Consider the following 55,421-nt stretch of genomic DNA (forward strand, 5'->3'; position numbering starts at 1 on the left):
CAGAGCTGTGCCGCAAGGAAGGCATCGCCCAGAGCCTGTATTACACTTGGTCGAAGGAGTTTATGGAAGCAGGTAAGCGCCGGTTGGCCGGTGATACCGCCCGTGCCGCGACCACTGGCGAGGTGCAGGATCTGCGCCGCGAAGCCCGCGCCCTGAAGGAATGCGTGGCCGACCTGACGCTGGAAAACCGTTTGCTCAAAAAAAGCATGATCGCGGATGGGGGCGACGAAGAATGAGGTATCCCGCATCCGAGAAGCTCGAGATCATCAGGATCGTCGAGCAGTCCCACCTGCCTGCCAAGCGAACGCTGGACCAACTCGGCATCGCCCGGCGGACGTTCTACCGCTGGTATGACCGCTACCTCGCAGGCGGCCCGGAGGCGTTGGCGGATCGGCCATCGGCTCCAGGCCGGGTGTGGAACCGGATCGCGCCCGAGGTGCAGGACCAGATCGTCGAAATGGCGCTGGAGCAGTCCGAGCTGTCACCGCGCGAACTGGCGGTGCGATTTACCGATGAGCGCCAATACTTTGTGTCCGAAGCTACGGTTTACCGCCTGCTCAAGGCCCACGATCTGATCACCAGCCCGGCATACGTCGTGGTGAAAGCGGCTGATGCGTTCCATACCAAGACGACCCGGCCGAACGAGATGTGGCAGACCGATTTTACCTACTTCAAGATCATCGGGTGGGGCTGGATGTATCTCTCCACCGTGCTCGACGACTTCTCGCGCTACATCATCGCCTGGAAGTTGTGCACCAACATGCGGGCCGAGGATGTGACCGACACGCTGGATGTAGCGTTGGTCGCATCCGGATGCGACAGCGCCACGGTGTTGCACAAGCCCCGGCTGCTCAGCGACAATGGTCCCAGCTACATCGCGGGCGAACTGGCTGAATACATCGAGGCCAACAAGATGAGCCACGTGCGCGGCGCCCCGATGCACCCCCAGACCCAGGGCAAGATCGAGCGCTGGCACCAGACCCTTAAAAACCGCATCCTGCTCGAGAACTACTTCCTGCCCGGCGACCTTGAGGCCCAGATCGAGACCTTCGTCGAGCACTACAACCACCGCCGATACCACGAGAGCCTAAACAACGTGACGCCCGCAGACGCCTACTTCGGCAGGGCACCAGCCATCATCAAACAACGCGAAAGGATCAAGCGACAGACCATTGAACATCGGCGCTTGCAACACCGTAAGCTCGCCGCCTAAAACCCAACAACAGACGAGGCCCGCACTCCGCTAATTTACGCCGCGACCTGTGCCAAATGTTCTGACGACGGACACTCTAGCAAGGCATCAACGACAATTTCCTGCTCTCGCGCCTTGCGGGTGGCATAGTGGAAGTCGCTGAGGTGGAGGATGGTGATAAGATCGGGGTCCGTCATGGCGCGAATATATGGAACAGTCGGTGAACATGCAATAAGGGTGGAAGTTGAAATCCACTAATTTTGCAATCACCTAGCAACCGTCTAGAAGCGCCTAAAGCCTTAGGCAGGATCATGAAAATGGAACGCCAACGCTGTTACCCTTGGCTTGACCCTGCAATATGGTGAGCGGCTTCGTGGCGATCAGACAAGCACCGACCTAGGGTAAGGAATTTGGCTGTGAATCAATTCTATCCTAGAATAGGCACAATATAAGAGGGAATACATCACAATGGGTAACAATGGGTCTCTTGACCGTGCAGAACTGCATCGCACGATTTGGCGTATCGCCAATGAGCTTCGGGGCAGCGTCGATGGCTGGGATTTCAAATCCTATGTGCTCGGAACCCTGTTTTACCGCTTTATTTCGGAAAATCTCGTTCGATATCTGAATGAGCAGGAGCAGCTGGCCGGAAATCCGGATTTTGACTATGCCAAGCTTAGTGATGAGGATGCTGAGTTCGGGCGTGAGGAGACTGTCAGGGAAAAGGGCTTCTACATCCTGCCGTCGCAGCTGTTCGGCAATGTCCGTAAAGCCGCCCGGAAGGATCCCGACCTGAACGAAACGCTCGCCAAGGTGTTCGCCGCGATCGAAGGCTCGGCAACCGGCACCGAGAGCGAGAACGACATCAAGGGTCTATTCGATGACCTCGACGTCAACAGCAACAAGCTTGGGGCAACCGTTGCCAAGCGCAACGAGAACCTGGTCAAGCTGCTCGAGGCGATCGGCGATCTACCTCTGGTCAGCGACAACTTCAACGACAGCGGTATCGACCTGTTCGGCGATGCCTACGAATACCTGATGCAGATGTATGCCTCGAGCGCGGGCAAGTCGGGCGGAGAGTATTACACCCCGCAAGAGGTGTCCGAGTTGCTGGCCCGCATCACGGTTGCCGGCAAGACCGAGGTCAACAAGGTCTATGACCCTGCCTGCGGCTCGGGCTCGCTGCTGTTGAGCTTTGCGAAGGTGCTCGGGCACGACAAGGTGCGGCAGGGGTTCTTCGGCCAGGAAGTCAACCTGACGACTTACAACTTGTGCCGTATCAACATGTTCTTGCACGACGTGAACTACGAGAAGTTCGATATCGCGCTCGGCGATACGCTGACCGATCCCGCTCACTGGGACGATGAGCCTTTCGAGGCGATCGTCTCCAACCCGCCCTACTCGATCAAGTGGGATGGTGACGCCAACCCGCTGCTCATCAATGACCCTCGTTTTGCGCCGGCCGGCGTGCTGGCGCCCAAGAGCAAGGCTGATCTCGCCTTCACCCTTCATATCCTGCACTGGCTGGCGGTGAACGGGACGGCTGCCATCGTCGAGTTCCCCGGCGTGCTCTATCGTGGCGGCGCCGAGCAGAAGATCCGGCAATATCTGATCGACAACAACTACGTCGATGCCGTGATCCAGCTTCCGCCAGACCTGTTCTTCGGCACCACGATCGGCACCTGCATCATCGTGTTGAAGAAGTCCAAAGCGGACAATTCCACGCTGTTTATCGATGCAACGGCGGAGTGCTCGCGGATTGGTAACAAGAACAAGCTGCTGCCGAAGAACATCAAGACCATCCTTGATGCCTACGTGGCCCGAAAGGACGTCGATCACTTCGCCAAGCTGGTCGACAACGATGCTATCGGCGAGAACGGCTACAACATCTCAGTCTCGTCCTGGGTGGAGCAGGAAGACACCAGGCAGGCCGTCGATATCACGGCGCTCAATGCCGAAATCGCTGAGATCGTCGCCCGCCAGTCGGACTTGCGGACTCAGATCGATGCCATCGTGGCAGAACTCGAAGGGGAGTCGGCATGAGCCGGATCGATCATTTGATCACAAAGCACTGCCCTGAAGGCGTTGCATTTGAAGATCTCTGCAAGCTTGCTTGCTATTCTGACACTCGCATCGATGCCGCAGATTTAGATGAAACCAATTTCGTAGGTGTCGATAATCTGCGCCCCAACATGGCGGGAAAAAATGATGCCAGTTACTCAGCCAATACGGCGCGACTGACGGCGTTTGCAGCCGGGGACATCCTTCTAGGAAATATTAGGCCATATCTGAAGAAGATATGGCTCGCAGATCGTGAAGGTGGATGCAGCGGTGACGTCCTTGCAATTCGTATTCGGAAGGAGCGGCGATCAGAACTGCTTCCGGAGTTCCTCTATCGCCTAATCGCTTCAGATGACTTTTTCGCTTACAATATGCAGCACGCCAAAGGCGCAAAGATGCCGCGAGGGAGCAAAGATGCTATTCTTAGGTATCGCATCCCGGTGCCTCCCCTTGAAGTTCAACAAGAAATTGTTGCAATCCTCGACCGCTTCACCAAGCTGGAGGCGGAGCTGGAGGCGGAGCTGGAGGCGCGGCGTCGGCAGTATCAGCACTATCGTGACACCCTCCTGAGCTTCCCAGAAGACGCGAATATTCGAGCGACGAGAATACTGAATTTGGGTGAAGTTGGCAATTTCATTCGCGGCTCAGGCATCCAGAAGTCAGATTTCGTCGATGCTGGCGCTGGCTGTATTCATTACGGCCAGATCCACACGCACTACGGCACGTGGGCTAAGAGCACGAAATCATTCATCCGGCCCGATCTCGCCGCACGCTTGCGTAAGGCCCATAAAGGGGATTTGGTGATCGCAACAACCAGCGAGGATGACGGGGCCGTTGCAAAGGCAGTGGCCTGGCTGGGTGACGAGCCTGTGGCTGTCAGCACCGATGCCTACATTTTCCGACACACCCTCAATCCGAAGTATGTCTCGTATTTCTTTCAGACCGAGCATTTCCAGTCGCAAAAAAGGCCTCACGTGACCGGCACGAAGGTGCGCCGTATTTCAGGTGATAGCATGGCGAAGATCAAGATCCCGGTCCCACCCATGGAGGAGCAGGAGCGCATCGTTGCAATCCTCGATCGGTTCGACGAACTCACCAGCAGCTTGTCCACCGGCCTGCCTGCCGAGATAGCTGCACGTCGTCGACAGTATGCCTACTACCGCGACCAATTGCTGACCTTCAAGGAAGCCGCATGACCGAGGGACAGCATCCTTTCCGTTATCACCCCATCGCCCAGTCGAGCGAGAGCACGGTCGTCAGTGAGTTTGTGCCCGATCCCCCTAGCGTGCGCGATGCCGAGTATCAGTCGGAGGATGCCCTCGAAAAGGCGTTGATCGCCCAGCTGCAGAGCCAGGCTTACGAGTTTCTTAGCTTCACGACGGAGGCCGAACTGGTTGCGAACCTGCGCACCCAGCTCGAACGTCTCAACAAGCTTAAGTTCTCCGATGCCGAGTGGCAGCGCTTCTTTTCCACCTGCATTGCCAGCGCCAATGACGGCATCATCGAGAAAACCGCGCGCATTCAGGAAGACCACGTCCAGCTGCTCAAGCGTGATGATGGTAGCATCAAGAACATCTACCTGATCGACAAGACGAACATCCACAACAACAGCCTGCAGGTCATCAACCAGTATGAGATCCAGGGCGCCCGGGCCAACCGCTATGACGTGACCATCCTCGTCAACGGCTTGCCCATGGTTCACATCGAGCTCAAACGTCGCGGCGTCGACATCCGCGAGGCCTTCAACCAGATCAACCGCTACCAGCGGGACAGCTTCTGGGCGGGTTCGGGCCTGTTTGAATACGTGCAGCTGTTCGTCATCAGCAACGGGACGCTGACCAAATACTACAGCAACACCGTTCGCGATGGGCACCTCGCCGAGCAGCGCAGCAAGCGGTCGAAGCAGACCACCTCCAACAGCTTCGCCTTCACCAGTTGGTGGGCGGATGCCAAGAATCGGCCGATCACAGACCTGGTCGGTTTCACGAAGACGTTCTTCGCCAAACACACGCTGCTGAACATCCTGACCCGCTACTGCGTATTCGACGTCAGCCGAAAGTTGCTGGTGATGCGGCCCTACCAGATCGTCGCGGCCGAGCAGATCATACAGCGGATCAGCACCTCGACGAACTACAACCAGCTGGGCACCGTCAGTGCCGGCGGATACATCTGGCACACGACCGGCAGCGGCAAGACGCTCACCAGCTTCAAGACCGCGCTGCTCGCCCGCGATTTTGCCGGTGTCGACAAGGTGCTGTTTGTCGTCGACCGCAAGGATCTCGATTACCAGACGATGCGCGAATACGAGCGCTTCGAGAAGGGCGCCGCAAACTCGAACACGTCCACATCGGTCCTACAGAAGCAGCTGTCAGACCCCACAGCCCGGATCATCATCACCACGATCCAGAAGCTGTCCCGCTTCGTTGCCGCCAACAAAAAGCACCCGATCTACGATGCCCATGTGGTCGTCATCTTCGACGAATGCCACCGCAGCCAGTTCGGCGATATGCACGCCGAGATCACCAAGTCGTTCAAGCGCTATCACCTGTTCGGGTTCACAGGGACGCCGATCTTCGCCGAGAATTCCGGCAGCTCAGGCAACCCGAACCGGCGCACGACGCAGCAGGCGTTCGGCGACCGGCTCCACACCTACACGATTGTGGACGCCATCGCGGACAAGAACGTGCTGCCGTTCCGCATCGACTACATCAACACCATCAAAACCGGCTCAACCATCAAGGACAAGAAGGTCCCGGCGATCGACACTGAGCGGGCCCTGCTTGCACCAGAGCGGATTTCTGGCGTTGTCGAATACATCCGCGAGCACTTCGACCAGAAGACCCGTCGATCCGCCTCCTACCGTCATGATGGCAAGAGGCTTGCTGGCTTCAACTCGATCTTTGCCACAGCCTCGATCGACGCTGCAAAGCGCTACTACGCCGAGTTCAAGCGCCAGCAGCAGTCGCTCCCGACCGCACAGCAGCTCAAGGTTGGCCTGATCTACAGCTTCGCCGCCAACGAGGACGATGAGGACGGCCTGCTGGGCGAGGAGGAGTTCGAGACGACAGGCCTTGATCAAAGCTCGCGCGATTTCCTCGAGGGTGCGATCAAGGACTACAACACCCTGTTCAGCACCAGCTTCGACACGTCGGCGGACAAGTTCCAGAACTACTACAAGGACCTGTCGCTCCGTCTCAAAGCCCGTGAGCTGGATCTGGTCATCGTGGTCAACATGTTCCTTACCGGCTTCGACGCCACGACGCTGAACACGTTGTGGGTGGACAAGAACCTGCGGGCACACGGCCTGATCCAGGCCTATTCCCGCACCAACCGGATCCTCAACTCGGTCAAAACCTACGGCAATATCGTGTCCTTCCGTGACCTCGAGGAAGAGACCAACGATGCGCTAGCCCTGTTCGGCAACAAGGACGCGAAGGGCATCGTATTGCTGAAGCCCTACGCCGAGTATTATGACGAGTATGAGGCGCTTGTCGCCAAGCTGAGGGCAGATTTCCCACTCGATCAGCCGATCATCGGAGAAACCGCCCAAAAGGCCTTCATCAAGCTGTTTGGCGCTATCTTGAGGCTTAAGAACATCCTGACGGCCTTCGACGACTTCGCCGGCAATGAAATTCTGACCCAGCGCGAGTTCCAGGATTACCTTAGCCTGTATCTGAACTTCTACGCCGAGTTCCGCCGGGCGTCAGAGGCTGATCGTGAGGCGATCAACGACGACATCGTATTCGAAATCGAGTTGGTCAAACAGGTCGAGATCAACGTCGATTACATCCTGATGCTCGTGGAGCGCTATGTGACGGCGAAGGGCTCCGGGGAGGACAAGGATATCCTTGCCACCATCGATCGGGCCATCAATTCGAGTCCGTCGCTGCGGAACAAGAAGGACCTTATTGAGCAGTTCGTCGCGTCCGTCTCTTCCAAATCAAAGGTCGATGCACAGTGGCGCTCGTTCTTGGCCGATCGGAAGGAAAGCGAGCTTGAAGGCATCATCACCGCTGAAGGGCTGAATGCCGATGAGACCCGCGGCTTCATCGACAATGCCTTCCGGGATGGTGCGATTCCCACTTCGGGCGTCGGTATCACCAAGATCATGCCTCCGGTGTCGCGGTTCGCGAGGGGAGGGGAGCATGCATCTCGGAAGCGGTCGGTGATGGAAAAGCTGACTGAGTTCTTCGAGCGGTATTATGGGCTAATCTGATATGACCAGAACGCCCGAACAAAAAATGAAAGAGAGCGCGGAAATTAAGGCCGCGCAGATGGCAAATGAGAGCCAAAGGGATGCCTTTACAGCCCTTGGGCATACTGTTCTTTTCTCTGCCTCCATAGCGTTTCTAGCCGATATCAGGAAGCCATCTGAAATTGAACAAATCTGGCTGCTCTATTCTGCTTGGGCATCGACTCTCATAGGCCTTTTTGCCCTAACGTGGAGCTTTCAGGAGGCCCATCGTGCTGCCAATCGTCGAATTAGCAGTCTTCACGACGATAACGCCAGCGACGCAACGCCACTTCTAGATGCCCTGAATTTCGTTTCCCTCTGGTCATTTCCTATAAGCATGCTGGGTATTGCTGCCTTTGCTGCAATCAATCTATGGAGCATTACATGAACAGAAATGGTCCTGGCGGATATGAAGAACGTGCCATTACGCCGCCGAGAAGAGATCCACCGCCACCTCCACCTGCTCCACCTCCCTCGCCGCCACCTCCCCCGCCATCGAGGTGAAGGTAGGCTTACAGCTCAAGGGCGCTGAGCTAATCTCCATTGCAGCAGGCCTGATTTACCGTCGTCAGAGGTAACCAAGCCACGGTCACGCATGTTTCTCAGTGCAGCTCCCACTCTCTTCTGGATCGTCTTGAGAAGCTTGGCATCAGCCGTGTTGAGTTCGCGCTCAGCCATAAGGCGTAGAGTAATCGCCTTGCTGTCCAAAGACTCTCCAGTAGCACGGAGCATCTGAAGAATGGACCGTGTGACCTGACCTTTGAAGGCAATGTGACGGGGAGGCAGTGGCTTTGCCTTGACCTCTGCTAAGTCAGCCTCGGGGTCGAACAGCAAGATTGTCTGGTCGATATGATCCAGATTGATCAGAGCTTCCCGCAATCGATCCTGTAGGCCCTCCACGAGACCGGCGATCTCGGCGCGTTTGGTCAAAAGGCCCGAAATGACATTCGGGCGCCCGGTTATGGGTAGTTCCGGTAAGGGGTCCAAGATCGTCATGGACTCGCTTACTAGCCTAAAATCTGTTATCATTCAGTAGGATATTTTGGTGCAATAACTCCACCATACCGTGGAACTCGGGCAACTCGTCGAGGAACAGCACGCCCAGATGCGCGAGGCTCACCTCGCCCGGGCGCACCTTCAGCCCGCCGCCGGTGAGCGCTGCCATGCTCGCCGAGTGGTGCGGGGCGCGAAAAGGTCGGGCGCGGCTGATGCGGCCTGCGTCCAAGGCTCCGGCGACCGATTGCACCATCGACACCTCGAGCGCCTCGACCGGGGTGAGCGGCGGGAGGATGCCGGGCAGGCACGAGGCGAGCAGGCTCTTGCCCGATCCCGGTGGGCCGACCATCAGCAGATTATGGCCGCCCGCCGCCGCGATCTCGAGCGCGCGCTTGGCGGTTTCCTGCCCCTTCACCTGCCTGAGATCGTTGCCGCCGGTGCCATCCGCCACCTCGCCGCGCGGGGGTTCGGGGAGCACGAGGCTGCCCTTGAGGTGCCCCAGGAGGCTCGTCAGATCGCGCGGGGCGAGGACCGGGACGCCGCTTGCCCAGCGTGCCTCGGGGCCTTGCGCTTCGGGGCAGATGAGGCCGCTTCCGACCTCGCTCGCATGGAGCGCGGCGATCAGCACGCCGGGGCTGGCGACCACGCGGCCGTCCAGCGCGAGTTCGCCCACCGCGATCCAGTCGCCCAGCTGTTCGGCGTCGGTCACGCCCATCGCCGCGAGCAGCGCGAGCGCGATCGGCAGGTCATAATGAGAGCCGTCCTTGGGCAGGTCGGCGGGCGAAAGGTTGACGGTGATGCGCTTGGGCGGCAACGCGAGGCCCATTGCGGCGAGCGCGGCCTGCACCCGCTCGCGGCTCTCGCTCACCGCCTTGTCGGGCAGGCCGACGAGGTTGAAGCGCGGCAGGCCCGGGCCGACATGGCACTGCACCTCCACCGCGCGGGCCTCCAGCCCGAGGTAGGCAACCGTCCTCACCAGCGCGACCATAGGCAGGCCCCCCGTCCTGATCCCGCGGCAATTGTGCAGCTTTCCGAAGGGCTTGTCGAGCGCCGCATGGTGAACCGTGCCTTGCAACCCGTGTCCGCACGATCGCTAAGGCTTTTTTAAAGCATAAATCTTGGCGAATTCGGAAGGGCGCGGGGGTGAGAACGGGCACCATGAACCGCGCCCTTGCCCTCCTACTTGCCGCTTTCGCGCTGCTGCTGCCGCACGCGGCGGCGCTGGCGCAGGTGCAGGCGGCGTCGGGATCGCGGGTGGTTTCGACCGTCAGCTGGGTCGAGGAATGGGACCCGGCGAGCGGGCAATGGGTGCGGGTCGAGGATGCCGCGGAGAGCATCGCACCGGCCGCCTACACCACCACCACCACCGCAACCAGCGTGGCCCGCGCAGGCGCATTCACCGTCACCGAGACAGTCTCCGAGCCGCAGCCGGTGCGCTTCATCAGCCAGCCGGCGCGGATCGCGGCGCAATCGGCAGGGATTGCCGCTTTCGGCCCCTTCCGCGTGATCGACGACAAGCACGCCGCGCTCGTCGCCGCTACCGATGCCGGATCGCCGCAGGCCTTCGCCGCGATGCTCGCGCAGTTCCCGGGGCTCGAGGTCATCGAATTCGTCGATGCGCCGGGGACCACGCATGATCTCGCCAACCTGCGCCTTGGCCGGGCGATCCGTGCCGCGGGGCTGGCGACCCATGTTCCGGCAGGCGGTTCGGCCCGCTCGGGCGCGGTCGAGCTGTTCCTTGCGGGCACCCGCCGCTCGGTCGATCCGGGCGCGCTGTTCGCGGTGCATTCCTGGCGCGACGAGCGCGGCCGCGAACCGGCTGACTTCGCCCCCGATGCGCCGGAAAACCGCCTCTATCTCGATTACTACACCGAAATGGGCATGACCGCCGATCAGGCGCGCGATTTCTACGCGATGACCAATTCGGTGCCCCACGCCGGCGCGCTGTGGTTGGAAGGTGCCGAGATGACGCGCTGGATCGAGCCCGCCTCGCGCGCGATCGACACCGACATGCGCGCCGCCCTGAGGCTGGCGCTCGCCCGCTCGGGCACGGCGCTGGCTGGCGCGCTCGGCAAGCCGTGGCGCCTGCCGCGTCTTGCGCTGCCGACATTCGCGCCCGAGGCCGCTCCGGCGCCGCGCCTTGCCTATGCCGAGGTCGGCAGCGGCTGGGCCGACGGTGTCGTGCTTGACTCACGTGCCGCTTTCCCATAACGGCCCGCGTCTGTTTTCGGCTCGTTGTTTGACGGGCCCCGGCTGTTCGTGCCGGTCAGCATTTTCGAGGATGATATGAAGCGTACCTTCCAGCCCAGCAATCTCGTGCGCGCCCGTCGTCACGGTTTCTTCGCCCGCAAGGCCACCCCGGGCGGCCAGAAGGTGCTCCGCGCCCGCCGCGCCCGCGGCCGCAAGAAGCTCTGCGCCTGATTCTTTGCGCACCCGCCTGCGCGGGTGTGATTTCCTCGCTCACGCGACCTGAAGGTCGCGTCGCTGCGGGCGCGCATTCGCGCTTGCGGGCTCCCCTCGGGAGCCCGTTTTGCGTATGGAGCACCCCATGCTTTCGGTTCTGACCAAGCGCGCCGATTTCCTCGCCGCGAACTCCGGCACCCGCAATGCGCGCGCCGGATTCGTGCTGCTGACCCGTCCGAACGAAGGGCAGGGCATCCGCTTCGGGATCACCGTCACCAAGAAGATCGGCAATGCGGTGGTCCGCAACCGCATGAAGCGCCGCTTTCGCGAGCTGCTGCGCGCGGCGCTGCCCACGGCAGGCCTGCCCGACCATGATCACGTCCTGATCGGCCGCGCAGGCGGGATCGAGCGCGATTTTCACCTCATGGCCGAGGAACTCGCCAAGGCGCTCGAGCGCGCGCGAGAGGGGCGCGGCGATCCGGCGGGCGGGCGGCGTCCGAGGAGAGGGCCGCGGAAATGAAGCGGATCCTCATCCTCGTCGCGCGTGGCTGGCAGCTTGGCCCGTCACGCACCCTGCCGCCCTCGTGCCGCTACTATCCCTCGTGCAGCCAGTACGCGATCGAGGCTCTCGAGAAGCATGGCGCGCTTAAGGGTGGATGGATGGCGTTCAAGCGGCTAATGCGCTGCCACCCCTGGGGCGGGCACGGTCACGATCCCGTCCCCTGAGGGCCAAAATCCGGGAAGGGCTGGAAACGGGACCGCCTTAACCCCATAATACACCCACTGTCGCATTCTCGCGGGGCTTACACTTGGACAATCGCAATCTTCTGCTCGCCTTCGTGCTTTCGGTCGTGCTCATTCTCGGCTGGGAAGCGGGCCTCCGGTACTTCTACCCCGAGGCGGCGATCACCACGCAGACGCCCGCCAAGGGCAAGCCGGCTGACGGCGCTACCTCTGCGGCGGCCCCGGCGGCAGCACCGGGTGCAGGCAACCTCGGCGGCGATGCTGCGGTGCGTCCGGTCGATCTCAAGACGGCCCTCGGCGGCGGAAACCGCGTCGTCATCGATACGCCGCGCGTGACCGGCTCGATCAACCTCGTCGGCGCGCGCATCGACGATATCGAGCTGAAGGACTACCGCGAGACCGTGAAGAAGGATTCGGGCCCGGTTCACCTGTTTACGCCCGAAGGAACGCCGCACCAGAATTTCGCCGAGTTCGGCTTTGTTGCCGGCGGCCAGCGCCAGCCCTCGAACGCCCTGTGGCAGGCCGATGGCGCCAAGCTGACCCCCTCCACACCCGTCACCCTTTCGCGCACCGACGCCAACGGCCTCACGTACCGCGTCAAGTTCGCGATCGACGCGGACTACATGATCACCGCGACCCAGAGCGTGACCAATGCAGGGGCCGCGCCGACGGTGGTCCAGCCCTTTGCGCTGATCAAGCGCACGAGTGTGGTCGAGAACGCGGCTCCCAGCGTTGTCCACTCCGGGCCGATCTATTCGAGCGACGCGGTTGCCGCCTATGATGTCAGCTACGCTTGCGGGTGGAGCCTGTTCAGTTCGTGCCATGACCTGACCACCGACGGGACCTATTCGGTCAAGGGCAACACCGACTGGGTCGGGTTCACCGACCAGTACTGGTTCTCCGCTCTGGTGCCGGGCAGCAAGAACGCGGGGGTCGAGTTCCGCTCGCTCTCCGGTAAGCTTTACCGCGCCGACGTGCTGTATCAGCCGGTAACGGTCGGGGCGGGCCAGACCGCCACCCAGACGACCCGGCTCTTCGCGGGTGCCAAGGAAAGCGTTCTGCTCGATCGTTACGAGGACGGCGGCATCGCCCAGTTCGGGGCTGCCATCAGCTGGGGCTGGTTCTGGTTCTTCGAGAAGCCGATCCTGTGGCTGCTGCGGCACTTGAACAGCCTCGTCGGCAATTTCGGTTTCGCGATCATCCTGCTCACCGTGATCATCCGTGGGCTGATGTTCCCCGTCGCGCAGAAGGGCTTTGCCTCGATGGCGGCGATGAAGGCCGTGCAGCCGAAGATGAAGGAGATCCAGGAGCGCTTCAAGGACGACAAGCAGCGCCAGCAGCAGGAGATCATGAAGCTCTACAAGGACGAGAAGGTGAACCCCCTCTCGGGCTGCCTGCCGATGCTGATCCAGATTCCGGTGTTCTTCGCGCTCTACAAGGTGCTCGTGCTGGCGATCGAGATGCGCCACAAGCCGTTCATCCTGTGGATCCACGATCTGTCCGCGCCCGATCCGGCGCATATCCTCAACCTGTTCGGCCTGCTCGACTTCACCGTGCCCGCGGGTTTCCTCGCGATCGGGCCGCTCGCGGTGCTGCTCGGCATCACCATGTGGCTGACCTTCCGCCTCAACCCCTCGGCGATGGACCCGGTGCAGCAGCAGATGTTCGCGATCATGCCGTGGATCCTGATGTTCGTGATGGCACCCTTCGCGGCGGGCCTGCTGCTTTACTGGGTGACCTCGAACCTGCTCACCGTGGCGCAGCAGAGCTATCTCTATTCGAAGCACCCGCAATTGAAGGCGGCGAATGCAGCGGCGGAGAAGCAGAAAGCGGCGAAGGGGTAGCCGCGCGTGACCGACCTCGAAGACCAGGCGCTGCGCGAGGAAGCGGCATCGAAGCTCTTTTCGGGGCCGGTCGATTTCCTGCGCTCCGCGCCGCAGCTGCAATTCCTGCCCGAGCCGCAAGTGCCCGAGATCGCCTTCTGCGGCCGGTCGAACGTGGGCAAGTCCTCGCTGCTCAACGCGCTGACCGGGCGCAAGGCGATCGCGCGCGCCTCGGTGACGCCGGGGCGGACGCAGGAACTCAATTTCTTCGACGTCGGCCGGCCCGAGGACGAGGGCGCGCTGCCCCTGTTCCGCCTCGTCGACATGCCCGGCTACGGCTTTGCCAAGGCGCCGGTGAAGGTGGTCGAGAAGTGGAAGGCGCTGGTCAATTCCTACCTGCGCGGGCGTCAGGTCCTCAGCAGAACGCTGGTGCTGGTCGACAGCCGCCACGGCCTGAAGGAGGTCGACCGGACGATGATGACGATGCTGGATCAGGCCGCGGTCGGATACCGCATCGTCCTCACCAAGACCGACAAGATCAAGGCGAGCGAGCTGGCCGCGGTGGCCGAAAAGACCGCCGCCGAGGCCAAGAAGCACGTCGCCGCGCACCCCGAAATCCACCTCACCAGCAGCGAAAAGGGCATGGGCATCGAGCGCTTGCGCGCCGCCGTCGTCGCCGACGCACTGGGTGAGGGGTGGATGGGGTAGAGGCTACCCCAGCAGCGCCGCCCCCTACTGCACCTGCGCCCTGAACCGGATCGTGAAGCTCGGCTGCGCTGTCGCGCTGGTCGCGGCGTTCATCGTCCCGGTCGGCGCGATGCGGATGCCGCGTACGTTCACGTCGAAGCTGCCCGTCGGCGTGTAGGTGTAGGGGGCGACCCCGCCGCTTGCCTGCGAATAGGTCACCATAGTCGATGCGTTGAAGGTGTTGAGCCCGCTCGCCGTCGCGCCGTTGGTGAAGGTCACGGGCGTGCCGACCGCGAAGGCCATCTGCGCGGGCATCACGTCGAGGATCACGATCGAGCTCGAATCCACCGGGCCCGTGCCGGCATTGGTCACGACGATCGCATATTCGACGATCGCGCCGGGGATCAGCTTGGGGTTGTTCGTGCCGTTGACCGGATCGGAGATGATCGTGCTCGCCTTGGCTATGGTCAGCACCGCGATCTGGCGGCGGGTGTTGGTGATCGTGCAGGTGATCGAATCGCCCGGGCGCAGCGTGATCGTGCCGCCCACGGCGTTCGGCAGCGTGGTCGTCGACCCGCTGGTGGCGTTGGTGCAGGCGAGCGCCGAAGTATAGTTGCCCAGATTGGTCGAGCCCGCCGCGACCTCGTCGAGGGTGTAGCTCTGGCCGTTGACCACCTGGGTCAGCGTGGTGTCGCCCGCATTGACGGTGCCGCCGGTGCCGGTGGTGGTCGAGGAGGCGAACACGGTCGAGCCGTTCATGATCCGCACGGTGAACTGGTCGCTGTCGAACCGCCTCCCGCCGCTGCCGAGCAGCTTGCGCAGCCTGAGGCGCGGCTGGGCGCCGGCCTGGAAGGTGCAGACGAGGAACTCGCCGAACTCGAGCTGGCCGATGCTGGTGTTGGTGGTCGAGAGGTTGCTGGGCAGCGCCGCGCGCGTTGTCCCCGCCGTGTTCACGCAGGTGAGGTTGGCGGCATAGGCCGATATCGCGCTCGCAGAGCCCGATGCCATCGCGAGGCGCAGCGTGATCGGGATGCCCGCCGACATGTTGAGCGGCGCGGTGGTGAAGGGGCCGGTGCCGCTGCCCGTGGTTGTCCCGCTGCTGATCGTGCTCCCCGTGGCGGTCGAGGCGATCTGGAAGCTCAGCTGGTCGGCGCTGTTCACCCGCGTGCCGAGGATCTGGGTCTGGAGCCGGATCGTCGCAAAGCGGATCGCGAACATCACGCCCTGCAGACCGCCCGACTGGGTCTCCACGGTCACGCTGGTGGGGCTATTGCTGCCGAGGATATAGGCGCCCACCGTGCCGCTGGTGCCGGTGATGTTGACCGTGCCCGATCCGACCCCGCTAATCGGCGGCATGGTCGATCCCGAGATCGGTGGCACCGAATCGAGCAGCTGCCAGCTGCCGCCATTGGTGGACATGCGGATGTATTCGTTCTTGTTGCTCGATTCCGCGTCGGCGACGACGAAGGAATAGACCGTCACGCCGCCGCCTGCGGGCGGAGTGATCGCGATGTTGGTGATCGCGATCGTGCTGACACCCGCCTGCGCCGAATAGAGCACCGGCCGGCCCGGAATGTTGAGGAAGGCGCTGTTGCCCACGGCCGAGCCGCTCCACGAAGGTGCGGTGACATCGTTGTAGGCGGGGTTGGTCCCCGTCACCCGGGCGTTGAAGGTCAGGGTGGAGCCGTCGGGCAGAGTGAAGCTGAGGTTCTGCCCCGAACTGCTGCGCGCGGTGGCGTCGTCGTAATTGGTCATGTTGAGCCAGCAATAGGTCTGCCAGCTGGCGGGCGCGGTGCCTTGCGAACCGGCCTGCGCGCAGTCCTGCGCCATCGCCGCAGGGCCCCACATCACGGCAACGATCATCAGCGCAAGCGCCATCAGACGGCGCAGCAGTGCAAACCCGGCGAACATGGGGCGGGGATAGGAAATCATGGTAAATAGCCGGTTAGCAAACGGCCGCTGATGCACGCCCGCCATCATCAGCGCCCCAGCCCGAGGAAGTCGAAGCTCGTCGCGTCGAACTTCATCCGCACCGCCGCGAACACGCCCTTGTCGGTGTTACGCGCGGGGCCGAAATCGCCGTCGCGGAAGCCTTCGATGTTGTAGCCGACGGTGACGAGCATCCCTTCGACAGGCACCACGCCGATGGTCGGGCCATAGGCAAAGGTGCTCGCCTTGTCGGTGAGGTTGCTGCGCACCGTGGCGCTCGCGCCGATCTCGAAACGCTCGCCGATGCCGATGCGGGCGTCGCCGCCGACGAGCACCGCGGTGCCCTTGTATTCGGTGCCCTCGAACTGGTCGAGGCTGTGGCGCGCGCCGAGGAACAGCGCGAATTCGTGGCGGCGCACCTCGGCCCCGTCGACATGGCCGCGCGGCGAGAAATTGGCAGAGAAGCTGGCGACGAGGCGGCGCGCGGTGGCGTTGCCGTCCACCGTCAGCCCGGTGCGGCCCGCGCCGGCCGCGCCGATGCCGCCGATCTCGCCCGCAACCGCGCCGGTGATCCGGTCGCTGCGGAATTCGAGCCGGCCCAGCATGGCGAGCGGCGAGTTGTCGGGGCGATGGGCAAAGCCGATGCTCGCGTCGATGATCTCGGCCTTGGCACCGCCCGCCGCTTCCGAGAGCGTCCAGGTGATGCCCGAGCCCACGAGACTGCCTTCGCCGAGCTGGCGGATCGCGCCGAGCAGCACGCCCTTGCGGTCCACGGTCTCGCCGTCGCGCACTTCGCCGCGCGCGGTGATGCTCCAGCGATCCTTGCGCCAGGCGGCGCCGAAGGTGGCGGCGGTGAAGTCCTCGAACAGCAGCCCGCCGGTGATCTGCCCGCCGCTCGCGGCCGGCTGGTCGGGGTTGACGAGGCCGCCCGCCGAGGGACGCCCACCGAGCGTGCGGTTGCCGTCGATCGTGGCGTCGATCGTCAGCGACGGGGACAGCTGGAGCGTCTGCGACAGGCCGAAGGCGGCGAAGCTGCGGGTGCCGTTCTCGCCGATGGTTTCTTCGCCGAGCGTGGTCGTCACCTGACCGCCCTGCCAAGGGGCGACCTCGATCCCGCCGCGCAGCTGGCGCGCGTTGAACTTCGCGCCGTCGGCGATTTCGTAGGTGCCGACGAGGCGCACGTCCTGCGTGATCGCATAGCGCACGCCGAGGCGGTGGCGGGCGGGCAGATCGGCGCTCTCGGCCTTCTGCAGCGCGACGGCGGTGCCGGCGGACAGCTCGAGCTTGTTGTCGAACAGGCGCTGGGTCGCCCCCGCTTCCAGCACGGTCGAGGTGGCGGTGTTGCCATCGGCGAGGCGGTCGTTGAAATGAACGATGCCGAGCCGCAGGTTGGTGCTCTGGCGGGTCAGCGCCAGCTGCGCCTGCGCGGCGCGGCGGCGGGCGGCGTCGGTCAGGCTGTCGTCCTGCCACAGGCTGCCGATGACGCTCAGCTCGTCAGTGAGGAGCACGCGCCCGTCCACGCCCACCTTGCGGCGGCCGCGCTCGACCGCGTTCTGCTGGCCGATGCCGTAGTCCTCGTCGACCTGGCGGGCATAGGCGACAAGATCGATCTTGCCGGTCTGGTGCTGGACTTCGGCGAGCCATGCGGTCGCTTCCGCGCCCTCGCGGCGGCTCATGCCGAATTCGGCGCGCACTTCGGTGTTGTCGCCGACGCGGGCGAGCAGATCGACCGCGCCCAGATCGGTGCGCTGTGCCTTGCCGTCGGGGCCGGCGAGGCCCGCGTCGCTGATCGCGCTCGCGCCGATGCGGATCGCGCCGTTCTCGCTCGTCCAGTCGGCGCGCGCGCCCGCGTTCCATTCGGCCTCGCCCGCGCCGTCGGTTTCGAACTCGATGACGATGAACTGCGGGTTCAAGTTCTCGTCGCGGCTGAGGACGGGGGCGGCGAAGCGGATCGTGCCGGCCAGCAGGTCGATGTCGTAATCGGTGAAGCGCGTCAGCACGCGGCTTTCGACGATCTGTTCGGGGCGGAAGCGGTCGCGCACCTCGATCGTCACCCGCTCGGAATTGGCGAGGATGCGGCGGCTCGCAAGGGAATAGGGGCCGGAGATGCCCTGACCCTGGATTTCCTGACGCTGGAAGCGGCTGGCGATCTGCGCGGCGAAGCCCTGCGCCTTCACCCCGCCGAAGCGCGCCTCGCCCATCACGCCGGTGGCGGTGCGGTTGTAGTTCGCAAGACGTGTCTGGTTGAAGGCGGTCTGGAAGTCGCCATAAAGCGCGTAGAAGGTCGAGGTTTCGATGCGGACGTAGAGCTTTTCGCGGCTGGCGGCATCGAACTGGCGCGCCGAGGCGTCGCCGAACACGGTGTAATAGGCCTGCGGGTCGATCGCGCCGAGCACGCGGGCGTCCTCGCGCTGCTTGGCGCTGTCATAGGCGAGGGTGAGGAGATACTTCCCGAGCACCCGGCCCTTGGCATAGAGCGCGACGCGCGCGTCATCGCCCAGATCGCTGTCGAAGCGGCGGCTGCGCTCCATGTTCTTCGCCACCGAGCGCGCGCCTACGGTGCCTTCGCCGAGGCCGATCAGCGTCCATTCGACATCGCCCGGCTCGATCCACGCTTCCAGTTCCTGACGGCGCTTGATGTCGCCATCGTCGAAGGTGAAGCCGAGGCGCAGCGAGCCGCTGACCATGGTCGGGGCGAGCTCGATCTTGGCGATCCCCTCGCTGCCGTCCACCACCCAGCGCGCGGCCATCGGGGCCATGCCGGTGAGCTGGTTCAGCTGCTGGCGGTCGATCTGCTCGGCGCTCTGGTAGGGGGCGTTCAAGGTGAAGCTGCCCGAGATGCCTTCGCGCAGCGGGCGGTTGTTGCGATCGAGCACGCGGATCGCGATCACCGGGCGCGTGCGGCCATCGGCGACGAGGCTGGAGAGCGCGGGCAGGAATTCGACCTTGGCGGGCGCGCGGGTGAAGAACACCTCGCGGGTGAAGGTCTTGGAGACCTCGCCGAAGGAGTTGATGATCTGCGCTTCGAGCACGGTCTTGTCGGTGAGCAGCGGCACGCCGCGCCACTGGCTGACGGCCCAGGTGCCCATCTCGGGGTTCTGCGTGCCTTCGAAGCTGAGCGGATCGGCAGGCTTGCCGTCGACGATCAGCTTCACCGTCTGGCCGAGGCGGTGACGCACCGCGACCTTGATCGCGGGCGCACGCGGGTTGGCATCGAGCGCGGGGGCGATGAAGCCGTCCTCGCCATCGCCGAGCGCGAGGTAATCGGTGATCGCGGGGCCGCCATCCTTGGGCGCATCCTTGGGCGCGTCCTTGGCGGTTTCCTTCGGGGTTTCAGCGGTTTCCGCCTTCGGTTCATCCTTCGCGGCAGGCGCGGCGAACTTCGTGCCTTCGGGCAGGACGGCGTGGAAATCGGCGACCACGAGGCTGCCGCCCTGGCCGATCGCAAAGCGCGAGATCGCGCTGCCGGCGCTGCGGGTGTTGCGGGTGCAATCGACGAAGCGGCCGCCCTCGGGTAGGGTCATGGGCGCGACCTGCACCACGTGGGTGCCGGGGACGACGCCTTCGAAGTGGTAGCGGCCGTCGGCATCGGTGACGGCAAAGCTGCCGTCTTCGAGCATCACGCGCACGCCCGGAATCCCGCGGCGCTCGGCCTCGTCGAGGGTGCAGGCCCCGGCGGTGACGCGGCCGATGATGGTCATGCGGTCGGCAATGCCCTCGCGCTCGATATCGACCACGGCATTGGCGCGGACCGTGCGGCCCAGCGCGTCGCGCGCGACGGCGGTGTTGACCGCGCGGCCCGGAGGCGCATCAGCGCGCACGCTCATGGCGTAGGTGACTTTCACCGAGGTGCCCGCGGCCAGATCGCCCAGCGCGATGCCGATCACGCGGCCATCAGCCGAGGTGGTGACGGCATCGGGCACGCGCGCACCGTTGACCCGCACCGAGCCCTTGCGCAGCCGCAGCCAAGGCGAGGGCATGTCGGTCAGCGCGACATCGCGGCGCACGCGCGCGGGGTCGGCGTTGCCGATGGTGAGAGTGTAGAACACCATATCGCCCGGCTCGGCGCGGGTGCGCGAGACGGTTTTGGTGAGGACGAGATCGCCCGCGGGGCTGTCGACCGGAATGTCGACCTCGAACGGGATCGGATTGTCGAGCACGAAGACATCGCCGAAGGAACCCTCGCGCACCACATAGGGCCGCCCGTCGGGCCGCAAGGCGCGGGCGATCACCTCGCGCGGGGCGGTGGAGGGGGCGCTGTAGGGCACGGGCGGCTCGGCGACGAGGCGGAAGCGCCCTTGCGAGGTCAGCGGGAACCAGAATTCGCCCGGCCCCATCGGAACCGTGCGCCCTGCGCCATCGGTGATGGTCTGGCCGGTGACGACGCTCGATGGCCAGGCGGTAACGCCGTCCGAGGCGAACACGGTAGCGGGCGCGCCGGTATCGGCATTGATGAGGGTGACGCGCACGCCATCCACCGGCGCGCCGGTCTCGCTGTCGAACACCACGCCGAAGGGATCGACGAGCACGGTGAGGTCGGCCGAGACGAGCGTTGTCTCGCTGCCCGGACGCATGGCGGCGATGGTGATGCGCGAATCCGGGCCGACACTGAGGCGGCAGTCGCCCTGCGCCAGCGGCGGGGGGATGCGCAGCGTATCGATCACGCCGGCGAACACGCCGCTGTCCGGCGCGGTTTCGAACACGGTCTCGATCTCGCGGTCGCCCTCGGCCGAGGTAATGACGACGGTGATGCTTTCGATCACATTCGGATCGCGGTTCGCCTCGGCGGCGATGATCTCGAAGAACAGGGGCTCGCCGCCGCGCAGCTTGTCGGTCGGCTGTACGAGCGCGGTCGCGACCGTTCCGGTGGCGGGGGCGCCGGGCGTGGTGCTGGCGGTGGCATTGGCGCGCAGGAGATCGACCTGGCTGGTCGCATTGCCGCACAGCGGCGCACGGTAAAGCAGTTCGGCGCCCGAACCCGAGCCCGAAGCGCGGCGATAGGCGCGGATCGAGGGCGGGGTCGCAGGCGCGAGGGTCACATCGAAGCGCACCGGGTTGCTCGCGGTCCGCTGGCGCGAACCGTGAGCCTCCCAGGCAGCTTCGGCAATATTCGTGACGGTGCGCACCGAGGCGCCGTCCGTCGTTTGCGCGTGGGCTCCTCCCTGCGACAGGCCGAAAGGTAGCAGGGCTACCAGAACGGCTGCCGCGGCACGCCGCAAGGAGGAGCTAACACGCAAGACCTAAGTCCCGATCAAATCTTACTTGATCAAAACCTGGAAGTAGAGCGAACGGGTCTGGCCCGCCGCCACGTCGCTCAGCGCGCCCGTGATACGGTCGCGGCCGCTGACGCCGCCATTGGCCGTGAACGTGCCGCCAGCGGTGCCGCCGGTGCAGGTCGCGTTGCCGTTGACGAAGATCCCGAAGGCCGAGCTGTAGGTCACATCGGCCGGCAGATCGTCGATCAGGCTGACGTTGGTGGCGGTTGCTGCACCCGCAGCGTTCGCCACGGTGATGCAGTATTCGACCGTCGCGCCCGGAATCGCCTTGGGGTTGGTCGCCCCGTTGACGGGATCGTTCACCACGCGGCTGGTCTTGGCGAGGGTCAGAACCGCGCCCGAGACGGTGTAACGGCCCTGGGCCGAGAACGCGCCGTCATTGGCCGCATCCGAGACGCCCGCGCCGTCGAACAGCACGGTGTCGATGCCCGCGGTGTTCGCGCCCGAGGTCGCCAGCAGGCGCGAGCCGAGCGTGCCCGCCGTGCCAGCACCGTGCGCAGCCGCAGTCAGGGCGACGTCGAAGTTGTCGCCGTTCACCGCGTTGATGCTGATGTCGGAGACGACCAGCACCGCGACAACCGCATCGGCAGCGACTTCGTCGAGGTAGGTGATCGCACCGGCGGTCAGTTCGTTCGAATCGAGCTGACGGTTGCCGTTGGTATCGCGGAAGATGCGGATATTGCTGATGTTTGCCGCCGTGCCGCTGCGCAGCGCAGTGGTCAGCGCAAGGTCGGTGGTGCTGTTCGACAGGTTCGTCACGTCGAAGGCCAGGACGCGGTTGGTCTGGTTCGGCGAGACGCTGACGGGGGTGGTGATCGCGTTCACAGTCACGTTGACGCGCTGGTCGACGGTGAAGCTGTTGGACGCGGTCTGGGTGTTCTGGGCGACGCCGTTAACGTTGAAGCTGACGGAGACGTTGTTGGTGATGGTCGTGCCCGCCGTGGTCCCTGCGGCCATAGCGGGGGCGCTGGACATCGCGACGAGCGCAAACGCGCTCACCGCACCCAGCAATTGCTTGGTGGTCTTCATGGTACTGGTCCCGAGTGTTAGCCCCGCGTGATTGGTCCCGCCCGCGGGGCGTGGCGGTTATCGTCCGCCGGTCAGCGGATGATGGCTGGATAGGAGAGCCGCCCCTTCTGCCCGGGGGCGATGCTCGCCAGCACCCAGCGGACGTGTGTCACGTCGGACTGGGTGGCGGGACGCGTGGTCCCGTCGGAATTGGTGATGGTGAGCGCGGCAAGCTTGCCGAAGCTCTTGCCGCCATCGACCGACACGTCGAGCGCCGGATCGGCATCGGGCGCGAGACGGACAGCTTCGGGAACCGGGTTGTTGAGCACGATGTTGGTCGCCGCCTCGGTCCCGGTGTTGGTGTAGTCGGTATAGAGCAGCAGCCGGTCACCCGGCACGATCGTTTCGGGATCGACGAGCTCGACGCTCTGCTTGCCGCTGGCGTCGGTCACGGTCTTCTCGACCTTGATGCCGCTATCGAAGGCCATGCCGCTGGGGGCGCCCTTCGCCGCGAGCGGCAGAGTTGGAACGGCCAGCGCCGCGGCGGCGGCGCAGGTCAGGAGAAGTTTGGCGAAAGGCTTCATGGTCTGGTCCCCGATGAATCTTTATGTTGTTGATGTGGCGTCAGGATTTGGCGGTCGGTCTAGTTGTCGATGGTCACCTTGAAGGTCACCGCGCGGCGCGATCCGGCCGGCGCATCGCCGATCGTGACGCTGATGCCGTCGGTATTGGAGGCGGTGCCCGCGTCGGCATCGGCCGTGTCGGTCAGCCCGCCCGCATCGAGCGCGAGCGAGCCGGGGACGTAGGTCGTCCCGGCCGGAATGATGTCGGTCACCACCAGGTTGGCGACGCTGCCGCTGCCGCTGACATTCGCCTCGATGGTGAAGGTCGCGGTCGCGCCCGGCACGGCGCTAGTGCCGCCGAAGGGATCGCGCAGGCTCACCGACTTGACGAGCTGGACGCTGGCGACCGCGCTGACGAGCGCGCCGCGTGCGGTGGCGAGCGCGCCGGTCGTCCCGACCACCGCATCGCTGCCGTCCACTCCCGCGCCCGCGAAGGTGGTGCCGGGTGCGCCGGTGCCGGTCACGGCCTGCGCGCCGAGCGCGACATTGCTGGTCTGGCCGTCAGTCGCGCCATCGGGCACGGTGACGAGGACGAACACGGTCAGGCGCGCATCGGCGGCGAGCACCGGAGTGGTGAGCGGGGTGGTGAGGATCTGGTCGACGCCGTCCTCGTAGGTGCCGTTGTTGTTGCTATCGATTGCAACTGCGCGAATCGTGACGTCGAAATCATTGCCGGCGACGGCGGCATCGGGCGTGAGGCGGAAGGCTTCCGGGCCATTGCCCTGGTTGGTGAGTTCGAAGGTGAGCACCGCATCGCCGCGGCGCGCCGAGATCGGACCGGTGTCGAGCGAGGTCACGGTCACGTCGAGCAGTTCGTCGACGCGCACGGTGACCGTGTTCGAATTGACGGTGCGCGGCGTGCCGGCCTCGTCGAATTCCGCGGTCGCGGTGTTCTTGATGAGGGTACCTGCGGTCACGCCTTCGGCAAGCGCGGGCGCGGCATAGCCGGCCAGCATGGCGGGAGCGATGATCGTGGCGAACGAAGCGTAAAAGCGAGCATGTGTTGTCATGCTCAGGGCAACTACGGAAAAATGGTTAGCAACTCGTTAGCCATGTCCCGCCCTTTTCTAACTTTGGATAGGAACCTGCTTGGTGATTATCCCGATTTGATCCCATCAAACGGCAAACAGGTTAGCCGGGTTAGCGAACGCCTTGAACTCGAGCGCATTGCCCGAAGGATCGCGCAGGAACATCGTCGCCTGTTCGCCGGGCTGGCCCCTGAAGCGGATGGTCGGGGCGATCACGAACTCGCAGCCGCCCGCGCGAAGCCGCTCGGCCAGCGCCTCCCACGCTTCCATCGTCAGTACCAGCCCGAAGTGGGGGACAGGCACGCCGTGGCCATCGACATGGTTGCTGGCACGGTCGCCCGCCTGTCCGGGCGCGAGGTGGGCGACGATCTGGTGGCCGTGGAAATCGAAATCGACCCACTCCTCGCTCGACCGGCCCTCGGCGCAGCCCATCACTTCGCCGTAGAACCGGCGCGCGGCGGCGAGGTCATCGACCGGGAAGGCGAGGTGGAAGGGGGGCAGGGTCATTTGCGCAAACTCCTTGTGACCGCCGCCCGATAACCCGTTCAGCCTCGACAGTGCCAGTCTGAATTCCTAGGGGAGCGGCATAACCCGTCTCGCAGGTGGAGCGCAGACCCATGAAACTCATCATCGGCAACAAGAACTATTCCAGCTGGTCGTTGCGCGGCTGGCTCGCGGTCAAGCAGTCGGGGCTGCATTTCGACGAGCTGACCGTGCCGATCATGGGCGAGGAGTGGGACCGGCTGAAGCACGACATGGGCGAGGTGCAGCCCTCCAGCGGCAAGGTGCCGATCCTGTGGGATGGCGACACGGTGGTGTGGGACAGCCTCGCGATCCTCGAATACTGCGCCGACAAGGTCGGGCGCGAGCGCTTCTGGCCCAAGGACGAGACCGCGCGCGGCATGGCCCGCGCGATGGTCGCCGAGATGCACTCGGGCTACCAGTCGCTGCGCCGCGAACTGCCGATGAACATCCGCCGCCGGGTGGAATTGCCCGGCCTCACCGAGACCACCCGCCACGATATCGTGCGCATCCTCACCCTGTGGGCCGAAGCCCGCGCGCGCCATGGCAGCGCGGGGCCTTACCTGTTCGGAACTTTCGGGGCGGCCGACATCTTCTACGCTCCGGTGGTGACGCGTTTCGTCACCTACGGCATCGGCGTCCCCGGTTTCGCGCAGGCCTATATGCAGGCGATCTGCGAGCACGACTGGATGCGCGAATGGATCGAGGCGGCGGAGCACGAGGAATGGGTGATCGAGCAGTACGAGGTGGTCGCATGAGGCTCTGGCTGGCGGCTGTGCTGGCGCTGTTCGCGCTGCTGCCCGCGCCCGCGAGCGCGTGGGGCGAATATGCCCACCGCCAGACCGCGCGCGTCGCCGCCGCGAATGTCTCGCCGCAGGTGCGCGCGAAAATCCGCGCGCTGCTCGCCTACGAGAAGGACCTCGGCACGCCGAAATGTCCGCTGAAGACGCTCGAGGACGCGGCGGTCTGGGCCGATTGCGTGCGCGGCGAGGGCTGGCGCTGGGGCTACACCGCCGCATGGCACTATCGCACTGCGCCGATCTGCCAGGTGTTCGACCCGCGCGCGAACTGCGCCGGGGGCAATTGCGTCACCGCCCAGATCACCCGTGCCCACCGCGTGCTCGCCGACGAGAGCCTGCCGCCGGCGGTGCGTCTGGAAGCGCTCGCTTTCATGGTCCACTTCGCGGGCGATGTGCACATGCCGCTCCATTCGGGCGACAACGAGGACCGCGGCGGCAACGCGCGCGAGGCCGATTACGGCATCATCCCGTCGCTCAACCTCCACTGGATCTGGGACGGCCCGCTGGCCGAGCGCGCGATCAGCGATCCGGCCGATCCGGTGGTGCGGCCCTACTCGGCGGCCGAGCGCGCCGAACTGGCCAGCGGCACGCCCGACGACTGGGGCCGCGAGAGCTGGGAGATCGCGCGCAGCTTCGTCTATCCGACCGCCTTCGACACCGACAATCTGTGCGACGGCAAGCTGCCCGAGAAGACCGCGCTGACGCAGGAGGACATCGTGCGCGGCGTGCCGGTGGCGCGCAAGCGGGTGGTGCAGGCCGGGCTCAGGATCGCAGGCCTGCTCGAAAGCGCCTTTGCGCCGGGGCCGCTGGTGGTGCCGGACGAGCGGCGGCGGCCCTAGCTAGCTGAAAGCCTTCGTCAGAAACCACGCCGCGACGCCAAGCATCGCGACTGCCAGCACCCGCCGCACCATCCGCGCACGGGCCTCGGCCAGCAGCGCCCCGCGCGCCCGCTCCGCCCCGAACACCAGCGCGAGGTGGATCACCGTGGCGATGGTGACGCTGGTCGCCGCGAAGACGAAGCCCTGCGGGATCGTCGGCTGACCGCCCGGCACGAACTGCGGCATCACCGCGACGAGGAACAGCGCGGCCTTGGGGTTGAGCAGGTTGAGCGCAAACCCCGCCAGCGCATGGCGCCCGCTGCGGCCCGCGCGTTCGAACTGCGCGGTGTCCGCCGAGCCTTTCCATGCGTCCCACGCCAGCCACGTCATCATCGCCGCCGCCAGCAGCGAGACCGCGCGGCCCAGCGGCCCGTCGGTCTCGAGGATCACGCTCGCCGCGAGCACGCTCAGCGCCGCATTGGCAGCGAGCCCCAGCGTGACCCCCGCCACCGCGCCGAGCCCCGCGCGGCGGCCCTCGGAGATCGTCAGTGTCGCCAGCCACGCCATGTTGGGGCCGGGGGTCAGCTCGACGATGAGGACGGCGATGGCGAAACCGACAAGGTCGATCACGGGGTGCGCCTGGCCTCGTAGCGGGTGCCGTCCTTGCGGGCGTAACCTTCGGCGTCAAACACCATGTCGATGTCCGGATATTCGCCGCTGTCGCGCTCATGGTCGCCCGCGCTGACGGCGACGAAGACGCAAGGCTCGGACGAGCGGTTGTGGAGGTGGTGCCCGTTGGCCTCGCCCGCCGGGAAGGCGAGCACGTCGCCCGGCCCCACGATTGTCTCGCCGTGATCGTCGATCAGCACCGCCTCGCCTGCGAGCATCACCACCAGCTCGTCCTCCTCGCGGTGCCAGTGGCGGTGCGAGGAGAAGGCGCCGGGCAGCAGCGTGCAGTGGCTCGCTCCCATGCGGGTCAGGCCGGCCACGGGGGCAAGGCGGCGATACCACCGCCCTTCGACCGCAGCGTCATAGGGGGGCGGGTATCCGGTCGCATTGGTCTGGGGAATCGCGGCAAGATCAAGCTTGGGCATCGGCGGCAACTCCTGCTAGGCCATCGACAATGCTCGACGTCACCGACCTTGCCAAGCGCCTGATCGCCGCGCCTTCCGTTACGCCTGCGACCGGGGCCGTGTTCGATGCGCTCGCGGCGATGCTGGAGCCGCTCGGCTTTGCGGTCCACCGCTTCACGCGGGGCGAGGGAGCGGAGGGCTCCGACGAGGCACCGGTCGAGAACCTTTTCGCCATCCGCCAGGGCCCCGAGGGCACGAAGCACTTCGCCTTTGCCGGGCACCTCGATGTCGTCCCGCCGGGTGAAGGCTGGGCCTCCGACCCGTTCGAGCCGCAGGTGCGCGGCGAGCTGCTCCACGGGCGCGGTGCGGTCGACATGAAGGGCGCGATCGCCGCGATGGTCGCCGCCGTCGCCGAAGTGCCTGCCGAAGCCGGCACCATCAGCTTCCTCATCACCGGCGACGAGGAAGGCCCCGCGCTCCACGGCACCCGCGCCTTGATCGACTACATGGCGGCCGAGGGCATCCGTCCCGACCTGTGCCTTGTCGGCGAGCCGACCTCGGTCAACCGCCTTGGCGACATGGTGAAGATCGGACGGCGCGGCTCGGTCAACATCTTCATCGATGTCGAGGGCACGCAGGGCCACGTCGCCTATCCGCACCTGGCCGACAACCCGCTGCCGAAGCTGGTCGCTATCCTCGGCGAACTGGACTCGCTGACGCTCGATACGGGCACCAAGTGGTTCCAGCCCTCGAACCTCGAGATCACCGACATCAACGTCGGCAACAAGGCGCACAACGTGATCCCCGCAGGCGGGGCGGCGCGCATCTCGATCCGCTTCAACGATCTCCACACCGGCAAGAGCCTGTCCGAGCGCGTGATGGCCATCGCCGAAAAGCACGGCGGCAAGGCGCGGCCCGTGATCTCGGGCGAGCCCTTCCTGACCGAACCGGGCGCCTTCTCGAAGCTGGTGAGCGCGGCGGTCGAGGCCGAAACCGGCATTGCGCCCGAACTCAGCACCACCGGTGGCACATCCGACGCGCGCTTCCTGCGCGCGGTCTGCCCGGTGATCGAATTCGGCCTGTGCAACGCGACGATGCACAAGCGCGACGAGGCGGTGGCCATCCCCGACCTTGCCGTGCTCGCGCGCATCTATGCCCGCATCGCAGCTGACGCACTGGCGCTGGCCGACACGGAATAACACCCGCGACACGCGGACGGGAGCATTCATGGATCGCAAGCTTACCCTCTACATCCTGATCGGCATGGTGCTGGGCGTGATCGTCGGCCAGCTGCTCAACCAGATGGTGCCCGCCGACGTGATCAAGGCCGACATCGCGCCGTGGTTCAAGCTGCTGTCGGATATCTTCCTCAACCTCATCAAGATGCTGGTCGCGCCGCTGGTGCTCTCGACCATCGTCGTCGGCATCGCGCATATGGGTGACAGCGCCGCGCTCGGCCGCATCGGGGTGCGTGCGCTGCTGTGGTTCATCACCGCGAGCCTCGTCTCGATCGGTCTGGGCCTTGTGCTCGTGAACTTCTTCCAGCCCGGCGTCGGCGCGCCGATCCCGGACGTTGCAACGGCGGCGGCCGCGGTGGGCGAGGTCAAGGAGTTGAAGGCGACCGACTTCATCCTCTCGATCTTCCCCAAGAACGCGGTCGAGGCGCTGGCGACCAACAATATCCTGCAAATTCTGGTGTTCTCGATCTTCGCGGGTGTCGCCCTGTCCGCCATCGGCGAGAAGGGCGCGGCGCTGGTCAAGGGGGCGGATGCGCTTGCGGAGATGATGCTTCAGGTCACCGGCTACGTGATGCGCTATGCGCCCGTCGCGGTGTTCGGCGCGCTCGCCAATGTCGTGGCGGCGAGCGGGCTCGCGATCCTCGGCACCTATCTGCAACTCCTGACCGAGTTCTATTTCTCGCTGGTGCTCTTGTGGGTGATCCTGCTGTCGGCGGGTGCGGTGTTCCTTGGGCGCCGCATCTTCGCGCTGATCCGCTACATCCGCCAGCCGCTGATGATTGCCTTCTCGACCGCTTCGAGCGAGGCCGCGCTGCCCAAGCTGTTCGAGCAGCTCGACCGCTTCGGCGTGCCGCGCCGCATCTCGGGCTTCATGCTGCCACTGGGCTACAGCTTCAATCTCGACGGCTCGATGATGTACATGAGCTTCGCGACGATCTTCATCGCGCAGGCCTATGGCATGGACCTCAGCGTCGGCACGCAGATCATGATCCTGCTGACGCTGATGATTTCCTCGAAGGGCATCGCCGCCGTGCCGCGCGCGAGCCTTGTGGTCATCACCGGCACGCTGGCAATGTTCGGGCTGCCGGTGGAGGGCGTGGCGATCATCCTCGCCATCGACCAGTTCCTCGACATGGGCCGCACGGCGACCAACGTGGTCGGCAACGCCGTGGCAACCGCGGTGATCACCAAGTGGGAGGGGATGCTCGAGGTCGAGGAGCCCGAGGTGGTCGACCACCCCCACGCTCCGGCGCATACGGCGGCGGATGGGCGCGCGGGGCTGGAGCTGGACGAGAGCAATTTCGGAGAGGGGCGCTAGGGGAGCAGCACGATGGCGGAGCGGCGCTGGCCGACCCGGCATCCCGGCCCTGCGGTGTTCTCGCCCTGCGAGCGCTATCGTTATCGGCTTGAGCGGATCATCGGGCCCGGCCCTTCGCTCGGCATCGTGATGATCAACCCCTCGCGCGCGACGGCAGACCTCGACGATCCGACCATCGACCGGGTGCAGGCGCTATGCCGCCGCCTCGGCTTCGGTCGCGCGATCATCGGCAATCTCTTCGCGTGGCGCACGCACGACGTACGCGAGCTGGCGCGGGTCGATGATCCCGTCGGGCCGGAAAATGACGCGCACCTCGCCGCCCTCGCCCGCGAGGCCGACACGGTTGTCGTCGCCTGGGGTGCAGCGGGAAAGATACCGGCCAGCCATGCCGCACGATGGCGCGAGGTTGCCGGTGTCCTCGAGGCCGCTGGAAAGCCGCTCCACTGCCTCACGCATCTGAAGAGCGGCTATCCGCGCCACCCGCAGATCCTGATCCACGAGACGCCGCTGCCGCTGTGGCGGCGTCCCGCCTAGTCCTTAACATACTCCACCGGCACGAACGCGCCCAGCGAGCAGCCTGCGCCGCGTTGCAGCGTGCCGCCGGTGGTTTGCAGCACGTAGATGATCTGCGGCGTGCAGAGCTGGTCGATCGAGGTCTCGTAGGCGATCGCGCGGTCCCAGCCGAGGCCGGGGCAGCGCGCCTTGAGCGTGTTGCGATAGACCTTGCCGCCCTGCATCTCGAAATCGATCACCTTGTCCGTGCGCACCACCGTGGCGCGCACCTGTGAGCGGTTGATGCAGCTTACGCCCTCGCCCAGCTCCTTGACCGCAGGCGTGCGCGCCGCATCGGCGGCGGCGATAGCTTCGGGATCGCGCGGCGAGCAGCCGGCGAGGGCAAGCAAGGGCAGGGCGGCCAAGGCAAGGGGGCGCAGGGTCATGGCGTGTCTCTCCACCTGAGAAGCACGCCATCATCGCCCCCGCGCTTGAACCGCGCCTTAATCCATGTGGCCCGTCAGGTCTCGTCGCGCTCCATCAGGATCTCGACCCCGTCCTTGGGATTGCGCAGATACAGGCGGTTGTTGCTGACGCTGAAGTTGAAGACGAGATCGGTGCCTTCGATGTGCAGCTGCTTTTCGTTGATCGCGAAGGACTGGTAGATCGTATCCCCCGTATCGCGGCCGCTGTTGCGCTCGGTGACGAATTCGCCGTCCTGGCTGATCTGGATCACGTCGCCGCGCGCGACATCGTCGACGCCCTTGTGGCGCAGCACCTTCCAGTCACCGAACACCTCGGAGATCCGGCCGGGAAGCTGCGACTTGGGCAGCGCGGCGAGGCGCCCGGCCTTCGCTTCGAGGCCGGTGACCAGCTGGAGCTCGCCGTCCATGCCCTCGAGGCCCGAGGTCCTGATCCGCCCGGCAAGGCCTGCGAGCAGCTCCGCCGCGCCCTTGGCGTCCCGCGTGTCGCGATAGGCGGCAAGCGCCGCGCGGGTGGTCTCGAACTGATCGACCAGCAGCTCGGCCTTGGCGAGGTTGGCGGGGACGCCTTCCTCCGACAGGGCGACGCGGTCGGCGTGGCTTGCGCGCTTCTGGGTGATGGCATCGGTGTAGCTCACCGCGATCTCGGCGAGCGGCGCGCCCTTGGCATCGCCATCGAGCGTGGCGAAGATCCCGCCGCCGCTGCTCGAGAGGAACGCGCTTCCCACGGTCACCGTCACCGTGCCGTTGCCGGCGTCGGCGATCAGCTCGCCCGGCACGCCGTAAATCGCACCCACCTTCACGCCCGGAGCCGGGTCGATCGAGATGACGAGGTCCTGCGCGACCTCGCTCACCATGTTGCCGAACTCCTTCGTGAACAGCTCGCCCGCGGCGCCTTCGCGCGGCACGAAGAACAGGTTGCCGCCGCGCACGCTCGACACCCGCGTCGCGAGCGCCCCGTCGAAGTGCGCGCCGACGCCGATGGTGGTGAGGCCGACGCCCTTGCGCGATCCGTCGATCGCCTGCGCCATGAAACCTTCGGCCGTGGTGTTGCCGGTGTTGGGGTTCTCGTCGGTGAACAGCATCATGCGGGTCTTGCCGCGGCTGTTGGGCAGTTCGGCAAAGGCCGTCGCGAAGCCCAGCTTCATGCCCGCCTCCATCGAGGTCGACCCGTCGATTGCGATGGCATCGACCGCGCGGTGAAGCGCTTCCTTGTTGCCCGCGACATCGATCACCGGCTGGTGAACGAGCGAGGTGGTGCCGTAGATCACGATGCCGAGCCGGTCCTTCTCGCCCAGCTTGTCGATCACCGCGTGAAGCCCTTCCTTGACCCGCGCGATCGGTTCGCCGGTCATCGAGCCGGAGCGGTCGACCACCGCGATCAGGCTGATCGGCTCGGCGGCATAGGTCTCCGCGTCGATCCCGCTGTCGAAGCCGATGCCGACGAAATACTGCCCCGGCGTGCGGGCCGAGGCCTTGGCGTGGGTGGCGACGCAGAACAGCTGCGCACACTCGCCCTTGGGCGGCAGCATCAGGTCATGTTCGCCCATCAGCCCTTCGACCGTGAAGCTGGCGGGCGAGGGCAGGCCGGGTTCGGCAGCCTGATCGTCGAGCGCGATCGAGCGGAAGTGCTTCACATCCTGCGCGCCGCCCTGCCGGATGCGGGCGCCGGTGACGATGATCATCTGACTGGCAGCATCATCCTCGTCTTCGGGCGGTGGGGAGGTGTCCTGCGCGAAGGCCGGCGGTGCCAGCAGCGACAGACAGGCGCCCATCATCAGAGCGCGGCGGGACGACTTGGAAAAGCGCATGGCTCATCTCCCCTGTTATGTCGGAAGAGACTAACCCGATTCGGGCACCGCGCCTAATGGTATGGTTTTGCAACGGGATTTGCCGGCTCACCCGCGCGGATTTTCCAGCACTTTCTTGCGGAACGAACACAGGTCCACGACTTTGCAGCGCCAGCATTCGGGCGTCCGCGCCTTGCACAGGTAGCGGCCGTGGAGGATCATCCAGTGGTGCGAATCCCGGCGGAAGGGCTGGGGCACGCGCTTCTCCAGCTTCGCCTCGACCTGTTCGGGGGTCTTGCCCTTGGCCATGCCGGTGCGGTTGGAGACGCGGAAGATGTGCGTATCGACCGCGAAGGTCTCCTGCCCGAACCAGCAATTGAGCACGACATTGGCGGTCTTGCGGCCAACCCCGGGGAGCTTCACCAACTTGTCGCGGCTGTCCGGCACGTCTCCGCCGTAGTCATCGACGAGGATCTGCGAAAGCGCGATGACGTTCTTGGCCTTGGAATTGAACAGGCCGATGGTCTTGATGTGCTCCTTCAGCCCCTCCTCGCCGAGCGCCAGCATCTGCTGCGGTGTCTCGACCTTGGCGAACAGCGCGCGCGTGGCCTTGTTCACCCCCACATCGGTCGCCTGCGCCGATAGCGCCACGGCGACGAGCAGCTGGTAGGCATTGCCATATTCCAGCTCGGTCTGGGGCGAGGGGTTGTCTTCGGCGAGGCGCCGGAAGAATTCGAAGATCTGGTCGCGTTTCATGTCTCAGCCGAACAACCTGCGCCACAGGCTGTTCCCGGCCGCCGTCCCGCGCGGGGCCGGCTTGCGGACCCAGTTGGTGCGCTTCTGCCAATTGATCCCCGGCACATCGAGCCGCGTTTCGGGATCGCCGTTCCAGTTGGGGGCGAAGCCTCCCGCCTTGAGCGCCGCGACGATCGCCTCGCCGATGGCGCGCTTCGCCTCGGCCCCTTCGGCAACCGCATCGAAGCCGATGTAAAGCGCATCGCCTGCCACCACCCGCTCCAGATCCTGCCCGTGGTAGAAGGCAAAGCCGCGCCATTTGCCCGGCGGATCGCGGCCGATCAGGTCCCAGGCATCGCCATGCGCATCGCTGGTGGTCATCCCGGCGTTGTGGAGCGCAAGGATGCCGCCCGCTTCCAGCGCATCGAAGGCGCGGGCGAGGCGGTCCCAGTCGGTCACGGCGGGCCAGCCCGCTTCCGCCGCACGCTTGGCATCCATCACCGCCAGCGCATGATCGCGCACCGCGGTGGCATGGGGCGCCCCGTTCGGATCGAAGGCCATATCGGCGATGAAAGTCTCGAGATCGTCCTCGTTGAAGAACCCGCCCGCGATCAGCACTTCCACCGTTTTGCGGTAGTAGGCCAGATCGTCGACATCGTCTTCCATGCTTCTATTCCGCTGCTGCCGGAGGATGCGACCGCTTCCATTCCATCGCCATCGTCGCGCGCTTTTCGACCGAGGGGTGGGTGTAGAATAGCATCTCCTCGAGCGGCGAGGGGCGGGGGTAGCGGTACTCGGCGGTCTTCACCAGCGCCGAGGCGAGGGCATCGGGCTCGTTCACGGTCTGGAGCGAATAGAGGTCCGCCTCGGTCTCGCCCATGCGGGTGATGGTGTTGGTGAGCGGGAGCGCCAGCAGGCCAAGGACCGATCCCACCACGGCGAACACCGGCAGGCCGCGCGGCTCGTCAAGCTGCGCGTCGCTTCCCAGCGCCCGCGCGGTCGGGGCGAACATGCGGTCGAGCAGGAAGAAGAACAGCATCGCCAGCAGCGGGAAGATCACGACATAGCGCCACACATGGCCGAGCTTGTAGTGCCCCGCCTCGTGTCCGGTCACCGCGCGCACTTCGGCGAGGCTCGCCTGCTTCAGCGCCACGTCCGAGATCGCGATCCGCGCCGAGGGGCCGAGGCCGGAGACATTGGCGGTGAAGCGGTCCGACTGGCGCGATCCGTCGTACATGAAGATCCGGTCGTGCGGGATGTCGACATCATCGGCGATCTGCTCGAGCGCGGTGCGCACCTCGCCCGGCGGCACGGGCTTGTAATCGTTGAACAGCGGTTCGATCAGCGGCGGCCCGGCGAGCAGGCCGAGCAGCGTCACGATCCCCGCCAGACCCCCGCTCCACAGCCACCAGCGCCGGCCGGTCTTGCGGATCAGGGCATAGACCCCGGCAAGGAACAGAGCGCCGAGCACGGTGCTGATCGTCTCGCTGATCGCCATCTGGCCGAGGTAATCGCCAAGCGGCTGGCTGGAGAGGCCATAGCTGCGCTCGCGGTACCAGTCCGCATAGAGCTCCCACGGCAGCGCGAGCACGGTCGAGATCAGCAGGAACCCCGCCGCCACGACGAGTGTGGGAAAGAACCGGCGCGGCTCGCGGAAGCGCGCGGCGATCCGGTCGAGCAGATGCAAGCGCACCATGACGAAGGCGACCAGCAGGGATACCGCCAGGCCGCCGAGCAGCATCCAGTGGTTGCCGGTGGTATAGGCCTGCGCCCTGGCGAGCGCGTCGGGCCCGAGCGTATCGACCAGCCGCGCGGCTTCCTGCGCGGGCGTCAGCGTGGTTTGCATGATCGGTGACCCCTAGTGTATTGCCTGAGTAATACACCGCGCCCGTGCGGCGTCAAGCCTCACAGCCCGAGCACGTCCTGCATGGTGTAGCGGCCAGCGGGCTGGCCGGTGAGCCACGCGGCCGCCTTCACCGCGCCACGGGCAAAGATCATACGGTTCTCGGCCGAGTGCGACAGGGTAAGCCGCTCCTCGCTGCCCGCAAAGATCACCGAATGCTCGCCCGCCACCGTGCCGCCCCGCAGCGTGGCAAAGCCGATCGCGCCCTCGGCCCGCGCGCCGGTCATCCCGTGGCGGCCGCTCTCCATGTTGTCGCCGAGTACGATCCCGCGCCCCTTCGCCGCCGCCTCGCCGAGCAGCTTGGCGGTGCCCGAGGGCGCATCGACCTTCATGCGGTGGTGCATCTCGAGCACCTCGATATCCCACTCCGGCCCGAGCCGCGCGGCGGCTTCGTGGACGAGATGCGCGAGCAGCGTGACGCCCAATGAGAAGTTGCCCGATTGCAGCACCGGCACGGCCTTCGCAGCCTCGGCGAGCATGACGAAATGCGGCTCTTCCAGACCCGTGGTGCCGACGACGATGGGCTTGCCGGCGACCTTCGCCGCGCCGAGGTTGGCGGCCAGCGCATCGGGGGCGGAGAAATCGACCAGCACGTCGCACTGCGCCGCATGCGGCCCGATGCTCCCGCCCGCATCCACCCCGACGCACAGCACGTGCCCCGCATCCGCAATCGCCGCCTCCAGCGCCTGCCCCATGCGGCCCTTGTGCCCGATCACCCCGAATTGCAGCATCGTCTTATCCCTGATTCGTCATGCTGAACTTGTTTCAGCATCCATCCCGCGTCTAGGCTCAGTCCGCGCTCGTGGAGCGATGGACTCTGGAAGCGAAGCTGACCAAAGGTCAACCAGGTTCAGGGTGACGACAAGGGAAAGACATGGGCCAACCCAGCAGCATCGTCATCCTCACCGGCGCAGGGATCTCCGCCGAGAGCGGGATCGACACCTTCCGCAGCGCCGGGGGCCTGTGGGAGCAGCACCGGGTCGAGGATGTCGCCACGCCCGAGGGCTTTGCGCGCAACCCGAACCTCGTCCTCAATTTCTACGACATGCGCCGCGCCGCGCTCGCCAATGTCGCGCCCAATCCGGCGCACGAGGCGCTCGCCCGGCTGGAGCGGGAATTTCGCGGCGATCTGCTGCTCGTCACCCAGAACGTCGACGATCTCCACGAACGCGGGGGCTCGGCAAGGGTGCTGCACATGCATGGCGAGCTGAAGAGCGCGCTGTGCACCTCGTGCGAAATGCGCTCCCCCTGGCTCGGCACGATGATCGAGCGCCCGGCCTGCCCCGTATGCCGTGCGCCGACCTTGCGCCCCGATGTCGTGTGGTTCGGCGAGATGCCCTACGAGATGGGCCGGATCTATCAGGCGCTCGAAGCGTGCGACCTGTTCGTCAGCATCGGCACCAGCGGCGCGGTCTATCCCGCCGCGGGCTTCGTGCAGGAAGCGCGGGCGAACGGCGCGCGGACGCTCGAACTCAACCTCGAACGCTCGGAGGGCTCGCGCTTCTTTCACGAAACCCGCCTCGGCGCGGCGAGCGTGCTGGTGCCGGAGTGGGTGGAGGAGGTGCTGGCGGGATGAGGGGGCACCGCGCCGCGCTCGGTCTTGTGCTGGCTGCCTCGGGCAGCCCCGCGCTCGCCGAGGTCAGCGACAAGATCCCGACGCTCACCGGATTGTGGGGCTGGGCGGCGGGCTTCACCCTCGCCGCCCTGCTGCTCGCCCTGTGGCGTCCTGCGGCGGGGTTGCTGATGCTTCCGCTCGCGGTGCTGTGGGCATGGGGCGGGCATGACATGGTGAGCGACGCCCACCTCGGCCCGGCGATCCTTGCAGAGCAGGGCGAGGCTTATGTCCGCGCCGTGTACGGGAGCGCTGCGGTCGGCGTGGTCGGACCGCTGCTGGCGGTCGCTCTTGCTGTATTGCTTCGGCGGCGTTTGGCCAGCGCTGCCTAGCGTGACGCGACCCGCTTAATTGCGCGGCGGCATCGGCGTCGGCGGGTTCGCGCCGCGCTCTCTGCTCCAGCTGAGGTCCGGATCGGTCGGGGCGGGGGCATCGCCGCCGTGATCCGAAACCGTCGGGTCGATATTGCCCGGCGTGCCTTCGACCGGAGCCGCGACATCCTCGTGGCGCTGGCGTTCGGCCACTGCGGCATCCTCGTGATGGGCCTGCGCATTCCTTGCGCGCAGCCACGAGACCACGCCCACCACCAGCCCCGCGCCGAGCGTGAACAGCGCGAGGAACATGACCGCATCGAACTGGAAATTCATCGCTGCCTCCTTGCTTGAAAGGAGGGCGACCGCGTACGGATGCGCGATGTTCCGGTGTCAGGGCGCTTTCCTGTCGCGCCGTGGCGAGCGCGGGGCGGGGCGAGCCCTGCCCCGCCTGCGCGTCTCAGCGCGAGGCCGGCTTGATGTGTCCGTGCATGGTCAGCCACGCGGCAAAGGCCTCGAACCAGCCGGTGCTGGTCGTGTCCTTGTCGTACATGCCGAAGCCGTGGCCGCCCTGTTCGTAGTAATGGAACTCGACCGGGCGTCCGGCGGCGCGCCAGGCACGGATCAGGCCGAAATCGGTCTCGGGAAACAGGGGATCGTCCGCAGCCAGCGCGACGAACAGCGGCGGGGCGTCCGCAGGCACCTCGACCGCGCCGAGCGGCCCGTAGATGTCGCCAATGAAGGCGGGCCTCGCGTCCACGCCCGCAAGCGCCGTCCCTATCGTCAGCATCACGCCCGCCGAAAAGCCGACCATCCCGATCTTGGCCGGATCGACATTCCACTTGTCGCTGTTCGCCCGCACCAGCGCGAAGGCGGCGCGCGCGTCGGCGATCATCGGCGCAATATTGCCCAGCCGCGACTGGTAGCTTCGCGGATCGGTCTGCGCCTCGCCCGGCTGCGGCGGCGGGGGAGGTGCCGGCGGCGGCGCGCTGGCGAAGGCCTCGAGGCTCGCCGGGGTCTGGTTGAGCCGGTACTTGAGCACGAAGGCCGCCACCCCGCGCCTGGCCAGCGCCTCGGCCACCTGCCAGCCTTCGTTCTCCATCGAAAGCGTGCGGAAGCCCCCGCCCGGCGCGACGATTACCGCGCTGCCGGTGGCGATGGCCGGATCGGGCAGGAACGGGGTGAGCGTCGCCTCGCGCACGTTGCGGGCAAAGACGCTGCCATACTGGCTGTGCCAGCTTTCCGGCACCTCGGCGCCCGGCAGCTGGCCGGTGTCGAGCGGGATCGCAGCGGGTTGGTCCGGCGTGGCGATGGCGCGCATCCGGTCGTCCTGCGCGCGCGCGGCGGTGCCGGTGAAAAGGGCGAGCGCAGCGCAAAGCAGCGCCAAGCGATTCATGGCCATGAGCAATCTCCCACCCGCCGCGTTGTAGCCAACGCGGGGAGTCGGAACCTTTTACTCATACAAATCGTCAGATCAATCCGAAGCTGCGCAGGCCTTGCACGCCGGATCGGGCGCGATGCGGATCGTGCGCATGCCCGGCTCCAGCCCGTCGAGGATGTGGAGGCGGCTCCAGCCCGGTGCGCCAAGCGTGCTCACTCCGGCGAGCAGCACCTTGACCGCCTGCATCGCGGCAAAGCTGCCGACCCAGCCCGCCATCGCGCCGAGCATGCCATCGTCCGCGCAGGTGTCGCAGTCCTCGGCATCGAAGGCATCGCCGACGAAGCAGCGGTAGCAGGCCTCCTGCGGCAGATGCCCGGCCCATGCCCCGACCTGCCCCTGAAACCGGCCCACGGCGGCCGAGAGCAGCGGGATGCCGGCCGCGACGCAGGCGTCCGACACGGCGAGGCGGGTGGCGAAATTGTCGGTCCCGTCGAGCACCAGATCGGCGCCCGCGATCAGGCTTGCGGCGTTCTCCGGCGTGATCCGCGCGTCCGAGACGTCGACCTGCAAGGCATCGTCGAAATTCGCGAGCCAGCGGCGGGCCGAGACCGCCTTGCCGTAGCCCACATCGCGGGTGGTGAAGATCGTCTGGCGCTGGAGGTTGCTCACATCCACGATATCGTCGTCGACCAGCGCGAGCCGCCCGATCCCGCTCGCGGCGAGATACTGGAGCGCAGGCGAGCCGATTCCGCCCAGCCCGATGATCGCGACGCGCGATTCGGCAAGGCGCACCTGCCCCGCGCCGCCCACTTCCGGGAGCACGATGTGGCGGGCGAAGCGGTCGAGCCTCGCGGAAGAGAGTGTCACGGCTGGTCCTCCGGGGCCGCGCGGCGTTCCTGCCTGAAGGCGCCGATGCCGTGCCACCACAGGAAGGCGATCACCGCGCCCTTGGTCGGCTGGAGCATGGCGAGCAGCATCACGATCGACACCGGCAGCAGGATCGCGAGCGTCACCCAGGCCGAAAGGCCGCCCGCGATCATCGCGATCACCACAGGCGCCAGCAGGTGGCCGACCACGAAGATGCCGATATAGGCGGGAAAATCATCGGCTTGCTGCAAGGACCAGTCCTGCTTGCAGTGCCCGCAGCGGTCGACCGGCTTCAGCCACTTGCGGAACAGCGGCGCCTCTCCACAGCGCGGGCAGCGGCACTTCGCGCCCCGGACCAGCGCGGGAATCCACCCATCGGGCAGGGTGATAAGCTCGGGGGAAAGGCGCAGATGAGGCATGGACAGGCTGTTTACAGCCTGTGGACGCGCTGTCGACAGGCCTGTGGGAAGGGCTGTCGAAATCGCGGGGAGAAGGTGTGGGGGAAGCCGGGCCCACCCCCGGCCCCTCCCGCAAGCGGGAGGGGTGATTGCGTCGCACTACCAGTCCCCCTCCCGCTTGCGGGAGGGGTTAGGGGTGGGAACGCGCTCTCAGCTCTCCAGCTGCCGCAGCAGGCTCCGCACATCGCCGTCCATGTCGGCGTCGCGCTGGCGCAGGTCCTCGATCAGGCGCACCGCGTGGATCACGGTCGAATGGTCGCGCCCGCCGAACTTGCGCCCGATCTCGGGGTAGGAGCGCGGGGTGAGCACCTTGGAGAGATACATCGCCACCTGCCGCGGACGCACCACCGCGCGGGCGCGGCGCTTGCTGCTCATTTCCGCGCGGTCGATGCGGTAGAACTGGCAGACGGTGCGCTGGATCTCGTCGATGGTGATGCGGCGGCGATTCGCGCTGAGGATGTCGGTAAGCTGTTCTTCCGCCAGCTGGAGCGAGACGTCCTGCCCGGTCAGCTGCGCATAGGCGATCAGCTTGTTGAGGCCCCCCACCAGCTCGCGCACGTTGCGGGTGATGGTGCGGGCGAGGAAATCGACCACGTCCTCGGGCACCGAGAGCGGGGCGAATCGGGCAAGCTTCGAAACGAGGATCTTCTTGCGAAGCTCGATATCGGCAGGCTGGATATCGGCGACGAGGCCCATCGACAGGCGGCTGAGGAGGCGCGGTTCCACCCCGTCGAGCGCCTGCGGGGCGCGGTCGGCGGCAAAGACCAGCCGCTTGCCCTCGGCCAGCAGCGCGTCGATAGTGTAGAGCAGCTCTTCCTGCGCGCTCGCCTTGCCGATGATGAACTGGATGTCGTCCACCAGCAGCAGGTCAAAGCTGCGCAGGCGCGCCTTGAACTCGATCGTCTGGCTGGACTTCAGCGCCTGCACGAATTCGACCATGAAGCGCTCGGCCGAGCAGTAGAAGATCCGCGCGCGCGGATGGGCGTGAAGATACCCGTGGCCGATCGCGTGGAGGAGGTGAGTCTTGCCCTGCCCGGTCGCCGCCTTGAGATAGAGCGGCGAGAACTGCGGCTGCTCCAGCGCGGCCATGCGCTGTGCGGCGTTGCAGGCGAGAATGTTCGCCTCGCCCGTCACGAAGGCGGCGAAGGTCAGCGAGGGGTCGAGCCCCACCGACGAAGTGAAGGTCGCATCGCCCAGCGCGCCGGCAGCCATCGCGATCGCGCTCGCACCGTCATTGGCAGCGCGGCGGCCATCATCGAGGCGCAGGTCGGGCAGCTGGCGGCGGCCCGGGTGGACCATGATGTTGACCTTGCGCACTTCGCTGCGCGCAATGCTCCAGGCAAGCTGGAGGCGATCGTGGAACCGGTCACGCACCCAGTTGGCCGAGAATTCGGTCGGCAGATAGAGATCGAGCGTCCCGGTATCGCGGCTCAGCGCGCCCAGCTGGATCGGCTTGATCCACTGGCTGTGCAGCTGGTGCCCCAGATCCTTGCGCAGCCCCTGACTGATATCGGACCAGTCGGCAGCGAGATTTACAGCTTCGGCATCTTCCATCAAATGTTCGTCGGCCTGGCGGCCTGTTGTCCGCGCCTTGTCAGTCCTGTGCACAAGCTCATCCCCAATTCACGCACGGCCTGCCGAACCCACAGGCCCGCAGACGCATTTTCATCCCATTGCGACAGGCAACGCCTTTCCTCACCCCGGAACCGTGATTCCGGAGTCCCCCCCCTGTCGGCCAGTTTGTTAAAGCACCCGGACTGTCCCGCGCCGGGTGGAGCTCATGTAAAGAACGCTCGGAGCCTTTGCGCAAGCGCGGACTTTTAAAAAAAGTGAAATAATCCTGTTGACTCGCCTCTACCCCGCAGACTTGCGTTGAGGTGTCTGATTTTCCGGCAGAAACCCGGATTTCACCATGCGAATCGCGAGGAATCCTTGCGTTTCCGTTGCAGAAGTTTGTCGCGTTTTCTGCAAACGAAACGGGCCGCGCTTATCCAGCGCGGCCCGTTTGGCGAAATCCTGCCCGATGCCCCCGTGCAACCCCCTATCGGGCGTTCACGGGATCGTGGCGAATCGAATCAGAGCGTGGCGACTCGCTTGGTCAGGCGCGACATCTTGCGCGCGACCGTGTTCTTGTGGAGCACGCCGCGGGCGACGCCGCGGGCCATTTCCGGCTGGGCCGCCTTGAGCGCCGCAGCGGCCGCTTCCTTGTCACCGGCTTCGCAAGCCGCTTCGACCTTCTTAATGAAGCTGCGGATGCGGCTGATGCGCGCGCCGTTGATGGCGGCACGGTTGGCGTTGCGGATGATGCGCTTCTTGGCTTGCGGCGTATTGGCCATAATTCGTGTCTGTCTCGCGTTTGCTTCAGGCCGCTTGTGGCGACCGGGAAATTGGTGGCGGTTGCTCGAAAAGAGGCGAGCGGGCGCAGGGCCCAACCGCCGGAAAGCAGCGCGCATAGTCAGAACTGCCCCGAAGGTCAACGATTCTCGCCTACCTCTGGCAGACAGGACAGAACCATGTACTGCGCCCACCTTGGGCGATACGCTGGATCACGCCGCCGTCATCCCGCCGGCACGCCTCCCCCTCGCGCCCGTAGACGTCGAAGCTGCTTGCGAAATAGCCCAGCTCGCCGTCGGGCCGGGCATAGTCGCGCAAAGTGGAGCCCCCGTCGCGGATCGAGGCTTCGAGCACGGCGACGATCGCGGGCACCAGCCGCGCAAGCTGCGGCCCCGTGACCTTGCCCGCAGGCTTCGTCGGCCGGATCCCCGCGCGCCACAGCGCCTCGCACACATAGATATTGCCTAAGCCAGCGACGATCCGCTGATCGAGCAGGCACAGCTTGATCGACTGGGTTTTGCCCTTCAATGCCGCCTTCAGATGCGCCGCCGTCAGCCCCGGCCCCAAAGGCTCCGGGCCGAGAGCTGCGAATTGCGGCCAGGCCTCGAGCGCGTCCGTCCCCACCAGATCGACCGAGCCGAAGCGCCGGGGATCGCACAGGGCGAAGCGGTGACTTTCAGTTTCCATCAGCAGGTGATCGTGGGTGTCGGGCGTTTCGGGATCGATCCGCCACCGCCCGCTCATGCCGAGATGGAAGATCATCGTCGCCCCGCGGTCGAGGTGCAGGAGGCCGTATTTCGCCCGGCGCGAGAGCGCGGTGACCGTGGCGCCGGTCATCACCTGCACCAGATCGGCGGGGAAGGGACGGCGCAGGTCCGCCCGGTTCAGCGTGACGCGCGTGATCCGCTCGCCTTCGAGGAAGGCGGCAAGCCCGCGGACGGTGGTTTCGACTTCGGGTAACTCAGGCATTTTCGTTTGTGTTCGCTTTCGCTCACGGGCCGCGCCACCCGCTCCCCCGCCCTTCCACCCGGATATCATATCCTCAAGGGTGAAAGCGCGGGGGAGCGGGCGGCGCGGCAAACGCAACAAGGGGTGCCTCTATCACCCTTTGCCTATCCGGCAATTCCCTCTAGGGAACGCCGCATGAGCGAAACCACCGACGAAACCGTCTCCTTCGGCTACCAGCAGGTCACCCCGCAGGAAAAGACCCGCAAAGTGGGCGAGGTCTTCTCCAGCGTCGCGCGCAAGTACGACATCATGAACGACGCGATGTCGGGCGGGATGCACCGCCTGTGGAAGGACCGCTTCGTCAAGCGCGTGAAGCCGCAGCCGGGCGAGCAGATCCTCGACATGGCGGGCGGCACGGGCGACATTGCCTTCCGCATGGCGGCCCGCGGCGCGCATATCACCGTCGCCGACATCAACCAGGACATGCTCGACGTGGGCGCCGAGCGCGCGCTGGAGCGGGGGTTTGATGAAGAGGACGGCGCGCTCGTCTTCACCTGCCAGAACGCCGAACAGGTGAGCTTCTCGAACAACACCTTCGATGCCTACACCATCGCCTTCGGCATCCGGAACGTCACCCACATCGACAAGGCGCTGGCCGAGGCGCTGCGGGTGTTGCGGCCGGGCGGGAGGTTCTTCTGCCTCGAATTCTCGACCGTCGAGTGGTCGGGGCTGAAGGAGGCCTACGACCTCTATTCCGAACACCTCCTGCCGCGCATGGGGCAGGCGATCGCGGGCGACGCGGATTCCTATCGCTACCTCGCCGAATCGATCCGCAAGTTCCCGCCGATGCCCGCCTTCGAGCAGATGATCCGCAAGGCCGGCTTCGTGAACACCAAGGTCGAACCGATCATGGGCGGGCTGGTGGCGATCCATTCGGGGTGGAAGATCTAGGCCAGTGACCTCTTCCGTCGTCCACCTTTCCCGCCTTGCGCGCTGGGGCGTCACGCTTGCCCGGCGGCGCGCGCTGGTGGGGATCGAGAACGATCCCAACGCGCCTGCCGCAGTGCGCCAGTTCGTGCGCCTCGCGCGGCTCGCGACGCTGACGGGCAAGCGCGGCAAGCCCGATTACGCGGGCGCCTTCCGCGCGATCGGCCCCGCCGCGATCAAGCTGGGGCAGAGCCTCGCCACCCGCCCCGATCTGGTGGGCGAGGAAGCGGCGAACAATCTGCTGAGCCTTCAGGACTCGCTGCCGCCCGTGCCCTTCGCGCAGATCAGGGCGGCGATCGAATCGAGCTTCGGCCAGCCGCTCGAGAACCTGTTCAGCGAAATCGACCCCGAGCCGGTTGGCGCGGCCTCGATTGCGCAGGTCCACAAGGCGGTGACCACCGATGGCCGCAAGGTCGCGGTCAAGGTGCTGCGTCCGGGCATCCGCGAAAAGTTCGCGCAGGACATCCAGACCTATGAATGGGCCGCGGCCCATGTCGAGCAGATGGGCGGCGAGGCAAGCCGCCTGCGCCCGCGGCTGACCATCGCCAACTTCAAGCGCTGGACCAATTCCGAGCTCGACCTGAGGCGCGAGGCGGCTTCGGCCAGCGAGCTTGCCGAGCAGATGGCGGGTGTGCCGGGCTACCGCATTCCCAATGTCGACTGGGACCGCACCAACGGGCGGGTGATGACCATCGAGTGGATCGACGGCATCAAGATCAGCCGCGTCGACGAACTGCGCGCGCGCGGGCATGATCTCGCGGCGATCTCCGAAAAGCTCGTGATCAGCTTCCTGACCCAGGCGATCAGCGCGGGCTTCTTCCACGCCGACATGCATCAGGGCAACTTGTTCGTGGAGGACGACGGCACCATCGTCGCGATCGATTTCGGGATCATGGGCCGCATCGACCGCCGTGCGCGGCAGTGGCTGGCGGAGATCCTCTACGGGCTGACGACTGGCAACTACCAGCGCGTCGCCGAGATCCATTTCGAAGCCCAATACGTGCCGAGCTACCACTCGGTCGGCGAATTCGCGACCGCGCTGCGCGCCGTGGGCGAGCCGATGCGGGGCAAGCCGGTGAAGGAGCTCAGCGTCGGGCAGATGCTCGACGGGCTCTTCGCCATCACCCGCGATTTCGACATGCAGACCCAGCCGCACCTGCTGCTGCTGCAGAAGACGATGGTGATGGTCGAGGGGATCGCCACCCAGCTCAATCCCGACATCAACATGTGGGACACCGCCGCGCCCTATGTTCGCGAATGGATCCGTGACGAGCTGGGGCCGGAAGCGGCACTCGCCGACCGGCTGAAGCAGGACGCCGAGACGCTGCTGCGCCTGCCGGGCCTGATCCGCCGGGTCGAGGAGATGTTCCCGCCCAAGGGCGGCGCACCCGAGCCGCCGCCGCTGCCCGAGATCGTGCTGCTCACCGACAAGCGGGAGGGGCGCGGGTGGCTCGGCTATGCCCTGACCGCGCTGGCGGGTGCGGGTGCGGTGTGGGGCGCGATGGCGCTCGGCTGGATCGGATGAGACTGGCGGACGGCGGCCTCGCGCTGCCGCATCGGCCCTTTGCCCTGCTCCCCCGATGGGCCGCCGGTGCGGTGCTGGCCCTGCTCGCCGCCGCGATGGCGTGGAGCGCATGGGTGGCCGCCCCGGCACCGCCTCTCCCGACCAGACCTCCGGCGACTGCCGCCGCATCGGCGCCTCCCGCTGCCAAGCCCGCCAAGCGTCCGCCCCCGGGCGACCTCGCGCTCTATTCCCGCATCCACACGCGCATGGCGGCAGGCGAGGGCTATTACCCCGCCGCGCTCGCCGAGCAGCGGGCGAGCGGCTATCCCACGCGGCCCTTCGTCACCGTGCGCCTGCCGACGCTTGCCGGGGCGCAGGCGGTGCTCGAGCCGCAGGGCGTGCGCTGGCTGACCCTCGCGCTGGTGGGGGCGGCGATCCTCGCCTTGAACTGGCGTGCGGTGGCGCTTGCCAGCCTCGAGGAGCGGATCATCGCCAGCGCCTTGCTGGCCGCCGGGGGCGGGGCGACGCTGTCTCCGCTTGCCGCCTATGATCACGATTATGTCGCGGGCGTGCTGCTGACCCTCGCGCTGCTGGCGTATCGGCCCCATCGCTGGTGGCCCGCGCTGCTCGCCGCCGCCGCCGCGCTGGCGGTGCGCGAGCTTGCCGCGCCCTTCGTGCTGCTGTGGCTGGCCTTTGCGCTCGCCGGCAAGCGCTGGCGCGAGGCGCTCGCCATCGCCGCATTGCTGGCGTTGTTCGCAGCCGGCCTTGCGCTCCACGCGCAGGCGGTTGCGGCGGAGCGGCTGGCGGGCGATCTCGCCTCGCAGGGCTGGAACGCGCGCGCGGGGTTTGCCGTCGCCCTCACCGGCCTTGCCGAGCTGACCGGCCTCCGGCACCTGCCTCCGGGCCTCGCCGCGCCCGTCGCGATCCTGCCGCTGCTCGGCTGGGTCTCGCTGGGGGGGCGGACGGGGCTGTTCGCCGCCTTGTGGTTCGCCGGCCTCGCCACGATGATGGCGCTGTTCGCGCGGCCCGGAAACTACTACTGGGCCGAGCTGGCCCTGCCGGCCTACGCCATCGGTCTCGCCTTCGCCCCGCGCGGGCTGGCCGAGCTGGCGATGCGGCTCGCAGGCCGGATGGCAAGGCAAACTTAACCAAGCTTTGCGAAGGGAGATGCTTGGACTATGTCCGACTCCCCCAAGGCGAAGGCGCGAGAGGCGAAACCGAGATGAGCAAACAGGAGGCGGCCACGGGCACACACCCACGCATCCTGCTGGTCGTGGGCGGCGGCATCGCGGCCTACAAGGCCTGCGAACTGGTGCGCCTGATCCGCAAGGGCGGGGGCGAGGTCACCTGCGTGCTCACCCGCGGCGGGCAGCAATTCGTCACCCCCATGTCGCTCGCGGCGCTCAGCGAGAACCAGGTCTACACCAATCTCTTCGACCTCAAGAACGAGGCGGAGATGGGCCATATCCAATTGTCGCGCGAGGCGGACCTTGTGGTCGTCTGCCCGGCGACGGCGGACCTCCTCGCCAAGATGGCGGCTGGGATTGCCGATGACCTTGCCACCACGCTGATCCTCGCCACCGACAAGCCGGTGATGGCTGTGCCCGCGATGAACGTGCGGATGTGGGAGCACGAGGCGACGCAGCGCAATATTGGCCTGTTGAAGGCCGCGGGCGTCACAGTGCTCCACCCCGACAAGGGTGCGATGGCCTGCGGCGAATTCGGCTATGGCCGCCTGCCCGAGCCCGAGGTGATCTGGCGCGAGATCGCCGCGCAATTCGGCATCGAAGTGCCCGAAGCGCAGCCGCTTGCCCCCGCCGCCCCCGCGATCGCAGTCGAGGCGATCGAGGCCGAGGACGAGGAAGACGCCAGCGCCGCAATTCCCGAGGGGCTGCTCTCCGGCATGCTGTCGCGGATCATCCCGCGCTCGACCGCCAAGCGCACCCACGAAGAGATCGAGGCCGAATACGAGGAGCTGCCCGAACCCGAAGGCGGGTTCGAGGACTTCGCCATGCCCGAAGAGCCCGAGCCCGAATTCAAGCCCGATTTCGGCGGGCCGCTGCTCGCCAAGAAGGGCAAGGCCGGGGCCGCGCCGCCGATGGATACCGGCGCGCTCAACCATCTGATCGACCCGCGCAAGGCTGCGCCCGCCCCGCAGGCCCCCGAAATCCCCGAGGAGATCGAGGTCGAATATGGCGAAGTGCCCGAGGGGGGAGATTTCGGCCTCGCGCCCTCGCACCGTCCGCTCCACGGCCGCCACGTGCTCGTCACCGCCGGGCCGACGTGGGAAGCGATTGACCCGGTGCGCTACATCGCCAACCGCTCGAGCGGGAAGCAGGGCTTCGCCATCGCCGCCGCCGCCGCCGCAATGGGCGCGCGGGTGACGCTGGTGGCCGGGCCGGTCGCATTGAAGACCCCTGCGGGCGTCAGCCGCATCGACGTCGAAAGCGCGATGCAGATGGCCGAGGCGGTCAAGCGCTCGCTCCCGGCGGACGTTGCCGTGATGGTCGCCGCGGTCGCCGACTGGCGGCCCAAGGAATACCGCGGCGAGAAGATCAAGAAGCGCGGCGATGCACCGCCCGCGCTGATGCTGACCGAGAACCCCGACATCCTCACCAACGTCGCCGCCGCCCCGCGCCGGCCCGAACTGGTGATCGGCTTTGCCGCCGAGACCGAGAACATGCTCGAATTCGCCAAGCAGAAAAGGAAGCGCAAGGGCGCGGACTGGATCGTCGCCAATGACGTCAGCGGCGACGTCATGGGCGGGGACCGCAACCGCGTGACCATCGTTACGGGCGAGGGGATCGAAGTGCTCGACGACATGCCCAAGGCGGCGGTCGCGATGGCGCTGGTCGAACGCATCGCGGCGAGCCTGACGGCGGAAGCGGCGGAATGACGGTCCCGGTGCAAGTGAAGCGCCTGCCGCACGGGGCAGGCCTGCCGCTCCCGGCCTATGCCACGGATGGCGCGGCGGGAATGGACGTGGTGAGCGCCGAGGACGTGACCATCGCCCCGGGCGCGCGCCACGCGGTCGCCACGGGGGTCGCGATGGCGATCCCGGTGGGCTACGAGATCCAGGTGCGCCCGCGCTCGGGGCTGGCGCTGAAGCACGGCATCTCCGTGCCCAACACCCCCGGCACGATCGACAGCGACTATCGCGGCGAGCTCAAGGTGATCCTGATCAACTTGGGCAGCGAGCCCTTCGCCATCGCCCGCGGCGACCGCGTGGCGCAGCTGGTGCTGGCGCCGGTGGTGCAGGCCGCATGGGACGAGGTCGCGGAACTCGACGCGACCGAGCGGGGCGAGGGCGGCTTCGGCTCGACCGGGGGTCACGCGAAGCTCTGACGGGCGGATTGCGGGCCGCGGTCCAACGGGTTAGCCTCCCGCTCCGAGGGAGACCCCGTCAATGTTCCTGCGCTCGCTGCTTGTTGCTGCCGCCGCCCTGATGCTCTCCGGCTGCACCGGCTGGTGGTCGGAGACGCGGCTGATCCCTGTCTCCGCGCGCGATCAGGCCGGGCTTGCGGGCACCTATGTCAACGACGGGGAACGCGTCACTTTCGCACCGGCCGCGCAGGGCCTCGTTCGTGCCACCGATCCGGCTGGCGAGCAGTCGCCGAGCGAGATTGCGTTCGCGCTGCTGCGTGACGAGCCGCTCGCACCCTCGGACTTCGAGGAAGCCACGCCGGAGATGGGCGATGGGGAAGCGGACACACCGACGCCCGTCCCCCTCCCCGACCGCGGCTATCTCATGGAGATCCCCTTCACGGGAGAGGAAGGCAAGACCGCCTACACCTATGCGATAGCCCGGATCGGCTTTGCCGGCGACGGATCGGCTGACCGGATCGAGGTTTTCAGCGTGCTGTGCTCAAAGGCCTCGCAAGCCTTCGCGGCACGCAAGAAGCAGAAAGCATGCATCTTCGACGACTACGACCGCCTGCGCGCTGCCGCGCTCGATGCGCTGGCGTGGCAGGACGATGCGCGCATGCCTATCGATTCGACCGTGTGGCAGTCCGAAAGCCTCGCCGAGGCTGACCCCACGGCTCCTGCCGGACCCTGACCCGCGCCCCCGCAACTCGCCGCAAAAATCCCCGGCATTCGTCGCCACCCTCTTGTCAACCAAATCACTTGAGTTATCTCTGCCAGAGTCGGACCATACCAATGGACGGTCATCCACCCGCTTCGAGGAGCGCCGAAATGACCAATACCCAGACCCATACTCTCGAACTCGGCAGCGAGGCGCTGGCCGATGATCCGCTGATCCTTATCGTCCCCGGCCTCGGCAACAGCGGCCCTGACCACTGGCAGACCCGCTGGGAGCAGGCGCTTCCCGATTGCGAGCGGGTCGACCTCGGCATGTGGGACGATCCGCACCGCAACACCTGGGTGAACAAGATCAACCTCGCGGTGCACCGCGCAGGGAGGCCGGTGATCCTTGTCGCCCATTCGCTCGGCTGCCATGCGGTCGCATGGTGGGCGGAATACGAGCAGCCTGCCTATGGTAACCCCGTGGTCGGCGCGCTGCTGGTCGCGCCGCCCGATGCCGACCGCGCGGGCGTGGACGAGCGGATCGCCCGTTTCGCCCCTACCCCGCGCCGCGCGCTGCCGTTCCCCGCCTTCCTCGCCGCGAGCGAGAACGACCACTATTGCTCGCTCCGGACCGCGCGCGGGCTGGCGAGCGACTGGGGCGCGACTTTCGCCTATGCGGGATCGATCGGGCACATCAACGCCGACAGCGGGATCGACGACTGGGCTTTCGGGCAGCTGCTCCTCGCCCAGCTCCTGCGCGAGCATCGCACGCGGCAGGGGATCGGCCGTGCGGACGAGACCGCCACCCGCCGCCGGGTCGCGGCGCGCTATACCCGCCTGCCGTGGGTCCAAAGCGCCGGAAGCGGACGGCAGGCCAGCGAGTGGTAATCGCTCAGGCGGGCCGCAGGGGAGCCTGATCCCCCTGCGGCGCCGCTGCGGGCGGCGGGGCTGGCGGTTCGTCGGGCACCTTCCAGTGGATGCGCGATTCCCATCGCCCTTCGACCGGCCTGCCCCGCTTGTCCTTTGCCGGCGTGAAGCGCGCGCGGCGGGTCAGCATCGCGCAGGTGTTTTCGTCGATCCGGACATTCCCGCTGCTCTCGATGATCTCGCACGCCTTCACCCGTCCCTGGGGCGTGACGGTGAGGGCGAGGCGCACAGTTCCGCCACCATCGCAGGCATGCCAGTCGCAGACCCAGCCGCTATCCTTGAGCCACGCCTCGGGCGCCAGCGGCTCGGGCGCGGTCTGCGCCAGCGCTGCGGCGGGGGTGACAAGGGCAAGGAGGGCGAGGGCAGAGCGGACCACGAGGGCCATCCTACGCCGGAAGCAGGCAACAAAAAAGGCGGCGCGATCCCCTGCGCCGCCTCTCTTTGTTCCCGTCCAAGGGTCTCTTGCCGAGTGTCCTACACCATCAATCGGTGGGGCGCACGGTCTTTTCGTCATCGCGGATGGTAATGCGCACAGTCTCGCCCGAATTGCCGGGGAAGTCGGTGAACAGCGCATCCACCAGATTGGGCACGAGGCGCGGCAGGCGGTTCGAACGCGAGACCGCTTCGGCCTTGCCTTCGAACAGGCGCTGGCCATCGGCGCGGCGATCGATCTTCACGTCCACGCCGCTGGTGTAGACGGTGTAACTGCGCACGTCGGGGCCGCCGAAGAACGGGTCATTGAAGCCGAGGCCCCAGGCGCCATAGCGACCGCCCCAGCCACCCCAACGGCCCCACGGACCGAAGGCCCCCGCGCCGTTGAAATCGGTGCGCACCTTCTCGCGGCCGCCATCGACGCGGTAATCGAAGCGCACCAGCATGTCGGCGTTTTCGGGCGAGGCGGCGCGGGCATAGCCGAGCTGCGTCAGTTCGGCCGCTACCGCATTGGCATAGGTCGCAAATTCAAGCCCGCCGGCGAGCTTGGGGTCTTCCGCCACGACCGCGAAAGTCTGGCCCGCCGGAGCCGGCAGCGGCACGGCAAAGCGCGACACGTCGGCCTTGAAGGGGGTGGTGGTGCAGGCCGACAGGCCGATGGCGAGGGCCACAGGCAGTGCGGCGCGGGTGAAGGTCTTGAGCGAAGGCATCGAAGGCAACATGGCACAACCTCTGTTTGGAGGCCATTGCAATGACAGCAACGGCCCTGACGCGCGATACCATATTACACGCCAATGAACGGTAATTGAATATCGCCCCGCGCGCGCAGCGTTTCGTCGCAGCGATGCGCGTGTCAGTGCCGCACCAGCCCCAGCGCCTTGTAGGCGGCGTCCAGCGTCGGCGTGCCGCGTTCGCGCGCCTTGGCCGCCCCGCGCGCGAGAATCGCGTCGAGCGCCTCGCGGTCGTCCTTCAGCGCCACGAATCGGTCGCGGATCGGGCCGAGGCTCGCCACCAAGAGATCGGCGAGCGCGGGCTTGAACGCGCCGAAGCCCTGCCCGCCATACTGCGACAGCACCGCCGCCACCGGCTCACCGGCGAGCGCGGCGTAGATCCCGACGAGGTTCTTCGCCTCGGGGCGATCGGCGAGGCCGGCCTCTTCCGAGGGCAGCGGCTCGGGATCGGTCTTCGCCTTCCTGATCTTCTGCGCCATCGTGTCGGCATCATCGACGAGGTTGATGCGGCTCATGTCGGACGGGTCCGACTTCGACATCTTGGCGTTGCCGTCCCGCAGCGACATGATCCGCGCGGCCTCGGCCGGGATGATCGGCTCGGGCAGGGTGAAGACGGGGGCGTCTTCGCTGGCAAAGTCGTTGTTGAACTTCTGCGCGATGTCGCGGGCGAGCTCGAGATGCTGCTTCTGGTCCTCGCCCACCGGCACGTGGGTCGCTTGGTAGAGCAGCACGTCGGCGGCCTGAAGCACAGGGTAGGTGAAGAGGGCGACCGACTGCCCCTCGCGGTTCTTGCCGGCCTTGTCCTTCCACTGGGTCATGCGATTGAGCCAGCCCATGCGGGCCGTGCCGTTGAGCAGCCATTGCAGCTCTGCGTGCTGGGGCACCTGCGCCTGATTGAACAGCACCGAGCGGTCGGGATCGATCCCGCAGGCAACCAGCGCCGCGACCATCTCGAGCGTCCCCTGATGCAGCGTTGCCGGATCATGCGGCTGCGAGAGCGCGTGCAGATCGGCGAGGAAGAACAGCGCCTCGGAACCGGGCTCCAGCGAATCCTGCATCGCCGCCCAGTTGCGGATCGCACCGAGGTAATTGCCCAGATGCAGATTGCCCGTCGGCTGGATGCCGGAAACCACGCGCATGCTATTCAACCTCCAGAATCTCGTCATCGGCCTTGTCGCGGGCCGGTCGCCGCCGCCGTAGCTGCGCTAGCAGGCTCTTGTCGAGCGCGCCGACGGCAAAGGCCATGCCGAAGAACACGATCCCGCCGCCCGCGACCAGCGCGCCGAGCGACCACAGCTTCTCGATCAGGTTGCCGCCGTAGCGGTCCTGCATCAGCGGCATCAGATACCACAGCACCGCCGTCATCGCGCCCGTCGCGACCAGCTGGCGCGCCACGCGGCCCATCAGCTTCGGTGTGAAGTGGAACCACCCGCGCTTGTGCAGGATGGCGTAGAGCAGCAGGCAATTGAGGCTCGCCGAGGCCGCGGTCGCGCCCGCAAGACCGACGATCCCGAACCGCTCGACCACATAGAGGTTGAGCCCGACGTTGAAGATCAGCGAGGCGAGCGCGGTCCACACCGGCGTGCGGGTGTCCTCGCGCGCGAAGAAGCCGGGGTTCAGCACCTTGACGATCACGTAGGCGGGCAGCCCCGCCACCAGCGCGACAACGATGTTCGCCATGATCGCGCCGTCGGCCGCGGTGAACTTGCCGCCCACGAAGAACGCCGTGCAGAAAGCGGGCGCGCACACCGCGAGCGCGGCGGCGGCGGGCAGGGTGAGCAGGGTTGCGATCTCGAAGGCATTGGCCTGAAGGCGCTGCGCCTCGGCATTGTCGCCGGTGTGGATGTGGCGGCTCAGCATCGGCAGGATCGCGGTGCCCAGCGCAATCCCGACGATCCCCAGCGGCATCTGGTTCAGCCGGTCGGCGAGCTTCAGCAGCGTCAGCGAGCCCTGCGGCAGCGAGGTGGCGAAGAAGGTGTCGACCAGCTGGCTGACCTGATAGATCCCCGCGCCGAAGGTGGCCGGCAGGATCAGCATGCCCAGCCGCTTCACCTCGGGCGTGAATTTCGGCAGCGTCACCTTCAGTCGCACACCTGCACGCCGCGTCGCCCAGGCGAGATAGCCCAGCTGCGCCACGCCCGAGAGCGAGACCGCGCTCGCCAGCGCATAGACCACCAGCACATCGTTGCCCGATCCCGCGCGCCACCAGTCGCCGATGATGATGCCCGAGATCAGGCAGATGTTGAGCAGGATCGGCGCCGCCGCGCCCGGGCCAAAGCGCGAGCGGGCGTTGAGCAGGCCGGACAGCATCGCCACCAGGCTGACCAGCCCGAGATAGGGGAAGGTCACGCGGCTGAGGAACACCGACAGCTCGAACTTGCCGGGCACGGTGGCGTATTCGCGGGCGAGCATCCACACGATCCCCGGCATCGCGATCATGCACAGGCCGGTAAAGGCGAGCAGCACCCAGACGAACACGCTGAGCACGTCATTCGCGAAGGCGGTCGCCGCTTCCTCGCTCCCCGGCTCGCCGTCACGCCCGTGGAGCGCGCGGCTGTAAAGCGGGACGAAGGCGACGCTGAAGGCACCCTCCGCGAACAGGCGCCGGAAGGTGTTGGGGAGGGTAAAGGCGAGCTGGAACGCGTCGGCCGCCAGCCCCGCGCCCAGCGCGCGGGCCAGCAGGATGTCGCGGGCAAAGCCGAACACCCGGCTGACCGCGGTCAGCCCGCCGATGGTGCCGACGTTCCTGAGTAGGCTCATGCCTGCCCCCGCCCCCGGGTGCACAAGATCAGGCGTTCCCGGTGACCGGCTTGATCGGCTCGCCCCCGGCGGCTTCCTCGGCCCGGCGCGCGGCGAGCTGCTGCGCGTAGAGACCGTTGAAATCGACCGGATCGACCATCAGCGGCGGGAAACCGGCATCGCGCACGGCATCGGCAACGACGCGGCGGGCGAAGGGGAACAGCAGGCGCGGCGCTTCGGCGTAGAGGAAGGCGTGGGCCTGATCCTCGGGCACGTTGCGCATGCCGACAAGGCCGCAATAGGCCAGATCGACGATATACATCGTCCCGCGCTGCGAAGAGGCGGTGAGCGTCAGCTTCAGCGTCACTTCGTGGACGCCTTCGCCCACCGGATCGGCGCCGATGTTGAACTGCACGTCGATCTGCGGCGGCTCGGGCCACTGGTAGACATCGGGCGCGGCCGGGTTCTCGACCGAAAGGTCCTTCACGTATTGCGTGATGATCCCCACCGCCGGGCTGGTGTCGACCCCGTTGGGCTGCGGCCCTTCGCCGGCAGCGGTGTCGAGGTTGGTGAGGACGCCTTCTTCTTCGGCCATGTGTCGCCAGTCTTTCCAAGTATGCCGTGATGGCAAAGAGTGTAACAGGTGATGCGCCCGGCGCACCCGAAGGGCGCAGGCTGCTCGTCGGCGCGCCTAGCAGGGGCGAGAGAACGCCGCAACCGCGCCGCGCTTTCGGACGTATCTCCTGCGCCATGCAACCCGCACAGCAACCTATCGGGCGTTGGCGAATTGTAATGAGACCCTATTTAAGGCAGGGTAATGTTCTCTTGGGCGGTGCGGCGTTCCCCCGCGTGCGCGCCAGATGCGACGATCGGATTGGTATAGTGCTCGAAATCGTTCTCCTCGCCATGGTGGCCGCGTTCCTCGGCCTGCGCCTCTATTCGGTGCTCGGACGCCGTGCGGAGCAGGAGGAAGAGCCTGTGCCGCAGCG

General features: G+C 66.3%; 53 protein-coding genes and 2 pseudogenes (1 of these 55 running past the window's edge). 26 read left to right on the forward strand and 29 right to left on the reverse strand.

The genetic code is table 11. The annotated features are described in order from the left end of the window. A pseudogene (locus BZF57_RS13885) lies at positions 1-1,213 on the forward strand (IS3 family transposase); the annotation flags it as partial. A 35-nt stretch (positions 1,214-1,248) separates the two neighbouring features. On the opposite strand, the gene BZF57_RS21135 reads toward BZF57_RS13885, so the two are convergent. After that, complete coding sequence (locus BZF57_RS21135) at positions 1,249-1,389, reverse strand: hypothetical protein (protein ID WP_156076258.1); 141 nt, start codon at positions 1,387-1,389, stop codon at positions 1,249-1,251. Between the two features lie 271 nt (positions 1,390-1,660). On the opposite strand from BZF57_RS21135, the gene BZF57_RS13890 reads away from it, so the two are divergent. The 4 genes from BZF57_RS13890 to BZF57_RS20830 are packed head-to-tail and all read left to right on the forward strand — an operon-like array spanning position 1,661 to position 7,875. Beyond that, positions 1,661-3,235, forward strand: a complete 1,575-nt coding sequence (locus tag BZF57_RS13890; protein WP_086739004.1) for a type I restriction-modification system subunit M — start codon at positions 1,661-1,663, stop codon at positions 3,233-3,235. Then, on the forward strand, positions 3,232-4,449 hold the full coding sequence (locus BZF57_RS13895) for a restriction endonuclease subunit S (RefSeq protein WP_086739006.1): 1,218 nt from the start codon (positions 3,232-3,234) through the stop codon (positions 4,447-4,449). The genes BZF57_RS13890 and BZF57_RS13895 overlap by 4 nt, the downstream gene beginning before the upstream one ends. Continuing rightward, positions 4,446-7,469, forward strand: a complete 3,024-nt coding sequence (locus BZF57_RS13900; protein WP_086739008.1) for a type I restriction endonuclease subunit R — start codon at positions 4,446-4,448, stop codon at positions 7,467-7,469. The genes BZF57_RS13895 and BZF57_RS13900 overlap by 4 nt, the downstream gene beginning before the upstream one ends. A 1-nt stretch (position 7,470) precedes the next feature. Next, complete coding sequence (locus BZF57_RS20830; RefSeq protein WP_143738505.1) at positions 7,471-7,875, forward strand: hypothetical protein; 405 nt, start codon at positions 7,471-7,473, stop codon at positions 7,873-7,875. 131 nt (positions 7,876-8,006) lie between these two features. On the opposite strand, the gene BZF57_RS13905 is transcribed toward BZF57_RS20830, so the two are convergent. Both BZF57_RS13905 and BZF57_RS13910 read right to left on the reverse strand, forming a co-directional pair. Then, positions 8,007-8,483, reverse strand: coding sequence for a hypothetical protein (locus BZF57_RS13905; RefSeq protein ID WP_086739010.1), 477 nt, complete (start codon positions 8,481-8,483; stop codon positions 8,007-8,009). Between the two features lie 73 nt (positions 8,484-8,556). Continuing rightward, positions 8,557-9,471, reverse strand: a pseudogene (locus BZF57_RS13910) (YifB family Mg chelatase-like AAA ATPase); the annotation flags it as partial. Between the two features lie 170 nt (positions 9,472-9,641). On the opposite strand from BZF57_RS13910, the gene BZF57_RS13915 reads away from it, so the two are divergent. The 6 genes from BZF57_RS13915 (at position 9,642) to yihA (ending at position 14,161) form a co-directional block, all read left to right on the forward strand. Beyond that, complete coding sequence (locus BZF57_RS13915) at positions 9,642-10,694, forward strand: alpha/beta hydrolase (RefSeq protein ID WP_206073274.1); 1,053 nt, start codon at positions 9,642-9,644, stop codon at positions 10,692-10,694. Between the two features lie 75 nt (positions 10,695-10,769). Continuing rightward, positions 10,770-10,904: a 50S ribosomal protein L34 gene (gene rpmH, locus BZF57_RS13920; protein ID WP_026092078.1), complete on the forward strand. Its 135-nt coding sequence runs from the start codon at positions 10,770-10,772 to the stop codon at positions 10,902-10,904. 127 nt (positions 10,905-11,031) lie between these two features. After that, entirely contained in the window at positions 11,032-11,406 is a 375-nt protein-coding gene (gene rnpA, locus BZF57_RS13925; protein WP_086739172.1) for a ribonuclease P protein component, read from the forward strand. Beyond that, positions 11,403-11,612: a membrane protein insertion efficiency factor YidD gene (gene yidD, locus BZF57_RS13930; RefSeq protein ID WP_086739012.1), complete on the forward strand. Its 210-nt coding sequence runs from the start codon at positions 11,403-11,405 to the stop codon at positions 11,610-11,612. The genes rnpA and yidD overlap by 4 nt, the downstream gene beginning before the upstream one ends. 83 nt (positions 11,613-11,695) lie before the next feature. After that, the gene (yidC, locus tag BZF57_RS13935; RefSeq protein ID WP_086739014.1) at positions 11,696-13,474 is read left to right on the forward strand and encodes a membrane protein insertase YidC; all 1,779 of its coding nucleotides are present in this window, start codon (positions 11,696-11,698) and stop codon (positions 13,472-13,474) included. Between the two features lie 6 nt (positions 13,475-13,480). Beyond that, positions 13,481-14,161: a ribosome biogenesis GTP-binding protein YihA/YsxC gene (gene yihA / locus BZF57_RS13940; protein ID WP_206073275.1), complete on the forward strand. Its 681-nt coding sequence runs from the start codon at positions 13,481-13,483 to the stop codon at positions 14,159-14,161. A gap of 24 nt (positions 14,162-14,185) precedes the next feature. Here yihA and BZF57_RS13945 read toward each other — a convergent pair whose 3' ends face one another. From BZF57_RS13945 to BZF57_RS13970, 6 genes are all read right to left on the reverse strand, one after another. Next, positions 14,186-16,072 carry a CshA/CshB family fibrillar adhesin-related protein gene (locus BZF57_RS13945; RefSeq protein ID WP_086739016.1) on the reverse strand — a complete coding sequence of 629 codons (1,887 nt, stop codon included), beginning with the start codon at positions 16,070-16,072 and terminating at the stop codon, positions 14,186-14,188. Positions 16,073-16,119: 47 nt separating this feature from the next. Continuing rightward, positions 16,120-21,195: a hypothetical protein gene (locus BZF57_RS13950; protein ID WP_240505995.1), complete on the reverse strand. Its 5,076-nt coding sequence runs from the start codon at positions 21,193-21,195 to the stop codon at positions 16,120-16,122. A gap of 132 nt (positions 21,196-21,327) precedes the next feature. Continuing rightward, a complete protein-coding gene (locus BZF57_RS13955; RefSeq protein WP_086739018.1) occupies positions 21,328-22,374 on the reverse strand; it encodes a DUF7933 domain-containing protein in 1,047 nt (348 codons plus the stop codon). Between the two features lie 71 nt (positions 22,375-22,445). Next, positions 22,446-22,937, reverse strand: coding sequence for a hypothetical protein (locus BZF57_RS13960; protein ID WP_240505996.1), 492 nt, complete (start codon positions 22,935-22,937; stop codon positions 22,446-22,448). A 59-nt stretch (positions 22,938-22,996) separates the two neighbouring features. Further along, a complete protein-coding gene (locus BZF57_RS13965; protein WP_086739020.1) occupies positions 22,997-23,986 on the reverse strand; it encodes a DUF11 domain-containing protein in 990 nt (329 codons plus the stop codon). Positions 23,987-24,091: 105 nt separating this feature from the next. Beyond that, a complete protein-coding gene (locus BZF57_RS13970) occupies positions 24,092-24,511 on the reverse strand; it encodes a VOC family protein (protein ID WP_086739022.1) in 420 nt (139 codons plus the stop codon). Positions 24,512-24,621: 110 nt separating this feature from the next. Between BZF57_RS13970 and BZF57_RS13975 the strand changes: the two genes are divergently transcribed. Then, complete coding sequence (locus BZF57_RS13975; RefSeq protein WP_086739024.1) at positions 24,622-25,284, forward strand: glutathione S-transferase family protein; 663 nt, start codon at positions 24,622-24,624, stop codon at positions 25,282-25,284. Then, positions 25,281-26,165 carry a S1/P1 nuclease gene (locus BZF57_RS13980; RefSeq protein ID WP_086739026.1) on the forward strand — a complete coding sequence of 295 codons (885 nt, stop codon included), beginning with the start codon at positions 25,281-25,283 and terminating at the stop codon, positions 26,163-26,165. Before BZF57_RS13975 ends, BZF57_RS13980 begins: the two co-directional genes overlap by 4 nt. Here BZF57_RS13980 and BZF57_RS13985 read toward each other — a convergent pair whose 3' ends face one another. Both BZF57_RS13985 and BZF57_RS13990 read right to left on the reverse strand, forming a co-directional pair. After that, entirely contained in the window at positions 26,166-26,774 is a 609-nt protein-coding gene (locus BZF57_RS13985) for a LysE family translocator (protein WP_240505997.1), read from the reverse strand. Next, the gene (locus BZF57_RS13990) at positions 26,771-27,238 is read right to left on the reverse strand and encodes a cupin domain-containing protein (RefSeq protein WP_086739028.1); all 468 of its coding nucleotides are present in this window, start codon (positions 27,236-27,238) and stop codon (positions 26,771-26,773) included. The genes BZF57_RS13985 and BZF57_RS13990 overlap by 4 nt, the downstream gene beginning before the upstream one ends. A gap of 29 nt (positions 27,239-27,267) precedes the next feature. Between BZF57_RS13990 and dapE the strand changes: the two genes are divergently transcribed. Genes dapE through BZF57_RS14005 form a run of 3 tightly spaced genes read left to right on the forward strand, consistent with a single transcriptional unit; the run spans position 27,268 to position 30,307 of the window. Beyond that, the gene (gene dapE / locus BZF57_RS13995) at positions 27,268-28,416 is read left to right on the forward strand and encodes a succinyl-diaminopimelate desuccinylase (RefSeq protein ID WP_086739030.1); all 1,149 of its coding nucleotides are present in this window, start codon (positions 27,268-27,270) and stop codon (positions 28,414-28,416) included. Between the two features lie 28 nt (positions 28,417-28,444). Then, positions 28,445-29,773, forward strand: a complete 1,329-nt coding sequence (locus BZF57_RS14000; RefSeq protein ID WP_086739032.1) for a dicarboxylate/amino acid:cation symporter — start codon at positions 28,445-28,447, stop codon at positions 29,771-29,773. 12 nt (positions 29,774-29,785) lie between these two features. Then, positions 29,786-30,307, forward strand: coding sequence for a DUF1643 domain-containing protein (locus BZF57_RS14005; RefSeq protein ID WP_086739034.1), 522 nt, complete (start codon positions 29,786-29,788; stop codon positions 30,305-30,307). Here BZF57_RS14005 and BZF57_RS14010 read toward each other — a convergent pair. The 6 genes from BZF57_RS14010 to dapB all read right to left on the reverse strand — a co-directional run bounded on the left by BZF57_RS14010 (position 30,304) and on the right by dapB (position 35,906). Continuing rightward, positions 30,304-30,711 (reverse strand): hypothetical protein, encoded by a 408-nt coding sequence (locus BZF57_RS14010; protein WP_086739036.1) that lies wholly within the window; start codon positions 30,709-30,711, stop codon positions 30,304-30,306. The two genes, BZF57_RS14005 and BZF57_RS14010, sit on opposite strands and share 4 nt — an antisense overlap. Before the next feature lie 74 nt (positions 30,712-30,785). After that, positions 30,786-32,558 (reverse strand): vWA domain-containing protein, encoded by a 1,773-nt coding sequence (locus BZF57_RS14015; protein WP_086739038.1) that lies wholly within the window; start codon positions 32,556-32,558, stop codon positions 30,786-30,788. 87 nt (positions 32,559-32,645) lie between these two features. After that, on the reverse strand, positions 32,646-33,293 hold the full coding sequence (nth, locus tag BZF57_RS14020) for an endonuclease III (protein ID WP_086739040.1): 648 nt from the start codon (positions 33,291-33,293) through the stop codon (positions 32,646-32,648). A gap of 3 nt (positions 33,294-33,296) precedes the next feature. Further along, positions 33,297-33,938, reverse strand: coding sequence for a DUF6891 domain-containing protein (locus tag BZF57_RS14025; RefSeq protein ID WP_086739042.1), 642 nt, complete (start codon positions 33,936-33,938; stop codon positions 33,297-33,299). 4 nt (positions 33,939-33,942) lie between these two features. Further along, positions 33,943-35,118, reverse strand: a complete 1,176-nt coding sequence (locus BZF57_RS14030) for a M48 family metalloprotease (RefSeq protein WP_169712974.1) — start codon at positions 35,116-35,118, stop codon at positions 33,943-33,945. A gap of 59 nt (positions 35,119-35,177) precedes the next feature. Beyond that, complete coding sequence (dapB, locus tag BZF57_RS14035) at positions 35,178-35,906, reverse strand: 4-hydroxy-tetrahydrodipicolinate reductase (RefSeq protein ID WP_086739044.1); 729 nt, start codon at positions 35,904-35,906, stop codon at positions 35,178-35,180. Between the two features lie 143 nt (positions 35,907-36,049). Between dapB and BZF57_RS14040 the strand changes: the two genes are divergently transcribed. Both BZF57_RS14040 and BZF57_RS14045 read left to right on the forward strand, forming a co-directional pair. After that, the gene (locus BZF57_RS14040; RefSeq protein ID WP_086739046.1) at positions 36,050-36,751 is read left to right on the forward strand and encodes an NAD-dependent deacylase; all 702 of its coding nucleotides are present in this window, start codon (positions 36,050-36,052) and stop codon (positions 36,749-36,751) included. Then, positions 36,748-37,119, forward strand: coding sequence for a hypothetical protein (locus BZF57_RS14045; protein WP_086739048.1), 372 nt, complete (start codon positions 36,748-36,750; stop codon positions 37,117-37,119). Before BZF57_RS14040 ends, BZF57_RS14045 begins: the two co-directional genes overlap by 4 nt. A gap of 15 nt (positions 37,120-37,134) precedes the next feature. Here BZF57_RS14045 and BZF57_RS14050 read toward each other — a convergent pair whose 3' ends face one another. The 7 genes from BZF57_RS14050 to mutM all read right to left on the reverse strand — a co-directional run bounded on the left by BZF57_RS14050 (position 37,135) and on the right by mutM (position 43,107). Next, complete coding sequence (locus BZF57_RS14050) at positions 37,135-37,434, reverse strand: hypothetical protein (RefSeq protein ID WP_086739050.1); 300 nt, start codon at positions 37,432-37,434, stop codon at positions 37,135-37,137. Positions 37,435-37,558: 124 nt separating this feature from the next. After that, positions 37,559-38,500: an alpha/beta hydrolase gene (locus BZF57_RS14055; protein ID WP_086739052.1), complete on the reverse strand. Its 942-nt coding sequence runs from the start codon at positions 38,498-38,500 to the stop codon at positions 37,559-37,561. 72 nt (positions 38,501-38,572) lie between these two features. Continuing rightward, positions 38,573-39,346 (reverse strand): HesA/MoeB/ThiF family protein, encoded by a 774-nt coding sequence (locus tag BZF57_RS14060; RefSeq protein WP_086739054.1) that lies wholly within the window; start codon positions 39,344-39,346, stop codon positions 38,573-38,575. Further along, positions 39,343-39,765 carry a DUF983 domain-containing protein gene (locus tag BZF57_RS14065; RefSeq protein ID WP_086739056.1) on the reverse strand — a complete coding sequence of 141 codons (423 nt, stop codon included), beginning with the start codon at positions 39,763-39,765 and terminating at the stop codon, positions 39,343-39,345. Before BZF57_RS14065 ends, BZF57_RS14060 begins: the two co-directional genes overlap by 4 nt. A gap of 189 nt (positions 39,766-39,954) precedes the next feature. Beyond that, positions 39,955-41,358: a chromosomal replication initiator protein DnaA gene (gene dnaA, locus BZF57_RS14070; RefSeq protein ID WP_086739058.1), complete on the reverse strand. Its 1,404-nt coding sequence runs from the start codon at positions 41,356-41,358 to the stop codon at positions 39,955-39,957. A 521-nt stretch (positions 41,359-41,879) separates the two neighbouring features. Next, positions 41,880-42,140 (reverse strand): 30S ribosomal protein S20, encoded by a 261-nt coding sequence (rpsT, locus tag BZF57_RS14075; RefSeq protein ID WP_086739060.1) that lies wholly within the window; start codon positions 42,138-42,140, stop codon positions 41,880-41,882. Between the two features lie 151 nt (positions 42,141-42,291). Then, entirely contained in the window at positions 42,292-43,107 is an 816-nt protein-coding gene (gene mutM, locus BZF57_RS14080) for a bifunctional DNA-formamidopyrimidine glycosylase/DNA-(apurinic or apyrimidinic site) lyase (protein WP_086739062.1), read from the reverse strand. Between the two features lie 174 nt (positions 43,108-43,281). Between mutM and BZF57_RS14085 the strand changes: the two genes are divergently transcribed. The 7 genes from BZF57_RS14085 (at position 43,282) to BZF57_RS14115 (ending at position 50,491) form a co-directional block, all read left to right on the forward strand. Next, positions 43,282-44,037 (forward strand): class I SAM-dependent methyltransferase, encoded by a 756-nt coding sequence (locus BZF57_RS14085; protein ID WP_086739064.1) that lies wholly within the window; start codon positions 43,282-43,284, stop codon positions 44,035-44,037. Positions 44,038-44,041: 4 nt separating this feature from the next. Continuing rightward, positions 44,042-45,598 (forward strand): 2-polyprenylphenol 6-hydroxylase, encoded by a 1,557-nt coding sequence (ubiB, locus tag BZF57_RS14090; RefSeq protein ID WP_086739066.1) that lies wholly within the window; start codon positions 44,042-44,044, stop codon positions 45,596-45,598. Then, a complete protein-coding gene (locus BZF57_RS14095) occupies positions 45,595-46,725 on the forward strand; it encodes a hypothetical protein (protein WP_086739069.1) in 1,131 nt (376 codons plus the stop codon). Before ubiB ends, BZF57_RS14095 begins: the two co-directional genes overlap by 4 nt. Positions 46,726-46,799: 74 nt before the next feature. Next, on the forward strand, positions 46,800-48,473 hold the full coding sequence (locus tag BZF57_RS14100; RefSeq protein ID WP_086739071.1) for a bifunctional phosphopantothenoylcysteine decarboxylase/phosphopantothenate synthase: 1,674 nt from the start codon (positions 46,800-46,802) through the stop codon (positions 48,471-48,473). Then, positions 48,470-48,922 carry a dUTP diphosphatase gene (gene dut / locus BZF57_RS14105; protein WP_086739074.1) on the forward strand — a complete coding sequence of 151 codons (453 nt, stop codon included), beginning with the start codon at positions 48,470-48,472 and terminating at the stop codon, positions 48,920-48,922. The genes BZF57_RS14100 and dut overlap by 4 nt, the downstream gene beginning before the upstream one ends. Positions 48,923-48,983: 61 nt before the next feature. Next, on the forward strand, positions 48,984-49,634 hold the full coding sequence (locus tag BZF57_RS14110) for a hypothetical protein (protein ID WP_086739076.1): 651 nt from the start codon (positions 48,984-48,986) through the stop codon (positions 49,632-49,634). 137 nt (positions 49,635-49,771) lie between these two features. Next, a complete protein-coding gene (locus tag BZF57_RS14115; protein ID WP_086739078.1) occupies positions 49,772-50,491 on the forward strand; it encodes an RBBP9/YdeN family alpha/beta hydrolase in 720 nt (239 codons plus the stop codon). 4 nt (positions 50,492-50,495) lie between these two features. On the opposite strand, the gene BZF57_RS14120 is transcribed toward BZF57_RS14115, so the two are convergent. The 5 genes from BZF57_RS14120 to secB all read right to left on the reverse strand — a co-directional run bounded on the left by BZF57_RS14120 (position 50,496) and on the right by secB (position 55,027). Beyond that, the gene (locus BZF57_RS14120; RefSeq protein WP_162291016.1) at positions 50,496-50,915 is read right to left on the reverse strand and encodes an energy transducer TonB; all 420 of its coding nucleotides are present in this window, start codon (positions 50,913-50,915) and stop codon (positions 50,496-50,498) included. Positions 50,916-51,012: 97 nt separating this feature from the next. After that, positions 51,013-51,672: a DUF4136 domain-containing protein gene (locus BZF57_RS14125; RefSeq protein WP_086739184.1), complete on the reverse strand. Its 660-nt coding sequence runs from the start codon at positions 51,670-51,672 to the stop codon at positions 51,013-51,015. A gap of 143 nt (positions 51,673-51,815) precedes the next feature. Then, positions 51,816-52,832 (reverse strand): tryptophan--tRNA ligase, encoded by a 1,017-nt coding sequence (gene trpS / locus BZF57_RS14130; protein ID WP_086739083.1) that lies wholly within the window; start codon positions 52,830-52,832, stop codon positions 51,816-51,818. A gap of 1 nt (position 52,833) precedes the next feature. Continuing rightward, positions 52,834-54,453: a murein biosynthesis integral membrane protein MurJ gene (gene murJ / locus BZF57_RS14135; RefSeq protein WP_086739085.1), complete on the reverse strand. Its 1,620-nt coding sequence runs from the start codon at positions 54,451-54,453 to the stop codon at positions 52,834-52,836. Between the two features lie 28 nt (positions 54,454-54,481). Further along, positions 54,482-55,027: a protein-export chaperone SecB gene (gene secB / locus BZF57_RS14140; protein WP_086739087.1), complete on the reverse strand. Its 546-nt coding sequence runs from the start codon at positions 55,025-55,027 to the stop codon at positions 54,482-54,484. 284 nt (positions 55,028-55,311) lie between these two features. On the opposite strand from secB, the gene BZF57_RS14145 reads away from it, so the two are divergent. Beyond that, positions 55,312-55,421, forward strand: partial view of a Tim44/TimA family putative adaptor protein gene (locus tag BZF57_RS14145; protein WP_206073277.1) — the 5' portion only. The gene runs 544 nt beyond the window's last position; 110 of the gene's 654 nt are visible here — the first part of the coding sequence; the start codon lies at positions 55,312-55,314; the stop codon falls past the right edge of the window.

This window comes from Erythrobacter colymbi, assembly GCF_002155685.1.
Classification (GTDB): domain Bacteria; phylum Pseudomonadota; class Alphaproteobacteria; order Sphingomonadales; family Sphingomonadaceae; genus Erythrobacter; species Erythrobacter colymbi.

Excerpts from the sequence above, each read along its gene's own strand:
- BZF57_RS21135 (WP_156076258.1), bottom strand. The coding sequence starts at position 1,389 with ATGACGGACCCCGATCTTATCACCATCCTCCACCTCAGCGACTTCCAC.
- BZF57_RS13890 (WP_086739004.1), top strand. The coding sequence starts at position 1,661 with ATGGGTAACAATGGGTCTCTTGACCGTGCAGAACTGCATCGCACGATT.
- BZF57_RS13895 (WP_086739006.1), top strand. The coding sequence starts at position 3,232 with ATGAGCCGGATCGATCATTTGATCACAAAGCACTGCCCTGAAGGCGTT.
- BZF57_RS13900 (WP_086739008.1), top strand. The coding sequence starts at position 4,446 with ATGACCGAGGGACAGCATCCTTTCCGTTATCACCCCATCGCCCAGTCG.
- BZF57_RS20830 (WP_143738505.1), top strand. The coding sequence starts at position 7,471 with ATGACCAGAACGCCCGAACAAAAAATGAAAGAGAGCGCGGAAATTAAG.
- BZF57_RS13905 (WP_086739010.1), bottom strand. The coding sequence starts at position 8,483 with ATGACGATCTTGGACCCCTTACCGGAACTACCCATAACCGGGCGCCCG.
- BZF57_RS13915 (WP_206073274.1), top strand. The coding sequence starts at position 9,642 with ATGAACCGCGCCCTTGCCCTCCTACTTGCCGCTTTCGCGCTGCTGCTG.
- rpmH (WP_026092078.1), top strand. The coding sequence starts at position 10,770 with ATGAAGCGTACCTTCCAGCCCAGCAATCTCGTGCGCGCCCGTCGTCAC.
- rnpA (WP_086739172.1), top strand. The coding sequence starts at position 11,032 with ATGCTTTCGGTTCTGACCAAGCGCGCCGATTTCCTCGCCGCGAACTCC.
- yidD (WP_086739012.1), top strand. The coding sequence starts at position 11,403 with ATGAAGCGGATCCTCATCCTCGTCGCGCGTGGCTGGCAGCTTGGCCCG.
- BZF57_RS13945 (WP_086739016.1), bottom strand. The coding sequence starts at position 16,072 with ATGATTTCCTATCCCCGCCCCATGTTCGCCGGGTTTGCACTGCTGCGC.
- BZF57_RS13955 (WP_086739018.1), bottom strand. The coding sequence starts at position 22,374 with ATGAAGACCACCAAGCAATTGCTGGGTGCGGTGAGCGCGTTTGCGCTC.
- BZF57_RS13960 (WP_240505996.1), bottom strand. The coding sequence starts at position 22,937 with ATGAAGCCTTTCGCCAAACTTCTCCTGACCTGCGCCGCCGCCGCGGCG.
- BZF57_RS13965 (WP_086739020.1), bottom strand. The coding sequence starts at position 23,986 with ATGACAACACATGCTCGCTTTTACGCTTCGTTCGCCACGATCATCGCT.
- BZF57_RS13970 (WP_086739022.1), bottom strand. The coding sequence starts at position 24,511 with ATGACCCTGCCCCCCTTCCACCTCGCCTTCCCGGTCGATGACCTCGCC.
- BZF57_RS13975 (WP_086739024.1), top strand. The coding sequence starts at position 24,622 with ATGAAACTCATCATCGGCAACAAGAACTATTCCAGCTGGTCGTTGCGC.
- BZF57_RS13980 (WP_086739026.1), top strand. The coding sequence starts at position 25,281 with ATGAGGCTCTGGCTGGCGGCTGTGCTGGCGCTGTTCGCGCTGCTGCCC.
- BZF57_RS13990 (WP_086739028.1), bottom strand. The coding sequence starts at position 27,238 with ATGCCCAAGCTTGATCTTGCCGCGATTCCCCAGACCAATGCGACCGGA.
- dapE (WP_086739030.1), top strand. The coding sequence starts at position 27,268 with ATGCTCGACGTCACCGACCTTGCCAAGCGCCTGATCGCCGCGCCTTCC.
- BZF57_RS14000 (WP_086739032.1), top strand. The coding sequence starts at position 28,445 with ATGGATCGCAAGCTTACCCTCTACATCCTGATCGGCATGGTGCTGGGC.
- BZF57_RS14005 (WP_086739034.1), top strand. The coding sequence starts at position 29,786 with ATGGCGGAGCGGCGCTGGCCGACCCGGCATCCCGGCCCTGCGGTGTTC.
- BZF57_RS14010 (WP_086739036.1), bottom strand. The coding sequence starts at position 30,711 with ATGACCCTGCGCCCCCTTGCCTTGGCCGCCCTGCCCTTGCTTGCCCTC.
- BZF57_RS14015 (WP_086739038.1), bottom strand. The coding sequence starts at position 32,558 with ATGCGCTTTTCCAAGTCGTCCCGCCGCGCTCTGATGATGGGCGCCTGT.
- nth (WP_086739040.1), bottom strand. The coding sequence starts at position 33,293 with ATGAAACGCGACCAGATCTTCGAATTCTTCCGGCGCCTCGCCGAAGAC.
- BZF57_RS14025 (WP_086739042.1), bottom strand. The coding sequence starts at position 33,938 with ATGGAAGACGATGTCGACGATCTGGCCTACTACCGCAAAACGGTGGAA.
- BZF57_RS14030 (WP_169712974.1), bottom strand. The coding sequence starts at position 35,118 with ATGCAAACCACGCTGACGCCCGCGCAGGAAGCCGCGCGGCTGGTCGAT.
- dapB (WP_086739044.1), bottom strand. The coding sequence starts at position 35,906 with ATGCTGCAATTCGGGGTGATCGGGCACAAGGGCCGCATGGGGCAGGCG.
- BZF57_RS14040 (WP_086739046.1), top strand. The coding sequence starts at position 36,050 with ATGGGCCAACCCAGCAGCATCGTCATCCTCACCGGCGCAGGGATCTCC.
- BZF57_RS14045 (WP_086739048.1), top strand. The coding sequence starts at position 36,748 with ATGAGGGGGCACCGCGCCGCGCTCGGTCTTGTGCTGGCTGCCTCGGGC.
- BZF57_RS14050 (WP_086739050.1), bottom strand. The coding sequence starts at position 37,434 with ATGAATTTCCAGTTCGATGCGGTCATGTTCCTCGCGCTGTTCACGCTC.
- BZF57_RS14055 (WP_086739052.1), bottom strand. The coding sequence starts at position 38,500 with ATGGCCATGAATCGCTTGGCGCTGCTTTGCGCTGCGCTCGCCCTTTTC.
- BZF57_RS14065 (WP_086739056.1), bottom strand. The coding sequence starts at position 39,765 with ATGCCTCATCTGCGCCTTTCCCCCGAGCTTATCACCCTGCCCGATGGG.
- dnaA (WP_086739058.1), bottom strand. The coding sequence starts at position 41,358 with ATGGAAGATGCCGAAGCTGTAAATCTCGCTGCCGACTGGTCCGATATC.
- rpsT (WP_086739060.1), bottom strand. The coding sequence starts at position 42,140 with ATGGCCAATACGCCGCAAGCCAAGAAGCGCATCATCCGCAACGCCAAC.
- mutM (WP_086739062.1), bottom strand. The coding sequence starts at position 43,107 with ATGCCTGAGTTACCCGAAGTCGAAACCACCGTCCGCGGGCTTGCCGCC.
- BZF57_RS14085 (WP_086739064.1), top strand. The coding sequence starts at position 43,282 with ATGAGCGAAACCACCGACGAAACCGTCTCCTTCGGCTACCAGCAGGTC.
- BZF57_RS14095 (WP_086739069.1), top strand. The coding sequence starts at position 45,595 with ATGAGACTGGCGGACGGCGGCCTCGCGCTGCCGCATCGGCCCTTTGCC.
- BZF57_RS14100 (WP_086739071.1), top strand. The coding sequence starts at position 46,800 with ATGAGCAAACAGGAGGCGGCCACGGGCACACACCCACGCATCCTGCTG.
- dut (WP_086739074.1), top strand. The coding sequence starts at position 48,470 with ATGACGGTCCCGGTGCAAGTGAAGCGCCTGCCGCACGGGGCAGGCCTG.
- BZF57_RS14110 (WP_086739076.1), top strand. The coding sequence starts at position 48,984 with ATGTTCCTGCGCTCGCTGCTTGTTGCTGCCGCCGCCCTGATGCTCTCC.
- BZF57_RS14115 (WP_086739078.1), top strand. The coding sequence starts at position 49,772 with ATGACCAATACCCAGACCCATACTCTCGAACTCGGCAGCGAGGCGCTG.
- BZF57_RS14120 (WP_162291016.1), bottom strand. The coding sequence starts at position 50,915 with ATGGCCCTCGTGGTCCGCTCTGCCCTCGCCCTCCTTGCCCTTGTCACC.
- BZF57_RS14125 (WP_086739184.1), bottom strand. The coding sequence starts at position 51,672 with ATGCCTTCGCTCAAGACCTTCACCCGCGCCGCACTGCCTGTGGCCCTC.
- trpS (WP_086739083.1), bottom strand. The coding sequence starts at position 52,832 with ATGCGCGTGGTTTCCGGCATCCAGCCGACGGGCAATCTGCATCTGGGC.
- murJ (WP_086739085.1), bottom strand. The coding sequence starts at position 54,453 with ATGAGCCTACTCAGGAACGTCGGCACCATCGGCGGGCTGACCGCGGTC.
- secB (WP_086739087.1), bottom strand. The coding sequence starts at position 55,027 with ATGGCCGAAGAAGAAGGCGTCCTCACCAACCTCGACACCGCTGCCGGC.